At 74.0% G+C, this 41,020-nt stretch carries 47 protein-coding genes and 2 pseudogenes; 23 read left to right on the top strand and 26 right to left on the bottom strand.

The genetic code is table 11. The annotated features are described in order from the left end of the window. The 4 genes from GC722_RS17885 to GC722_RS15335 all read right to left on the bottom strand — a co-directional run. The coding region (locus GC722_RS17885) for a biotin/lipoyl-containing protein (RefSeq protein ID WP_331714927.1) at window positions 1-557 on the bottom strand (557 nt) is incomplete at its 3' end. 129 nt (window positions 558-686) lie between these two features. Further along, a complete protein-coding gene (lpdA, locus tag GC722_RS15345; RefSeq protein ID WP_156611568.1) occupies window positions 687-2,090 on the bottom strand; it encodes a dihydrolipoyl dehydrogenase in 1,404 nt (467 codons plus the stop codon). Between the two features lie 52 nt (window positions 2,091-2,142). After that, window positions 2,143-2,841 carry a CE1759 family FMN reductase gene (locus tag GC722_RS15340; protein WP_156611566.1) on the bottom strand — a complete coding sequence of 233 codons (699 nt, stop codon included), beginning with the start codon at window positions 2,839-2,841 and terminating at the stop codon, window positions 2,143-2,145. Then, window positions 2,838-4,007, bottom strand: a complete 1,170-nt coding sequence (locus tag GC722_RS15335) for an LLM class flavin-dependent oxidoreductase (RefSeq protein ID WP_156611564.1) — start codon at window positions 4,005-4,007, stop codon at window positions 2,838-2,840. The genes GC722_RS15340 and GC722_RS15335 overlap by 4 nt, the downstream gene beginning before the upstream one ends. A 117-nt stretch (window positions 4,008-4,124) precedes the next feature. Between GC722_RS15335 and GC722_RS15330 the strand changes: the two genes are divergently transcribed. Continuing rightward, window positions 4,125-4,481: a VOC family protein gene (locus tag GC722_RS15330; RefSeq protein ID WP_156611562.1), complete on the top strand. Its 357-nt coding sequence runs from the start codon at window positions 4,125-4,127 to the stop codon at window positions 4,479-4,481. Between the two features lie 67 nt (window positions 4,482-4,548). After that, window positions 4,549-4,884, top strand: a complete 336-nt coding sequence (locus GC722_RS15325) for a hypothetical protein (protein WP_331714926.1) — start codon at window positions 4,549-4,551, stop codon at window positions 4,882-4,884. Window positions 4,885-4,909: 25 nt separating this feature from the next. Here the strand turns inward: GC722_RS15325 and GC722_RS15320 are convergent. Next, window positions 4,910-6,368 (bottom strand): annotated as a pseudogene (locus GC722_RS15320) (leucyl aminopeptidase); the annotation flags it as partial. 139 nt (window positions 6,369-6,507) lie between these two features. Between GC722_RS15320 and gcvT the strand changes: the two are divergent. Next, window positions 6,508-7,653 (top strand): glycine cleavage system aminomethyltransferase GcvT, encoded by a 1,146-nt coding sequence (gene gcvT / locus GC722_RS15315; protein ID WP_156611560.1) that lies wholly within the window; start codon window positions 6,508-6,510, stop codon window positions 7,651-7,653. Window positions 7,654-7,694: 41 nt separating this feature from the next. Continuing rightward, on the top strand, window positions 7,695-8,105 hold the full coding sequence (locus GC722_RS15310) for a hypothetical protein (protein WP_156611558.1): 411 nt from the start codon (window positions 7,695-7,697) through the stop codon (window positions 8,103-8,105). A gap of 7 nt (window positions 8,106-8,112) precedes the next feature. Here the strand turns inward: GC722_RS15310 and GC722_RS15305 are convergent, their stop codons facing one another. Genes GC722_RS15305 through GC722_RS18620 form a run of 3 tightly spaced genes read right to left on the bottom strand, consistent with a single transcriptional unit; the run spans window position 8,113 to window position 10,099 of the window. Continuing rightward, window positions 8,113-8,343 (bottom strand): hypothetical protein, encoded by a 231-nt coding sequence (locus GC722_RS15305; protein ID WP_156611556.1) that lies wholly within the window; start codon window positions 8,341-8,343, stop codon window positions 8,113-8,115. A gap of 4 nt (window positions 8,344-8,347) precedes the next feature. Then, window positions 8,348-9,358 (bottom strand): aldo/keto reductase family protein, encoded by a 1,011-nt coding sequence (locus GC722_RS15300; RefSeq protein ID WP_156611553.1) that lies wholly within the window; start codon window positions 9,356-9,358, stop codon window positions 8,348-8,350. A 57-nt stretch (window positions 9,359-9,415) separates the two neighbouring features. Beyond that, window positions 9,416-10,099: a DUF3043 domain-containing protein gene (locus GC722_RS18620; RefSeq protein ID WP_156611551.1), complete on the bottom strand. Its 684-nt coding sequence runs from the start codon at window positions 10,097-10,099 to the stop codon at window positions 9,416-9,418. Window positions 10,100-10,285: 186 nt separating this feature from the next. Between GC722_RS18620 and GC722_RS15290 the strand changes: the two genes are divergently transcribed. Further along, on the top strand, window positions 10,286-11,116 hold the full coding sequence (locus GC722_RS15290; RefSeq protein ID WP_156611549.1) for a PspA/IM30 family protein: 831 nt from the start codon (window positions 10,286-10,288) through the stop codon (window positions 11,114-11,116). Further along, on the top strand, window positions 11,113-11,403 hold the full coding sequence (gene pspAA, locus GC722_RS15285; RefSeq protein ID WP_156611547.1) for a PspA-associated protein PspAA: 291 nt from the start codon (window positions 11,113-11,115) through the stop codon (window positions 11,401-11,403). The genes GC722_RS15290 and pspAA overlap by 4 nt, the downstream gene beginning before the upstream one ends. Window positions 11,404-11,416: 13 nt before the next feature. Here the strand turns inward: pspAA and GC722_RS15280 are convergent, their stop codons facing one another. After that, a complete protein-coding gene (locus GC722_RS15280) occupies window positions 11,417-11,953 on the bottom strand; it encodes a YbaK/EbsC family protein (RefSeq protein WP_331714924.1) in 537 nt (178 codons plus the stop codon). 59 nt (window positions 11,954-12,012) lie between these two features. Here GC722_RS15280 and GC722_RS15275 point away from each other — a divergent pair, with 59 nt between their 5' ends. From GC722_RS15275 to GC722_RS15255, 5 genes are all read left to right on the top strand, one after another. Next, complete coding sequence (locus GC722_RS15275) at window positions 12,013-13,047, top strand: glycerate kinase (protein WP_156611544.1); 1,035 nt, start codon at window positions 12,013-12,015, stop codon at window positions 13,045-13,047. 103 nt (window positions 13,048-13,150) lie between these two features. Beyond that, window positions 13,151-13,516: a HesB/IscA family protein gene (locus tag GC722_RS15270; protein WP_156611542.1), complete on the top strand. Its 366-nt coding sequence runs from the start codon at window positions 13,151-13,153 to the stop codon at window positions 13,514-13,516. A gap of 134 nt (window positions 13,517-13,650) precedes the next feature. After that, window positions 13,651-14,571 (top strand): aa3-type cytochrome oxidase subunit II, encoded by a 921-nt coding sequence (gene ctaC, locus GC722_RS15265; protein WP_331714923.1) that lies wholly within the window; start codon window positions 13,651-13,653, stop codon window positions 14,569-14,571. Further along, complete coding sequence (ctaD, locus tag GC722_RS15260) at window positions 14,568-16,370, top strand: aa3-type cytochrome oxidase subunit I (protein WP_156611541.1); 1,803 nt, start codon at window positions 14,568-14,570, stop codon at window positions 16,368-16,370. Before ctaC ends, ctaD begins: the two co-directional genes overlap by 4 nt. After that, the gene (locus GC722_RS15255; protein ID WP_231747893.1) at window positions 16,367-16,966 is read left to right on the top strand and encodes a cytochrome c oxidase subunit 4; all 600 of its coding nucleotides are present in this window, start codon (window positions 16,367-16,369) and stop codon (window positions 16,964-16,966) included. The genes ctaD and GC722_RS15255 overlap by 4 nt, the downstream gene beginning before the upstream one ends. Window positions 16,967-17,053: 87 nt before the next feature. On the opposite strand, the gene GC722_RS15250 is transcribed toward GC722_RS15255, so the two are convergent. The 4 genes from GC722_RS15250 to GC722_RS15235 all read right to left on the bottom strand — a co-directional run bounded on the left by GC722_RS15250 (window position 17,054) and on the right by GC722_RS15235 (window position 20,377). Next, a complete protein-coding gene (locus tag GC722_RS15250; RefSeq protein WP_156611539.1) occupies window positions 17,054-17,323 on the bottom strand; it encodes a DUF2277 domain-containing protein in 270 nt (89 codons plus the stop codon). Between the two features lie 64 nt (window positions 17,324-17,387). Further along, window positions 17,388-17,612 carry a hypothetical protein gene (locus tag GC722_RS15245; protein WP_156611537.1) on the bottom strand — a complete coding sequence of 75 codons (225 nt, stop codon included), beginning with the start codon at window positions 17,610-17,612 and terminating at the stop codon, window positions 17,388-17,390. 1 nt (window position 17,613) lies between these two features. After that, on the bottom strand, window positions 17,614-18,774 hold the full coding sequence (locus tag GC722_RS15240; RefSeq protein ID WP_331714922.1) for an inorganic phosphate transporter: 1,161 nt from the start codon (window positions 18,772-18,774) through the stop codon (window positions 17,614-17,616). A 145-nt stretch (window positions 18,775-18,919) separates the two neighbouring features. After that, window positions 18,920-20,377, bottom strand: coding sequence for a GuaB1 family IMP dehydrogenase-related protein (locus tag GC722_RS15235; protein WP_331714921.1), 1,458 nt, complete (start codon window positions 20,375-20,377; stop codon window positions 18,920-18,922). A gap of 45 nt (window positions 20,378-20,422) precedes the next feature. On the opposite strand from GC722_RS15235, the gene GC722_RS15230 reads away from it, so the two are divergent. Beyond that, on the top strand, window positions 20,423-21,454 hold the full coding sequence (locus GC722_RS15230; RefSeq protein ID WP_156611535.1) for a glutathione S-transferase family protein: 1,032 nt from the start codon (window positions 20,423-20,425) through the stop codon (window positions 21,452-21,454). A gap of 88 nt (window positions 21,455-21,542) precedes the next feature. On the opposite strand, the gene GC722_RS15225 is transcribed toward GC722_RS15230, so the two are convergent. The 5 genes from GC722_RS15225 to ctaE all read right to left on the bottom strand — a co-directional run bounded on the left by GC722_RS15225 (window position 21,543) and on the right by ctaE (window position 26,377). Beyond that, a complete protein-coding gene (locus GC722_RS15225) occupies window positions 21,543-21,869 on the bottom strand; it encodes a tetratricopeptide repeat protein (RefSeq protein ID WP_156611533.1) in 327 nt (108 codons plus the stop codon). Window positions 21,870-22,007: 138 nt separating this feature from the next. Then, complete coding sequence (gene qcrB / locus GC722_RS15220; protein ID WP_156611531.1) at window positions 22,008-23,717, bottom strand: cytochrome bc1 complex cytochrome b subunit; 1,710 nt, start codon at window positions 23,715-23,717, stop codon at window positions 22,008-22,010. Further along, complete coding sequence (gene qcrA, locus GC722_RS15215; RefSeq protein ID WP_408609322.1) at window positions 23,717-24,799, bottom strand: cytochrome bc1 complex Rieske iron-sulfur subunit; 1,083 nt, start codon at window positions 24,797-24,799, stop codon at window positions 23,717-23,719. The genes qcrB and qcrA overlap by 1 nt, the downstream gene beginning before the upstream one ends. Next, complete coding sequence (gene qcrC, locus GC722_RS15210; RefSeq protein WP_331714920.1) at window positions 24,796-25,596, bottom strand: cytochrome bc1 complex diheme cytochrome c subunit; 801 nt, start codon at window positions 25,594-25,596, stop codon at window positions 24,796-24,798. Before qcrC ends, qcrA begins: the two co-directional genes overlap by 4 nt. A 67-nt stretch (window positions 25,597-25,663) precedes the next feature. After that, window positions 25,664-26,377, bottom strand: a complete 714-nt coding sequence (ctaE, locus tag GC722_RS15205) for an aa3-type cytochrome oxidase subunit III (RefSeq protein ID WP_408609321.1) — start codon at window positions 26,375-26,377, stop codon at window positions 25,664-25,666. 149 nt (window positions 26,378-26,526) lie between these two features. Between ctaE and GC722_RS15200 the strand changes: the two genes are divergently transcribed. Beyond that, window positions 26,527-27,036 carry a hypothetical protein gene (locus GC722_RS15200; RefSeq protein WP_231747892.1) on the top strand — a complete coding sequence of 170 codons (510 nt, stop codon included), beginning with the start codon at window positions 26,527-26,529 and terminating at the stop codon, window positions 27,034-27,036. 7 nt (window positions 27,037-27,043) lie between these two features. Then, on the top strand, window positions 27,044-28,111 hold the full coding sequence (gene trpD, locus GC722_RS15195; protein ID WP_331714919.1) for an anthranilate phosphoribosyltransferase: 1,068 nt from the start codon (window positions 27,044-27,046) through the stop codon (window positions 28,109-28,111). Window positions 28,112-28,145: 34 nt separating this feature from the next. Here trpD and GC722_RS19370 read toward each other — a convergent pair whose 3' ends face one another. The 3 genes from GC722_RS19370 to GC722_RS15180 form a co-directional block, all read right to left on the bottom strand. Next, complete coding sequence (locus tag GC722_RS19370; RefSeq protein WP_156611529.1) at window positions 28,146-28,811, bottom strand: prepilin peptidase; 666 nt, start codon at window positions 28,809-28,811, stop codon at window positions 28,146-28,148. 15 nt (window positions 28,812-28,826) lie between these two features. Then, window positions 28,827-29,300, bottom strand: coding sequence for a hypothetical protein (locus GC722_RS15185; protein WP_156611527.1), 474 nt, complete (start codon window positions 29,298-29,300; stop codon window positions 28,827-28,829). A 143-nt stretch (window positions 29,301-29,443) separates the two neighbouring features. Further along, window positions 29,444-30,265, bottom strand: coding sequence for a sunset domain-containing protein (locus GC722_RS15180; RefSeq protein WP_156611525.1), 822 nt, complete (start codon window positions 30,263-30,265; stop codon window positions 29,444-29,446). A gap of 264 nt (window positions 30,266-30,529) precedes the next feature. Here GC722_RS15180 and GC722_RS15175 point away from each other — a divergent pair, with 264 nt between their 5' ends. Together GC722_RS15175 and GC722_RS15170 are read left to right on the top strand one after the other, a co-directional pair. Then, on the top strand, window positions 30,530-31,042 hold the full coding sequence (locus GC722_RS15175) for a peptidylprolyl isomerase (RefSeq protein WP_331714918.1): 513 nt from the start codon (window positions 30,530-30,532) through the stop codon (window positions 31,040-31,042). A gap of 7 nt (window positions 31,043-31,049) precedes the next feature. Next, entirely contained in the window at window positions 31,050-31,925 is an 876-nt protein-coding gene (locus GC722_RS15170; protein ID WP_156611523.1) for a rhomboid family intramembrane serine protease, read from the top strand. A gap of 7 nt (window positions 31,926-31,932) precedes the next feature. On the opposite strand, the gene GC722_RS15165 is transcribed toward GC722_RS15170, so the two are convergent. The 3 genes from GC722_RS15165 to GC722_RS15155 all read right to left on the bottom strand — a co-directional run bounded on the left by GC722_RS15165 (window position 31,933) and on the right by GC722_RS15155 (window position 34,195). After that, window positions 31,933-32,106: a hypothetical protein gene (locus GC722_RS15165; protein WP_156611522.1), complete on the bottom strand. Its 174-nt coding sequence runs from the start codon at window positions 32,104-32,106 to the stop codon at window positions 31,933-31,935. A gap of 2 nt (window positions 32,107-32,108) precedes the next feature. Beyond that, the gene (locus GC722_RS15160; protein ID WP_156611520.1) at window positions 32,109-32,387 is read right to left on the bottom strand and encodes an Lrp/AsnC family transcriptional regulator; all 279 of its coding nucleotides are present in this window, start codon (window positions 32,385-32,387) and stop codon (window positions 32,109-32,111) included. 68 nt (window positions 32,388-32,455) lie between these two features. Next, complete coding sequence (locus GC722_RS15155) at window positions 32,456-34,195, bottom strand: DEDD exonuclease domain-containing protein (protein ID WP_156611518.1); 1,740 nt, start codon at window positions 34,193-34,195, stop codon at window positions 32,456-32,458. A gap of 121 nt (window positions 34,196-34,316) precedes the next feature. On the opposite strand from GC722_RS15155, the gene GC722_RS17880 reads away from it, so the two are divergent. From GC722_RS17880 to GC722_RS15120, 7 genes are all read left to right on the top strand, one after another. Continuing rightward, window positions 34,317-34,547 carry a hypothetical protein gene (locus GC722_RS17880; protein ID WP_231747891.1) on the top strand — a complete coding sequence of 77 codons (231 nt, stop codon included), beginning with the start codon at window positions 34,317-34,319 and terminating at the stop codon, window positions 34,545-34,547. 263 nt (window positions 34,548-34,810) lie between these two features. Further along, window positions 34,811-35,914 (top strand): C40 family peptidase, encoded by a 1,104-nt coding sequence (locus tag GC722_RS19365; RefSeq protein ID WP_156611516.1) that lies wholly within the window; start codon window positions 34,811-34,813, stop codon window positions 35,912-35,914. Beyond that, entirely contained in the window at window positions 35,895-37,202 is a 1,308-nt protein-coding gene (locus GC722_RS15140; RefSeq protein ID WP_156611514.1) for a hypothetical protein, read from the top strand. The genes GC722_RS19365 and GC722_RS15140 overlap by 20 nt, the downstream gene beginning before the upstream one ends. After that, window positions 37,199-38,320 carry a glycosyltransferase family 4 protein gene (locus GC722_RS15135; RefSeq protein WP_156611512.1) on the top strand — a complete coding sequence of 374 codons (1,122 nt, stop codon included), beginning with the start codon at window positions 37,199-37,201 and terminating at the stop codon, window positions 38,318-38,320. The genes GC722_RS15140 and GC722_RS15135 overlap by 4 nt, the downstream gene beginning before the upstream one ends. Before the next feature lie 77 nt (window positions 38,321-38,397). After that, entirely contained in the window at window positions 38,398-38,772 is a 375-nt protein-coding gene (locus GC722_RS15130; RefSeq protein ID WP_156611510.1) for a polyketide cyclase / dehydrase and lipid transport, read from the top strand. Window positions 38,773-38,804: 32 nt separating this feature from the next. Beyond that, window positions 38,805-39,245 carry an SRPBCC family protein gene (locus GC722_RS15125; RefSeq protein ID WP_156611508.1) on the top strand — a complete coding sequence of 147 codons (441 nt, stop codon included), beginning with the start codon at window positions 38,805-38,807 and terminating at the stop codon, window positions 39,243-39,245. A 4-nt stretch (window positions 39,246-39,249) separates the two neighbouring features. Continuing rightward, window positions 39,250-40,347, top strand: coding sequence for an ROK family glucokinase (locus tag GC722_RS15120; RefSeq protein ID WP_331714917.1), 1,098 nt, complete (start codon window positions 39,250-39,252; stop codon window positions 40,345-40,347). On the opposite strand, the gene GC722_RS15115 is transcribed toward GC722_RS15120, so the two are convergent. Together GC722_RS15115 and GC722_RS19515 are read right to left on the bottom strand one after the other, a co-directional pair. Further along, on the bottom strand, window positions 40,344-40,916 hold the full coding sequence (locus GC722_RS15115; protein ID WP_156611506.1) for a hypothetical protein: 573 nt from the start codon (window positions 40,914-40,916) through the stop codon (window positions 40,344-40,346). The two genes, GC722_RS15120 and GC722_RS15115, sit on opposite strands and share 4 nt — an antisense overlap. Window positions 40,917-40,925: 9 nt before the next feature. Further along, a pseudogene (locus GC722_RS19515) lies at window positions 40,926-41,020 on the bottom strand (hypothetical protein); the annotation flags it as partial.

Raw genomic sequence — 41,020 nt, 5'->3', positions numbered from 1 at the left:
GAGACCTCGAGCAGCGCCTCGTCGGCCTCGACGGTGTCGCCGACGGCCTTGAGCCAACGGGAGACGGTGCCCTCGGTGACGCTCTCACCCAGGGCGGGCAGCTCGACGTTGGTGCCGCGGCTGCCGGCGGAGCTGCCGGACGGCTGCGGGGCGGGCTGCTCGGCCGGCTCCTGCGACCGACCCGACTGCTCCGACTCCTCGGCCTGGGCGGAGTCCGCAGGCGCCTCGGTGCTGGACTCCTGGCCCGGGGAGGTGCTCTCGGCCAGGTCGGGCTGCTGCTCGGCCGGCTGCGGGGAGCTGCCGGAGTCGCCGGACTCCGACGGGTCGCCGATGATGGCCAGCACCGCGCCGACCTCGACCGTCTCGTCCTCGGCCACCTTGATCTCGAGCAGGGTGCCGGAGACCGGCGAGGGGATCTCGGTGTCGACCTTGTCGGTGGACACCTCCAGCAGTGCCTCGTCGGCCTCGACGGTGTCGCCCACCTCCTTCAGCCAGCGGGAGACGGTGCCTTCGGTGACGCTCTCGCCCAGGGCGGGGAGCTCTACTGACGTCGACATGATCTGGTTGGACCCCTTCGGAGCTCGACTTCGTTCACCGCACCGGGGTCGCTGGGCGACGTCGGCGCGCTTCGGGCGTCAGCCTATCGCCACGGCGACGCGGCGCCCGCCATCGGTGAGCCGGTGCGGTCAGCCGTGCACGTGCAGCGGCTTGCCGGCCAGCGCCAGGTGGGCCTCGCCGAGGGCCTCGGACTGGGTGGGGTGGGGGTGCACCAGCGCGGCCACCTCCTGCGGCCAGGCCTCCCAGCCGACGACCAGCTGGGCCTCGGCCACCAGCTCGCCGACCCGGGAGCCGACCATGTGGACGCCCACCACCGGCCCGTCCACGACGCGGACCACCTGCACGAAGCCGGAGGTCTGCAGGATCTGCGAGCGGCCGTTGCCGGCCAGGTCGTAGCGCAGCGTGGTGACCTCGCCGTGGCGCTCCTCGGCCTGCGCGGTGGTGAGGCCGACCGAGGCGACCTCGGGGTCGCTGTAGGTGATGCGGGGCAGCGAGCTCTCCTCGGCCAGCGTCGGGGCCGGCGCCAGCCCGCGGCGGTGCGCGACCTCCTCGGCCACGAAGATGCCGTGGCCGAACCCGCGGTGGGCCAGCTGGAGCCCGGCGACCACGTCACCGACCGCCCAGACCCCGGGCACCGAGGTGGCCAGCCGCTCGTCCACCGCGACGAAGCCGCGGTCCAGGGCCAGCCCGATCTCGTCGGCGCCGATGTCGTCGGTCACCGGACCGCGACCGACGGCGACCAGCAGCACGTCGGCCTCGACGGGCGCGGCGCCGGCCACGGCGACCTCCACGCCACCGTCGGTGGTGCGCACGCCGGTCACGGGCTGGCCGAGCAGCAGCTGGATGCCGCGCTTGCCGAAGGCCCGCTGCAGGGCCGCGCTGGACTCGGGCTGCTCGGCCGGCAGCAGCCGGTCGAGCGCCTCCACCACGGTCACCTCCACGCCCAGCGAGCGCCAGGCCGAGGCGAACTCGCAGCCGATCACGCCGCCGCCGAGCACCACGGCCCGGCGGGGGAGCTCGTCGAGCCGCAGCGCGTGGTCGCTGGTCAGCACGCGCTCACCGTCGACCTCGATCCCGGGCAGCGTGCGGGGGCGGGAACCGGTGGCGACCACCACGGCGTCCCCGCGCAGCAGCCGGTCGCCGGCGCGCACGGCCGGCTCCCCGTCGACCAGCTCCAGGCGGCCGTAGGCGGGCACGACCTCGATGCCCCGGGCCCGCACGAGCCCGCCGAGGCCCCGGTGCAGGCGTCCCACCACGCCGTCGGCGTAGGAGCGCAGGGCGGGGACGTCCACGCCGTCGAGGCTGCTGCGGATGCCGAAGCGCGAGCCGTGGCGGGCCGCGTCGGCCACCTCGGCGGCGTGCAGCCAGGCCTTGGTCGGGATGCAGCCGCGGTGCAGGCAGGTGCCGCCGAGCTCGGCGGCCTCGACCAGCACCACGGACAGCCCCAGCTCGGCGGCCCGCAGCGCGCAGGCGTAGCCGCCGCTGCCTCCTCCGAGGACGACGAGGTCGGAGCGGTCGGGGTCTGCGGTCATGGCCTGCATCCTGTCAGGCGCCGGCCGTGGCCCGGGACCCGTGGACCGGGGGTCACCCCCGGCCCGCGAGCAGCTGCTCGAAGGGGGTCAGCCCCGGGGAGGCGGCGGTCGGCTCGGCGGCGGGCGCCGGGGCGGGCAGCCGGACCAGGGCCGCCAGCTCGGCGCCGGCCCGGTCGACCCGCGCCGCCAGGTCGGCGCCGCTCCCGACGTCGACCCGGGCAGAGCCCGACCCGAAGTCACCCCGGGCGGAGCCCGACCCGAAGTCTCCCCGGGCGGAGCCCGATCCGAAATCACCCGTCGCCGCCACCACGCCGGTGGGGACGACGAGCGCGCGCAGGTAGCCGAACAGCGGCCGCATCGCCTGGTCCAGGGCGAGCGAGTGCCGCGCCGAGCCGGCGGTGGCCCCCAGCAGCACCGGGGTGCCGGCCAGCACCTGCGGCGGCAGCAGGTCGACGAAGGTCTTGAACAGCCCCGAGTACGAGGCGGCGAAGACCGGCGTCACGGCGATCACGGCGTCGGCGGCGGCCAGCGAGTTGTGCACCCGCTCCAGCTGCTCGCCGGGCACGCCGGTGAGCAGCTGGTCGGTCATCTCGTGGGCGAGCTCGCGCAGCTCGACGACCTCGACCACCACCTCGTCCCCGGCCTCGGACAGCGCCCGGCGGGCGGCCTCGGTCAGCCGGTCGGCCAGCAGCCGGGTCGACGAGGGCACCGACAGGCCGGCGGACACCACGACCAGCGAGCGGGTGGTCATCGGGCACCTCCTGCCGCGGCGGCGGCGGTCTCGTCGGGGACGGTCGGGGTCTGGGCCCGCAGGTGGGGCCGGACGTGGGCGTTCGCGTGCTCCTCGCCGGCGGCGAGCAGGCTGGCGTGGGTCGGCGGGTCCGACGGCACGTGCGCCGGGCGGCGGGCCTCCATCTCGCGCCGCAGCACCGGCACCACCCGCTCGCCCAGCAGGTCGAGCTGCTCCAGCACCGTCTTCAGCGGCAGGCCGGCGTGGTCCATCAGGAACAGCTGGCGCTGGTAGTGGCCGGCGTAGTCGACGAAGCCGAGGGTGCGCTCGACGACCTGGTCGGGGCTGCCCACGGTGAGCGGCGTCTGGCGGCTGAACTCCTCCAGCGACGGCCCGCCGCCGTAGACCGGGGCGTGGTCGAAGTAGGGCCGGAACTCCGCGACGGCGTCCTGGCTGTTCTCGCGCATGAAGACCTGGCCGCCCAGGCCGACGACGGCCGTGTCGGCGGGGCCGTGGCCGTAGGACTCGTAGCGCTGCCGGTAGAGCTCCACCATCTGCCGGGTGTGGCTGGCCGGCCAGAAGATGTTGTTGTGGAAGAAGCCGTCGCCGTAGAAGGCGGCCTGCTCGGCGATCTCGGGGCTGCGGATCGAGCCGTGCCAGACGAACGGCGGCACGCCGTCCAGCGGGCGCGGCGTCGAGCTGAAGCCCTGCAGCGGGGTGCGGAAGCGCCCCTCCCAGTCCACGACGTCCTCGCGCCAGAGCCGGCGCAGCAGGTCGTAGTTCTCCAGCGCCAGGTCGATGCCGCGGCGGATGTCCTTGCCGAACCAGGGGTAGACCGGGCCGGTGTTGCCGCGGCCCATCATCAGGTCGACGCGACCCTGGCTGAGGTGCTGCAGCATGGCGTAGTCCTCGGCGATCTTGACCGGGTCGTTGGTCGTGATCAGCGTGGTGGCGGTGGACAGCTGCAGCCGCTCGGTGCGGGCGGCGATCCAGCCCAGCATGGTGGTGGGGGAGGAGGGCACGAAGGGGTGGTTGTGGTGCTCGCCGGTGGCGAAGACGTCCAGGCCGACCTCCTCGGCCTTGAGGGCGATGGTGATCATCGCCTGGATCCGCTCGGCCTCGCTCGGCGTGCGCCCGGTGGTGGGGTCGGGTGTCACGTCGCCGACGCTGAAGATGCCGAACTGCATGGCGAGCTCCTGTTCTTGTTGACGGTTCAATCATCCTGTCCAACGCCGCCCGCCCGCTGCTATTCCCCGGTGGCTCACACGGGCACGCACGGCGCGGCGCTGGGCTAGCGTGCCCCCATGGCCATCGCCCGGTTCCCGACGACCGTCATCGACTGCGCCGACGCCGACGCGCTCGCCCGCTTCTACGGCGAGCTGCTCGGCTGGGAGGTCCACGTCTCGGACGGCTGGACCGAGGTGCGTGCGGACTACGGGCAGAGCATCTGCTTCCAGCCGGTCGAGGGGTACGTGCCGCCCCGGTGGCCGTCGCAGACCGTGCCCCAGCAGATGCACCTCGACGTGGTGGTGGACGACCTCGACACCGCGGAGGCCGCGGTCCTCGCCCTGGGGGCGCAGAAGGCCGAGCACCAGCCGGGGGAGACGTTCCGGGTGTTCCTCGACCCCGCCGGGCACCCCTTCTGCCTCTGCCTGTCCTGACCGGGCGCCGCCGCCCCGGGGAGCCGGCTGCTCCCGCCGGGGTGGCGCAGGTGGTCATAATGGCGCCGTGGGCTTCCTCTCCAGAATCCGCGGCCGGTCGGGGCGCCAGGGCACCCGGTCGACGGGCGGCACCGCGCCGATCAGCGACGGCGCCACCCGGCACCTGACCGAGTTCGCCACCACCCGCCGCGGGGTGGAGGCCTGGGTCGAGCCGGCCACCGCCGTCACCGGGCCGACCCTGCTGCTGGTCGCCCACGACGGGGAGTGGACGCGCCGCAGCATCCCCTCCGCCTCGTGGGGGCACTCGTTCGCCGAGCACCTGGGCATGCCCGGCTACGACGCCGGCGTGGTCGGCTACCCGCAGCGGATGCGCGACTGGAACTCCCGGCAGAAGGGCCGCTGAGGCTCCTCCCGCCGGGAGCGCCGTCTCAGGCCAGCGAGCGGGCGACCTCGACCAGGGTGCGCACCGCGACCCCGGTGCCGCCCTCGGGCACGTGGCCCCAGGCCGAGCCGCTGTTGAACGCCGGGCCGGCGATGTCCAGGTGCGCCCACGGCGTGCCCTCGGGCACGAAGTTCTCCAGGAAGGCGGCGGCGCTCATCGCCCCGCCCAGACGCCCGCCGCCCGACTTCACGTCGGCCACCTTGGAGTCCAGGTCGTCGCGGAACTGGTCGGTCAGCGGCAGCGGCCAGAACTCCTCGCCGCTGACCTCCGCGGCGTCCAGGACGCGCTCGGTGGCGGCCTCGTCGTTGGTCATCACGCCCGCGATCCGGTCACCGAGGGCCACCATGCAGGCACCGGTCAGGGTGGCCACGTCGATCACCAGGTCGGGCCGGTCGGCGTGCGAGCGGGCCAGCGCGTCCGCCATCACCAGCCGCCCCTCGGCGTCGGAGTTGACGTTCTCGACCGTCTTGCCGCCGTGGATGGTCAGCACGTCCGAGGGCCGGTAGGCGCTCCCCGAGGGCAGGTTCTCGGCCATGGCGGCGTAGGTGGTGACCTGCACGGGCAGGCCGAGGTCGGCGATCGCCCGGGTGGCGGCCAGCACGGCGGCCGCACCCGCCATGTCGCACTTCATCGTGTACATGCTGTCGCCGGGCTTGAGGTTGAGACCGCCGGAGTCGAAGGTGATGCCCTTGCCGACGAGCACCAGGTGCGCGCGGGCGCCGCGCGGGCGGTAGGCCAGCCGGACCAGCCGGGGGCCGCGCGCGGAGCCGCCGCCCACAGCCAGCAGGCCGCCGTAGCCGCCCTCGGCCAGGTCGGCCTCGTCCAGCACCTCCACCGACAGCTTGCTGCCGCGGGCCAGCGTGCGCGCCTCCTCGGCGAAGGTCTCGGGGTAGAGCAGGTTGGGCGGCAGGTTCACCCAGTGCCGCGCGACGAGCACCGCGGCGCAGGTGGCGGCGACCTCCTCGGCCAGCTGCTTCGCCCCCCGGCCCAGGTCGGCCACCACGGCGACGGAGCGGACGGCCGCCGGCGCCGGCTCGCCGGAGGTCAGCGGCTGGTGGCGGTAGCTGCCCAGCAGCGCCCCCTCGGCCGCGGCCCGGGCCGTCTCGGGGTCGGTGGTGCCCAGCGACACCACCACCGCGGCCCCGCCGTCGAGGGCGAGGCCGGCGACCGCGCGGAGGGCGCTGCCGGCGGCGCGCCGCACCACCTCGGGGGTGGTGGCCGCGGCCTTGCCCAGACCGACGACGGCCACCCGGTCAGCAGAGCGCGGGCCGGGGAGCAGCACGACGTGGCCGACCTTGGTCTTCGCGCCGACCTGCAGCGCCGTGGCGAGCGAGAGCTCCTTGCCGGCACCGACAAGCTTGGGGCCGCTCCCGCCCTCGACCAGACCGACCACGACGACGTCGGTCGACCGGGGCAGCGAGGAGGTGAAGGTCAGGGCGGGTGCGGTCGGACGGGACACGGAGGCTCCTTCTGGTCGGGTGCGCAGGTGCTCAGGCTAGCGCCGGGCCCGCTCCGCCACGGGTGCGGTAGCGTCGCCGGGACCGGCAGGCGTGCCGGCAGCACCCAGGCGAGGAGGAGCACACGATGGACGCGTCCGCCGACGGGCTGAGGACCTCCCCGCTGCACGCCGAGCACGAGCGGCTGCGGGCCAGGTTCGCCGGCTTCGGCGGCTGGTCGATGCCGCTGGAGTACGCCGGCGGCGGTGTGCTGGCCGAGCACGCGGCGGTGCGCGGCCAGGTCGGCGTCTTCGACGTCTCCCACCTGGGCAAGGTCCGGGTCACCGGGCCGGGCGCGGCCGCGTTCGTCAACGACTGCCTGACCAACGACCTGGACCGCATCGGCGCCGGGCAGGCCCAGTACACGCTGCTGTGCACCGAGGAGGGCGGGGTCGTCGACGACCTGATCGCCTACCGCTACGGCGACGACGACGTCTTCCTGGTGCCCAACGCCTCCAACGCCCCGGCGGTGGTGGCGGTGCTGGCCGGGGCCGCCCCGGCGGGGGTGGAGGTGCGCGACCAGCACGCCGAGCTCGCGGTGGTCGCCGTCCAGGGCCCGCGCTCGGACGAGGTGCTGAGCGCCGCCGGGCTGCCGGCGGGGCACCCCTACATGAGCTTCGTCACCGCGGAACTGGACACCGCCGGACTGGACGACGTGCAGGGGCCGGCGGGCGTCCGGGTGAGCGTGTGCCGCACCGGCTACACCGGGGAACGCGGCTACGAGCTCGTGGTCCCCGCCGAGGCGGCGGTCGCGGTGTGGCGGGCGGTGCTGGCGGCGGGGGAGCCGTACGGCATCCAGCCGGCGGGGCTGGGGGCGCGCGACACCCTGCGCACCGAGATGGGCTACCCGCTGCACGGCCAGGACATCTCCCTCGACGTCACCCCGGTGCAGGCCGGGCTGGGCTGGGCCGTCGGCTGGCAGAAGCCCCGGTTCCGCGGCCGGGAGGCGCTGCTGGCCGAGAAGCAGGCCGGCCCGGCCCGGCGGCTGCGGGGGCTGCGGGCCCGGGGCCGGGGGATCCCGCGCCCGGGGATGGTGCTGGTGGACGGCGACCGTCCGATCGGCACGGTCACCTCCGGCACCTTCAGCCCCACCCTGCGGACCGGGATCGCCCTCGCGCTCGTCGAGGCCGGGGTGCCGCTGGGCGCCGAGGTGGAGGTCCAGGTGCGCTCCCGCCGCGAGGTCTTCGAGGTCGTCCGCCCGCCCTTCGTGCAGCCGGGGGTGCGCGAGGGCTGACCCGTGCTGCGGCCGGCGGCGCGGGGGCGCAGACTGGTGCCGTGCACTGGTGGGCGCGGCGTCGTCGCCGCCACGTCGCCCGGGTGGCTGCCGGGGACCTGTGGGGTGCCCTCGACGAGGACCTGCTGGCCGACATCGCCCTGGAGTTCGAGCGCCAGCGCCGCGCCCTGCTGCTCGAGCGGCTGCAGGTGCTGCAGCGGCGCAGGGTGCCGCTGCGGGTGCTCCGCGCCGCCCCGGTGGCCGGCACGGTGCGGCTCGGCTTCGCCGACGGCACCGCGCTGCTGGTGCGGGCCGAGGGTCGCGGGGACGCCCTGGCCGCGGCCCTGCTGCTGCGCCGCCAGGCGGTGCGGGTGGGCCGGCACTGGGTGGACGTCCAGGGCCCCGTGGCCCGGCTCTGCTGGGTCGGTCAGAGCCTCGACGTCCGGGTGCTGGGTCTGGACCAGCCCGACTGAGCCGCGCTCAGCCGGACAGGCTCATCGGCCCGTAGACCACCCGGTCCCCCTCCACCAGCGTCACCTCGACCACGCCGAGGTCGGCCAGCTCCGGCCAGGCCTCACCCAGCCAGGCCTCGGCCTCGGCCTGGGTGGGGAACCGGGTGGCGAAGCCGGCCTGCCGGTAGGCAGCCGCGGCGTCGGGGCGGCCGGGGGCGAAGCCGGGCGACCAGTGCCAGCCGCCGGTCGATCCGTCCACCGGCTCAGCTGAGGCGCTCGCGGGGAGATGCCTGCCCGACGACGGACCCGTCGCGCTGGACGGCCTCACCGAGCACCTCGTCGATCCGCTGCATGGTCTCCGGCGAGAGCCGGTGGCCGGCGGCGGCGACGTTGTCGGCCAGCTGCTCGGGCCGCGAGGCGCCCACGATGGCGCTGGCGACGTTCTCGTTCTGCAGCACCCAGGCGATGGCCAGCTGCGCCATGGTCAGCCCCTCGGCCTCGGCCAGCGGGAGCAGCTGCTGCACCCGGGCGAGCACGTCCTCGTCCTCGACCAGCCGCCGGATGAACTGCGAGCCCTGCGGGTCGGTGGCCCGCGACCCCTCCGGGACGGGCTGGCCGGGCCGGTACTTGCCGGTCAGCACGCCTTGCGCGATGGGGGAGAAGACGACCTGGCCGATGCCGAGCTCGAGGCTGGTCGGCACCACGTCGGGCTCGATCACCCGCCACAGCATGTTGTACTGCGGCTGGTTCGACACGAAGGGGATGTGCAGCTCGCGGGCCAGGCGGGCTCCCTCGCGGAGCTGGTCGGCCGTCCACTCGCTGACGCCGATGTAGAGCGCCTTGCCCTGCCGGACGACGTCGGCGAAGGCCTCCATCGTCTCCTCGAGCGGGGTGGCGTGGTCGTAGCGGTGGGCCTGGTAGAGGTCGACGTAGTCCGTCCCGAGCCGGCGCAGCGACCCCTCGACGGCCTCCAGGATGTGCTTGCGGGACAGCCCGGTGTCGTTGGGCCCCTTCGGGCCGGTGGGGAAGTAGACCTTGGTGAAGATCTCCAGCGACTCCCGCCGCTGCCCGGCGAGCGCGTCGCCGAGGATCTGCTCGGCCACCGTGTTGGCGTAGACGTCGGCGGTGTCGAAGGTGGTGATGCCCAGGTCCAGCGCGGCGTGCACGCAGGCGGTGGCCTGCTCGGCCTCCACCTGGGAGCCGTGGGTGACCCAGTTGCCGTAGCTGATGGCAGACACCTTGAGGCCGCTGCGGCCCAGGTGGCGGTACTCCATGGTGTGCTCCGTCGGGTGGGTGGGTGGGTCGGCCGTGGGTGGGTGGGAGGGTGCCGGTCAGTAGCTGTCGCCGCGCCGCACCCGCGGCTTGGGCAGGCGCATCCGCCGGATCTGGATGATCCGGTTCATGCCGTACATCTTCAGGCCCTTCTCCAGGGGGATGCGGCGCTCCTCGGCGATCCGCCGGAAGCCGCGCCACATCAGCACGAAGTCGCCGATCACCAGGGCCAGGAAGACGTACATGGCCACCGTCGAGGCGAGCACCATCTGGGGCAGGAAGGCCTGCAGGAAGGTCGACAGCACGATCAGCAGCAGCGCGGGCAGCAGCAGCTGACCCAGGCTGAAGCGGGCGTCGATGTGGTCGCGCAGCAGCACCTTGGCCGGGGTGGAGTCGCGGGCCGCCATCAGCTCCATCCGGGTGCGGCGGTTGGCCTCCGCGGCCCGGCGGCGGGCCTCCTTCTTGCTGATCGAGGGGTTCAGCCGCTCACGGCGGGCCGCCTCGGCCTCGCGCCGTGACGGGGTGGGGCGCGCCTTGGGGGTGGTGCGCACCCGGCCGGCGGGCTGCTCGCCCTCGGGCTGGGTGGGGGCGTCGGCGGGGACGTCGAGCGGCGACGAGCCGGAGCGGCCGGCCCGCGAGCGCGGCGGGGTGCGACCCGGCTCGGAGCCGCCGGCCGCCTGCTGGGTCGGCTCCTGCTCCGCACGCTGGGTGCCTTCGTGCTTGTAGGGGCGGAAGAGCGCCACGCCTCACCTCGTCGTCGACCGGGCCCCGAACCCCTCGGGGCAGGAGGTCATCCTCTCAGGGTCCACCCCCCATTTCCCAATCATGCCCCTGATTCCGCGCCCCGACGGGTGCCCGGCGGGCCTGCTGCGCCTACATTGGACGGCACGGGATCTCTTCGACGCGTCCAGGAAGGACCACCTGCACCGATGAGCGGCATCTTTCAGCGCCTGTCCACCATCTTCCGGGCCAAGGCCGACAAGGCCCTGGACCGGGTGGAGGATCCGCGCGAGACCCTCGACTACTCCTACCAGCGCCAGCTGGAGCTGCTGCAGAAGGTCCGCCGCGGCGTCGCCGACGTGGCCACCAGCCGCAAGCGCGTCGAGCTCCAGGCCACCCAGCTGAACACCCAGATGGAGAAGCTGTCCAGCCAGGCCCAGCGCGCCCTCGAAGCCGGCCGCGAGGACCTCGCCCGCGAGGCGCTGACCCGCAAGTCCGGGGTGGCGCAGCAGCTGGGCGACCTGCAGACCCAGCACGCCCAGCTGCAGGCCGAGGAGGAGAAGCTGGTGCGGGCCAGCCAGCGGCTGCAGGCCAAGGTGGACGCCTTCCGCACCCGCAAGGAGACGATCAAGGCCACCTACTCCGCCGCCGAGGCGCAGACCCGGATCAACGAGGCCTTCTCCGGCATCGGCGAGGAGATGGGCGACGTCGGCATGGCCATCCAGCGGGCCGAGGACAAGACGGCCGAGATGCAGGCCCGGGCCGGGGCGATGGACGAGCTGATCGCCAGCGGCGTGCTCGACGACGTGAGCACCGGTCCCAACGACGACATCACCCGCGAGCTGGACGCGCTCGCCTCCACCTCCCAGGTCGAGGACGAGCTGGCCCGGATGAAGGCCTCGCTGGGCACCGGGCGCGCCGCCGACGCGCCGGCCATCGAGAACCGGCCGGCGGCCGAGGCGCCCCAGCAGGGCTACCAGCCGCCGGCGTCCCAGGTCGCCGACGGCCAGCAGGCCCCCGGCCAGGGCGGGCTGCGATGATCGTCCGCATCCTCAACGAGGGTCAGTGGACGCTCGACGACGAGGCCTTCGCCGCCCTCAACGCCCACGACGAGGAGATCGAGTCCGCGGTCGAGAGCGGGGACGAGACCCGGCTGACGTCGGCGCTGACCGCGCTCCTGGACGAGGTGCGCCGCGTCGGCACGGTGGTGCCCGACGACTCGCTGGCCGACTCCGACCTGATCCTTCCCGACGCAGAGGCGACCCTCGCCGAGGTACGGGAGTGGCTGGCGGACAACACCTCCGGCGAAGGCCTCATCCCCGGCTGAGCCGGGGCCCGGCTCAGCCGGCCAGCGCCAGCTCCAGCACCGTGGTGGCGGGCAGCTCGCCCAGCACCCGTCCGGGCAGGAACAGCTTGGAGCGGCGCAGGCCCGAGCCGATCACCACCTCCGGCTCGGCGACCACGCCGGCGTCCATCAGCAGCGGCCACTCCGCCGGCAGCCCGATCGGGGTGATGCCGCCGTACTCCATACCCGAGGACGCGGTGGCCTCCTCGTGGGCGGTGAAGCTGATCTTGCGCACGTCCAGGTGGCGACGGACCACGTTGTTGATGTCGGCCCGCCGGCTGGCCTGCACCACCACGGCGGCCCGCCGCAGCTCCCCGGCCCGCTTCCCGGTCACCAGCACGCAGTTCGCCGAGGCGGCCAGCGGCAGGTCGTAGGCCCGGCAGAGCGCCTCGGTGTCGGCCAGCGCGGGGTCGATCTCGGCCACCTCGACCAGCCCGGACAGCTGCGGGTCCAGCTCGGCGAGGGCGCGGGCGGTCGGTCCGGCCAGCAGGTCGGGACGGCTCAGGGCGGGGAGTCGGTCGAAGTCGGTCACCGCTCCTTCTTACTAGACGGCTGCTCGACCCGGCCCGCCGGCGCTGCCAGGATGGCCGCGTGCGGGTACTGGTGGCGAGCGACGCGGTGGCCGAGCACCCGGCGACCCTGGTCGGGGAGACGGTGGCCCGCGCCTGGCTGGCCGCCGCCCCGGCCAGCCGGCTGGCGGTGGTGCCGCTGGCCGCGGGTGGCGAGGCGTGGGTGTCGGCGCTGGCCCGCGTCTGGGACGCCGACACCGAGGTGCTCGCCGCCGACGGCTCGGTGCTGCTGACCAGCCGCCGCGGTGCGGACGTGGCGCTGGCGGTCGCCGGACCGTCGGACGGGCAGGCCGGGGCGGAGGAGGGCTTCTGGGCCCGTCCGGGCAGCCACCCGCACGGCCGAGCCCTGGCCGCGGGGCTGGCCGGCGGAGCGCGCCGGGTGCTGCTGGACCTCACCACCTCCACCGCCCACGACGCCGGGGAGGGGCTGCTCGCCGAGCTCGGCGGGCTGGCCGCCGCCCGGGCGCGGACGTCCGGGGTCGAGCTGGTCGGGGTGGTGGCCGCCGAGGAGCTGGCCCAGCCGCTGCTCGGGCTGCGGGGGATCACCGCCCGCCGCGGCCACGCCGGTCCCACCGCCCCCGACCCCGGACGGCTGGTCGAGCTGGACGCCGCCCTGGAGCGGTTCGCCCGCGGGGTGGCCCCCGAGGCGGCCGACCTGCCCGGAGCGGGGGCTGCCGGCGGCTGCGGCTTCGCCGTGCTGGCCCTGGGCGGCCGGCTGGTGAGCGGGCCGCAGCTGCTGGCGGAGGAGAGCGGGCTGCCCGCCACCCTGGCCGCCGCCGACCTGGTGGTGACCGCCACCACCTCCCTCGACTTCGCCTCCCGCGGCGGTGCGGTGGTGCAGGCCGTGGCCGGCTGGGCGGGGGAGGCGCTGCGGCCCTGCGTGGTGCTGGCCGGGTCGGTGCAGATCGGGGCCCGCGAGATGCGGCTGATGGGGGTGGAGTCGGCCCACGCCCTGGGGCCGGTGCCGCTCGCCGGGCGTCCCGCGCGGGTGGACCTGGCCGCGCTGGGCGACCTCGTGGCGCGGGTGGCCCGGTCCTGGGACCGGACCGCGGGCTGAGCAGCGCGGTTGGGCTGGGTCGGTCGCGGTCGTAGACTCGGGAACACCATCGGACCGACGCGTGTTGGCCTGGGTGAAGCGACTCGACCGCTAGGGAGAACACATGACCTCAACTGACGTGAACGACGCCACCACCGCCACCCCGCAGGGTGTCCTCCTCACCGAGGGCGCGGCGGCCAAGGTCAAGGCCCTGCTGGCGGGTGCCGAGCGCGACGACCTGGCCCTGCGCATCGCCGTGCAGCCCGGTGGCTGCTCCGGTCTGCGCTACCAGCTGTTCTTCGACGAGCGCCAGCTCGACGGGGACGTGGTGGCCGACTTCTCGGGTGTGAACGTGGTCACGGACCGCATGAGCGCCCCCTACCTGATGGGCGCCACCATCGACTTCGTGGACACCATCGAGAAGCAGGGGTTCACCATCGACAACCCCAACGCGACGGGCTCCTGCGCCTGCGGCGACAGCTTCAACTGAGACCTCGGCCACGCCCCCGGACCCACCGGTCCGGGGGCGTTGTCGTTCTCCGATGTGCGTTAGGGTTGCCCCCTGATGGGAGGCTCTCCCCGCCGGCGCGCGGGGGCCGGGCCTGAGAACCGGAAGGGTGTGACGTGGGTTCGAGGAACACGGCTCGACGCCGGGCGGCGACCGCCCTGGTGGTGGCCGGCGGAGCGGCGCTGCTGAGCGGCTGCGCAGCCGAGGGTCCGGCGCTGTGGCAGTCGTTCGGGCTGCCGGCACCGGGCAGCGACAGGTCCGAGGCCGTGGGCGACTTCTGGGTCGGCAGCTGGATCGCCGCCCTGGCCGTCGGCGTGGTCGTCTGGGGCCTGATGGGCTACGCCGGGATCCGCTACCGCCGCAGGCGGAACGCGACCGGCAGCGACGCCCCCCGGCAGAGCCGCTACAACCTGCCGATGGAGATCCTCTACACCCTCACCCCGCTGCTGGTCATCGGTGTGCTGTTCGTCTTCACCGTGCAGACCCAGACCCAGGTGCTCGCCGGGTCCTGGTCGGGCGACCAGGCCACGGCCCAGGAGCAGGAGACCGAGCAGACCGACCGGGTCGTCGACGTGGTCGGGCAGAAGTGGCAGTGGACCTTCAACTACCGCGAGAGCCTGAGCCAGCCGGGCGGCACCGACGTCTACGAGATCGGCACCCTGAACTCCTCCCCGGACCTGTACCTGCCGGTCGGTGAGTCGGTGCGGTTCAACCTGAGCTCGCCGGACGTGATCCACAGCTTCTGGGTGCCGTCGTTCTACTTCAAGATGGACGTCATCCCCGGCAAGCCCAACAGCTTCGTGATGACCCCGAGCACCGAGGGCACCTACATCGGCAAGTGCGCCGAGCTCTGCGGGACCTACCACGCGGCGATGTACTTCCACGTCCACGTGGTCAGCGTCGAGGAGTACGAGCGGCACCTCGCCGAGCTCGAGGCCGCCGGCAACGTCGGCACCAGGTACGGCAGCCAGACCTACGTCGAGCCGCAGCTGGCGCCACAGGGCGGCGAGGCCGCCGGAGAGGGTGAGGGCGAATGAGCGTCGCCGAGCGGGTGGCCGGAGACGCCACCGTCGTCCCGGAGCGGGCGAGCCGTCGGCTGGGCACGGTGGTGTGGCGGTGCATGACCACCACCGACCACAAGCTGATCGGGAACATGTACTTCGTCGCGGCGATGATCTTCTTCGCCATCGGCGGTCTGCTCGCCCTCGGGATCCGGGCCGAGCTGGCCTTCCCCGGCCTGCAGTACCTGAACTACGACCAGTACAACCAGTTCTTCACCATGCACGGCACGATCATGCTGCTGTTCTTCGCGACGCCGATGTTCTCGGCGTTCGCGAACGCGATCATGCCGCTGCAGATCGGTGCGCCCGACGTCGCCTTCCCGCGGCTCAACGCGCTGTCCTTCTGGCTGTTCGTGATGGGTGGCGTGGTGGCCTGCTCCGGCTTCCTCACCCCTGACGGCAGCGCCGCCTTCGGCTGGACGGCCTACACCCCGCTGAGCGACGGCGTGCACTCCCCGGGGGTCGGCGCGGACCTGTGGATCGTCGGCCTGTACCTGAGCGGTCTGTCCTCGATCCTCGGCTCGGTCAACTTCATCACCACGATCCTGACCATGCGGGCCCCGGGCCAGACCATGTTCCGGATGCCGATCTTCACCTGGAACATCCTGGTGACCTCGATGCTCGCCATCATCGCCTTCCCCGTCCTGGGGGCCGGGCTGCTGGTGCTGCTGAGCGACCGCGTGCTGGGCAGCCACGTCTTCGACGCCGCCAACGGCGGCCCGCTGCTGTGGCAGCACCTGTTCTGGTTCTTCGGCCACCCCGAGGTCTACATCGTGGCGCTGCCGTTCTTCGGCATCATCACCGAGATCCTGCCGGTGTTCAGCCGCAAGCCGGTGTTCGGCTACGTCGGCCTGGTCGCCGCCACGCTGACCATCGGGGTGCTGTCGACGGCCGTGTGGGCCCACCACATGTTCGTCACCGGCGCGGTGAACCTGCCGTTCTTCTCCTTCATGACGTTCCTCATCGCGGTGCCCACCGGGGTGAAGTTCTTCAACTGGATCGGGACGCTGTGGGGAGGCTCCATCACCTTCGACACCCCGATGGTGTGGGCCTTCGGCTTCCTCACCACGTTCCTGTTCGGCGGCCTGACCGGCATCATCCTGGCGAGCCCGCCGCTGGACTTCCAGGTCTCGGACTCCTACTTCGTGGTGGCCCACTTCCACTACGTGCTGTTCGGCACGATCGTGTTCGCCACCTTCGCCGGCTTCTACTTCTGGTGGCCCAAGTTCACCGGGCGGATGCTGGACGAGCGGCTGGGCAAGATCCACTTCTGGCTGACCATGATCGGGTTCCACACCACCTTCCTGGTGCAGCACTGGCTGGGCTCGGACGGCATGACCCGCCGCTACGCCGACTACCTGCCCGAGGAGGGCTTCACCCTCCTGCACCAGGTGTCGACCTTCGGCGCGTTCATCACCGCGATCTCGTTCATCCCCTTCATCTGGAACGTGTGGGTGAGCCGCAACTCGCCCAAGGTCGTCGTCGACGACCCGTGGGGCTGGGGACGCTCGCTGGAGTGGGCCACCTCGTGCCCGCCGCCGCGGCACAACTTCGAGAAGCTGCCGCAGATCCGCTCCGACAGCCCGGCCTTCGACCTGCACCACCCCGACATCGCGCTCACCGAGTACGCCGCGGTGGGGGCCGACGCCGACGAGCTGATCGACGCCGGCGACGACCGGGGCCGGGTCGGCGAGCTCAAGAACCGGGTCCAGGGCACCTCGGCCGACACCGACCTGCCGGGTGCGGACTCCTACGCCAAGGGAGATGACCGATGAAGCTGTCCAAGCCGCTGGTGCCGGAGTCGGGCTTCTTCGGCGTGCTCGGCGTCGGCTACATCGTCTGGGCCGTGCTGCTGGCCACCGTGCTGGGCAGCAGCCGCGTCGACTGGCTGGGCGTGCTGGTGGCGGGGGTCTTCTCGCTGGCCATCGGCGTGGCCTTCCTCCGGCTGGGGCTGAAGGCGACGCGACGCCCGGCCATGCTGGCCGAGCTGCGCATCTTCGTGATGCTGGAGATGTTCTTCCTGGTCGTCACCCCGGTCTACTGGATGCTCTCCCACGAGATCACCGGGTCGGTCGCGCTGGTGCTCACCTTCGGGCTGTCGACCATGCTGATGGCCTACCTGCTGATCGGCGCGCTGCGTCACGACCCGCGGCCGGAGGACCGGCTGGAGGCCGACATCGTCGAGGGCGCCGGCGAGCTGGGCTTCTTCCCGCCCCGCAGCATCTGGCCGGTGGTCTGCGCGGTGATGGCCGCGGTGACGCTGCTCGGCCCGGTCTTCGGCTGGTGGCTGACGCTGCTCGGCATCGCCGGCTCGCTGTGGGCCATCTCCGGCTGGGTCTACCAGTACTACAAGGGCGACTACGCCCACTGAGGCGCGTCCGACGCCCCGCACACCGACCGCGAGCCCTCCGGGGCCGCGGTCGGTGCCGTTCCCGGGCCAGGGTGGCGCCCGAGGAAGTCAGGAGGCGTAGCGGGCGGCCGCGCGGGCACGGGCCTTGGCCGCCTCCTCCTCACGGTTCTTCGGGGGCGCCGTCGTGGTCAGCTCCGCCAGCAGGTGCTCGGTGATGTGGGCGATCTCGTGCACCGCCCGCTCGAACGCCGCGGCGTTGGCCTGGGACGGCTTGGTGGTCCCGGCCACCTTGCGCACGTACTGCAGCGCGGCGGCGTGCACCTCCGCGGAGGTGGCGGGGGGCTCGAAGTTGTGGAGGGTGCGGATGTTGCGGCACATGCGGTCACTGTAGGACCGCGTGCGCCCGGCCGGGAAGGGGACCGGTGGAGCCGGCTCCCGGCGCTCAGCGGCCGCCGAGCACGATCAGCACGATGCCGGCCACCACGGCCAGGCTGGCGACGCCGAAGCAGCACCCGGCCAGCAGCCGGCGGGGGAACGGGGCGGGGCCGGCCGGGACCTCGGCGAGGGCGCGGACCCCGACGGCGAACACGGCGGGGACGCCGGCGCCGACGAGCAGGCTGACGACGACGATCTGCCAGAGGGCGGTGAGGGTGCCGGGGACGTCCACGTCAGTGCCTCTCGTGGATCAGGTGGTGGTCGGGGTCGAGCACCTCGTCGTCGGGGCACCAGTCGGCGTTGACGTTGGTGTGGTCGACGTGCTGGGCGCGGGAGCGGTGGTACAGGAACGCGGTGGTGACGACCAGCAGCCCGAACACCACCAGGCTCCCGGCCAGTCCGGGCAGGACCTGGACCAGCAGTGCGCACACCGCCCCCACCAGGCCGGCGGCGGGGAGGGTGAGGACCCAGGCGACCGCCATCCGGCCGGCCACCCGCCACCGCACCCGGGCGCCGCGGCGTCCCAGCCCGCTGCCCAGGATGGAGCCGGTGGCCACGTGGGTGGTGGACAGCGACATGCCGAAGTGGCTGGAGAGCAGGATGGTGGCCGCGGAGCTGGTCTCGGCGGCCATGCCCTGCGGGGACTCGATCTCGACCAGACCCTTGCCGAGGGTGCGGATGATCCGCCAGCCGCCCATGTAGGTGCCCAGGGCGATGGCCACCGCGCAGGAGACGATCACCCACCAGGGCACGGTGTCCTCGGCGGAGGCGCTGCCGGCGGCGATCAGGGCCAGGAAGATGACGCCCATCGTCTTCTGGGCGTCGTTGGTGCCGTGCGCCAGCGAGACCAGCGAGGCCGAGCCGACCTGGCCCCAGCGGAACCCGCGGTCACGGGCGCCCGGGTCGACACCCCGGGTGATCCGGTAGACCAGCCAGGTGCCCACCCCGCCCACCAGCAGGGCGACCACGGGGGCGAGCAGGGCGGGCACGACGACCTTGCCCAGCACCCCGCCCCAGATCACCGCGGCCGGCCCGGAGGCGGCCAGCACGGCGCCGATCACGCCACCGAGCAGCGCGTGGCTGGAGGAGCTGGGCAGTCCCAGCAGCCAGGTCAGCAGGTTCCAGATGATGCCGCCGCACAGACCGGCCAGCACCAGCGGCAGGGTGATCATGGAGGCCTCGACCAGCCCGGTGGCGATCGCGGCCGCCACGTGGAGCGAGAGGAAGGCCCCCACCAGGTTCAGCACCGCGGCCAGGGCGACCGCGCGTCGGGGCTGCAGCGCCCCGGTGGCGATCGAGGTGGCCATCGCGTTGCCGGTGTCGTGGAAGCCGTTGGTGTAGTCGAACGCCAGGGCGGTCACCACGACGAGAACCAGCACGACGAGCTCGGTCACACCCCCCAGACTGGTGCCCGGCGGGCACCGCTGTCCACTCGGGCGTCACCGGGTGTTCATGCAGCAGACACCCGGAGCCTGGGCGACGCGCGGGTCACCAGCTGGCGCGGGTCACCAGCTGGTGCGCGTCACCAGCTGGTGTGCGTCACCAGCTGGTGTGCAGGGGACGACCCTCCTCGTAGCCGGAGCTGGACTGGACGCCCACCACGGCCAGCCGGGCGAACTCGGTGAGGTCGCGGGCGCCGGCGTAGGTGCAGCTGGAGCGGACCCCGGAGGTGATGAAGTCCAGCAGGTCCTCCACCCCGGGACGCTCGGGGTCGAGGTACATCCGAGACGAGGAGATGCCCTCCTCGAACAGCGAGGCCAGGCCGCGGTCGTAGCCCGTCGAGCTGCGGGTGCGGTTGCGGACGGCGCGGGCCGAGGCCATGCCGAACGACTCCTTGTAGCTGCGGCCCTGGGCGTCGCTGAGCAGGTCGCCGGTGCTCTCGTGGGTGCCGGCGAACCAGGAGCCGATCATCACGGACCCGGCGCCGGCGGCGAGGGCCAGCGCGATGTCGCGGGGGTGGCGGACGCCGCCGTCGGCCCAGACGGCCCGGCCGTCGGCGCGGGCCGCCTCGGCGCACTCGAGCACGGCGCTGAACTGGGGACGCCCCACGCCGGTCTGCATCCGGGTGGTGCACATGGCGCCGGGCCCGACGCCCACCTTGACCACGTCGGCGCCGGCGTCGACGAGGTCGTGGGTGCCGGCGGCGGTGACCACATTGCCGGCGACCACCGGGACACGGGTGCCGGTGGCGGCGGCCACCCGGTCGCGGACGTCGCGCACCGCGGCCAGGGCGTCCAGCATCTTCTCCTGGTGGCCGTGGGCGGTGTCGACCACCAGCACGTCGACGCAGGCCTCGAGCAGCTGCTCGGCGCGCCCGGCGACGTCGCCGTTGATGCCGACCGCCGCGCCGACGCGGAGCCGGCCGGCCGCGTCCACGGCGGGGGAGTAGATGCCGGCGCGGAGCGCCCCGCGCGGGGTCATCACCCCGGCCATGGTGCCGTCGTCGTGCAGGGCGACGGCGACGTCCTGGTGGCTGGCGGTGAGCAGCTCGAAGATCTCGCGCGGCGGGGTCGTGGTGGCCACGGTGACCAGGTCGGTGCTCATCACCTCGTGGGCCTGGGCGAAGCGGTCCGCACCGGCGGCCTGGTCTGGCCGGACGACGCCGACCGGGCAGCCGTCGTCGTCGACCACCACGGCCAGGCCGTGGGAGCGCTTGGGGATCAGGCTGAGGGTCTCACCGACGGTGGTGGTGCGGGCGACCCGGACGGGGGTGTCGAAGACGACGTGGGCGGCCTTGACCCGGGCCACCGCCTGCCCGACCACGTCGGTGGGCAGGTCCTGCGGGATGATCGCGACCGCGCCGCGGCGGGCCACCGTCTCGGCCATCCGCCGGCCCGACACCGCCGTCATGTTGGCCACCACGAGGGGGAGCGGGGTGGCCAGCGAGTCGGTGCTGGTCAGGTCCACGTCGTGGCGGGAGGCCACCGAGGACCGGCTGGGCACCATGAAGACGTCGTTGTAGGTGAGGTCGGTGGTGGGCTGGGTCAGGAATCGCACCTCCCCAGGGTAGTGACCGAGGAGGTGGAACCTAGACTCGCGACCATGGCCGACTACAGCACCAAGGGCAGCTACGTCGAGGGCGGCAAGGAGTTCGTCCGCGACACCAGCTACGTCACCACCCGGATCACGCGGGACGGCCGCGACGGGTTCACCCCCGAGGCCGGGCGCTACCGCCTGGTCGTGGCCCGGGCCTGCCCCTGGGCGCACCGCGCGGTGATCGCACGCCGGCTGCTGGGGCTGGAGGAGGCCATCTCGATGGGGATGTGCGGCCCCACCCACGACGCCCGCAGCTGGACCTTCGACCTCGACCCGGGCGGCCGGGACCCGGTGCTGGGCTACGAGCGGCTGCAGGAGGCCTACTTCGCGCTCGACCCGGAGTACCCCAAGGGCATCACCGTGCCCGCCCTCGTCGACACGACGACGGGCAAGCTGGTCACCAACGACTACCCGCAGATGACCCTGGACCTGTCCACCGAGTGGGTCGACCTCCACCGGGAGGGCGCGCCGGACCTGTACCCCGAGCCGCTGCGGGACGAGATCGACGCGATGGCGCGCAAGAACTTCACCGAGGTCAACAACGGCGTCTACCGGTGCGGGTTCGCCGGCTCCCAGCAGGCCTACGACGCCGCCTACGACCGGCTGTTCACCCGGCTGGACGCCCTCGAGGAGCACCTGTCGACCCGCCGCTACCTGGTGGGGGACACCATCACCGAGGCCGACGTCCGGCTGTTCACCACGCTGGTGCGCTTCGACGCCGTCTACCACGGCCACTTCAAGTGCAACCGGCAGAAGCTGACCGAGTTCCCGGCGCTGTGGGCCTACACCCGCGACCTGTTCCAGACGCCGGGCTTCGGCGACACCACCGACTTCGTGCAGATCAAGGAGCACTACTACGTGGTGCACACCGACATCAACCCGACCCAGATCGTCCCCAAGGGGCCGGACGTGTCGGGCTTCCTCACCCCGCACGGTCGCGAGGAGCTGGGCGGGCGTCCCTTCGGCGACGGCACCCCGCCCGGTCCGCCGCCGGCGGCCGAGGTCGTCCCGGCCGAGCACTGGGTGCCGCAGGGCTGACCTGCAGCACCCAGTCGCGCCGGGGAGCCGGCCGTCAGGCCAGCTCGACCCCCCCCGGCCGTCAGGCCAGCTCGACTCCCCCCGGCCGTCAGGCCAGCTCGACTCCCATCGCCTCGGCGAGGCGGCGCTGGGTGGCGGCCTCGGAACGGCGGCCCATCCGCTCCAGGGTGCGCACCAGCATCATCCGGGCGTACGGCTCGGCCGGGTCCTGCTCGAGCACGATCTCGAGCTGGCGCCGGGCCGGCTCGAGCAGCGCGGCGTGGAAGTGGCTGCGGGCCAGCAGCAGCCGAGCGCTGACGTTGCTGGGGTCCTGCTCCACCACGACGCTCAGCTGCTCACCGGCACCTCGGTAGTCGCGGTCCTCGAAGCGACGCTGCGCCATGGCGTAGCGCATCGCGGTCAGGTCGTCGGTCATCTCGTCCCTCCTCCTGGTGGGGCCTTGCTGGTGTGGTGGCGGTGCAACCGCTCCGCCACCGGGGTTGTTCCCGGACGACGACGGGCCCCAGGAGCAGCTCCTGGGGCCCGTCATCGGTGGTGTCGCGTGGTCGTGCGGTCAGTCCTTGCCGCCGGTGAGCTCCGGCTGCCGGGAGCCGGTGACGGCGTGGTGGTCGCCGTCGCCCAGCTCGTGGTCGCCGTCGTGCCCGTCCGCGTGGTGCGCGGCGGCCTCGAGCTCGGCCCGGGTCGGCTTGGACATGTTGTCGCCGTAGAAGAACCGGCGGGCCTTGGCCTGGCGGGGGCTGATCTCCTCGCTCTCCAGCACGGGGTACTCGTTGTGCGAGGTGAGCGTGAAGGCCTCGCCCTGGCTGATCGGCAGGTGGTCCTCGGAGTAGCCGCCGGCGGGGGAGCGGTTGATGATGCCGGACTCGCTGCCGTGGAGCAGCCGCTCCTGGTCGACCCGGGTCAGCGCGATGCAGATCCGCTTGGTGATCAGGAAGGCGAGCACCGGGGCCACGAAGACCGCCACCCGCAGCACCAGCGAGATGTTGTTGAGCGACATCCGGAACTGGGTGGCGATGATGTCGTTGCCGCCGCCCAGCATCAGCATGATGTAGGCGGTGATGCCGGCCACGCCGAAGGCGGTGCGGGTCGGGTTGGTGCGCGGACGCTCCAGCACGTGGTGCTCCCGCTTGTCCCCGGTCAGCCAGGCCTCGATCCAGGGGTAGACGCCGAGCAGGGTGAACAGCAGCCCCATCAGCCCGACACCGGGGACGACGACGTTCCACGACCAGGTGGTGGAGCCCCAGTGCGACTCCCAGCCCGGCATGATGCGGATCGCGCCCTCGACCCAGCCCATGTACCAGTCCGGCTGGGAGCCGGCGGTCACCTGGGCGGGGTTGTAGGGACCGTAGGTCCACAGCGGGTTGATCTGCATGAAGGCGCCCATCAGCGTGGTGACGCCGAAGACGATGAAGAAGAAGCCGCCGGCCTTGGCCATGTAGACGGGGAAGAGCGGGTAGCCGACGACGTTCTGGTCGGTGCGGCCGGGACCCGGGTACTGGGTGTGCTTGTGGTAGACCAGCAGCGCCATGTGGGCCGCGATCAGCGCCAGCAGCAGGCCCGGGATCAGCAGGATGTGCACCATGTAGAGCCGGCTGATGATCAGCGTGCCGGGGAACTCCCCGCCGAAGACGAAGAACTCCGCCCAGGTGCCGATCACCGGGATCGAGCGGATCAGGCCGTCCACGAACCGCAGACCGGTGCCGGAGAGCAGGTCGTCGGGCAGCGAGTACCCGGCGAAGCCCTCGATGGTGCCCAGCGCCAGCAGCGCCACCCCGATGACCCAGTTGAGCTCGCGGGGCTTGCGGAAGGCGCCGGTGAAGAACACCCGCAGCATGTGGGCGAACATCGAGGCCACGAACAGCATCGCCGACCAGTGGTGCATCTGCCGCATCAGCAGACCGCCACGGATGTCGAAGGAGATGTGCAGGGTCGACTCGTAGGCCTCGGACATGGCGAGTCCGCGCAGCAGCTGGTAGCTGCCCTCGTACTCGACCTCGGCCATCGACGGCTTGAACCAGATGGTCAGGTACACGCCGGTGATGAGCAGGATGATGAAGCTGTAGAGCGCGATCTCACCGAGCAGGAAGGACCAGTGGTCGGGGAAGATCTTGCGCAGGAAGAACTTGCCCAGGCCGGCGGCGCCGACGCGCTCGTCGGCCCAGGTGACGGGCCCGGCGACGCGGCGCAGGACCGGCCCCGGGGTGCGCTCTGCCGGGGTCGCCGGCACGGTGGTCTGCTCCGACAACGGGGCGGGCTTCGCCATCAGTTGTCACCGTCCTCGTAGTCGTTGCGGGAGTCCCGCTCGAAGTAGCTGGGCCCCACCGGCACCGGGAAGTCGCTCGTGGCGATCAGGTAGCCCTCCTCGTCGGTGGAGATCGGCAGCTGGGGCAGCGAACGCCCGGCCGGGCCGAAGACCACGACCCCGGAGTTGCCGAGGTCGAAGGTGGACTGGTGGCAGGGGCACAGCAGGTGGTGGGTCTGCTGCTCCCACAGCGAGATCGGGCAGCCCACGTGGGTGCAGATCTTGGAGTAGCAGAGGATCCCGTTGACGTGCCAGCTGGAGCGGGACTCGGGGATCTTGATGGAGTTCGGGTCCATCCGGACCACGATGATGGCGGCCTTGGCCTTCTCGACGAGCACCTCGTGGCCGTGCAGCTCCTGCAGGTTCTCGGGCTCGGCGTTGACCAGCTGGCCGATCTCGAGGTCCGCGGCGCGGATGGGCTTGTAGGTGATGTCGTTGACGAGACGGACGCCGGGGCCCCAGATCGTGCGCTCGATGGTCTGGGCGCGGACCGAGCGGGTGGGCCAGGGGCCCAGGTCGGCCAGCGTCACCACGGCGGGGACCACCAGGATCCCCAGGGCGCCCAGCAGGCTGCGCCCGATCAGCTTGCGGCGCTGGAGCTGGGACTCCTCGAGGCCCTGGTACACGATGTCGATGGCCGCGGCGCGGGTCTCCGCGCTGGAGGCGGCGCTGTGGCGCTCCTCGGTCATCTCCTCGTCCGACATCAGGAGCCGGGCCCACTGCACGGCGCCGACGCCCACGAGCAGGATGGCCATGCCGAGGGTGAGGCCGAGCAGCACGTGCTGGGCCATCAGGTGGCTGGCGCCCAGGTCGATGAAGAGGTTCTTGGGCACCGCGAAGTAGATGACCACGAAGGCGATCGCGAACACCGGCACCAGCCCGAAGCAGGTGACGACGAAGCGGTACGCGCCGTTGCCGGCCCGCTCGTCGGTGTCGGTGTAGCGCGGCGGCTCGTGCTCCACGCCGGGGTTGTCGACGGGGTAGCGGTCGTCGTCGGAGCGCACGACGAGCCCGGTGCGGTCCTCCCGCTCGGTGGTGCTCACTTGCTCCGCGCTCCCTTCGAGGCGATCCAGACGGCGAACAGCGCGAGACCGCCCATGCCGACGATCCAGGCCCACAGACCCTCCGACACCGGGCCGAGGTTGCCCAGGGTCAGCCCGCCGGCGGGCTCCTGCTCCAGGCTCTGCAGGTAGGCGACGATGGTGCGGACGTCCTCGTCGGTGATGGTCTCGGGGCCGAACACCGGCATCTGCTGCGGGCCGATGCGCAGGGCCTCCCAGATGTGCTTGGGCTCGACGCCCTGCAGGCTCGGGGCGTACTTGCCGTCGGGCAGCGCGCCACCGGCGCCGGCGAAGTTGTGGCAGGCCGAGCAGTTGGTGCGGAAGAGCTCGCCGCCGCGGGCGATCTCCTCCGCGCTCAGACCCTCGGGGGAGTACTGGGCCTCGGTGGGGATGTCCGGGCCGGGACCGAGGGAGGCCACGTAGGCGGCCATCGCGTCGATCTCCTCGCGGTTGTAGACCGGCGGCCGCTTGGGGGCCTGCTCGGCCTGCTGGGCCATCGGCATCCGGCCGGTCTCGACCTGCCAGTCGACCGACGCCGCGCCCACGCCCACCAGGGTCGGACCCTCGCTGGTGCCCTCGCCGTTCAGGCCGTGGCAGGAGGAGCACCCGACCTGGAACAGGGCGCGACCCTCCTCGACCTGGGTGGAGGTGCCGGAGTCGGCGCTGGACTGCTGCTCCGGGACGGCGACCGTGTACAGGCCACCCATCAGGAAGAGCGCCGCGACCAGCAGCAGCGGCTTGACCGCCTTGTGCCGCCTCCGGGAGGACAGGAACTTCACTGGGTCAACCTCTCTGCTCTGCTGGTGGTGCGTGGGGAGTTCGGGCGCAGCCGTCGCGTCGGACGCATCACTGCAAGAAGTAGATCACGCCGAACAAGAGGATCCAGACGACGTCGACGAAGTGCCAGTAGTAGGACACCGCGACGGCCGCCGTGGCCTGCTCGTGGGTGAAGGTGCGGGCCAGGTAGGTGCGGCCCAGCAGGAACAGGAAGGCGATCAGACCGCCGGTGACGTGGAGGCCGTGGAAGCCGGTGGCGAGGAAGAACACCGATCCGTACACGTCGGAGGACAGCGTCATGCCCTCGGAGAACAGCACGGCGTACTCGTACACCTGGCCGCCGATGAAGAAGGCGCCCATCAGGAAGGTGAGGAAGAACCACTCGCGCAGACCCCAGGTGCGCAGGTCCCACAGCGGACCGGTGCGCTTGACCCGGCTCTGGCCGTGCTCGACGGCGGAGACGCCCAGCTGGCAGGTCACGGAGGACAGCACCAGCACCAGGGTGTTGAGGACGGCGAACTCGATGTTGAGCAGGCCGGCGCCGTGCTCCCACACCGACACCTCCACCCCGGCCTGCTCGGCCTGGGCGTTGGTCACGCTGCGGGTGGTGAAGTAGGCGGCGAAGAGGCCGCCGAAGAACAGCAGCTCCGAGGCGAGCCAGACGATCGTGCCGACCGCCACGGTGTCGGGTCGACCCGGGATCCCCGACAGTCGCGACCGGGCGATCGGGTGCAGGCTCCCGTGCGGGACGCCGGCGCCGGGGGACTGAGTCGAGGTAGCCACGGGGCCATTATGTCCTGAACTCCCGACGGCTTTCACGTCGAGCCGCGCCGGGGCCCCGCCGCCGGGCCGCGCCCGCTGCCGCAGGCCTCCCGCGGGCGCCGGGGGCGGGCGCTAGCATGCCTGCGACGACCTCCTGGGGAAGGAACCCGATGGCAGACGTGCACACCGCCGGCAGCGGCCCCGCGCCCTCGAGCGAGTCCGGCACCTCGTTGCGCGAGGAGGCCCCCCACAGCCCGCTGCTCGGCGGCCCCGGCGACGCGGCGCCGCTGCGGGTGGTGGTCTACTCCGACGACCGACTCGTCCGCGAGCAGGTCCGGCTGGCCCTCGGCACCCGGGTGGCGCGCGACCTGCCGCCGGTGCGCGTGGTGGAGGTCGCCACCCCTCGCGCGCTGCTGCAGACGATGGACGCCGGGGGCGTCGCGCTGGCGATCCTCGACGGCGAGGCGAGCCCCGCCGGTGGGCTGGGGATGGCCCGCCAGCTGAAGGACGAGATCACCCGCTGCCCGCCGGTGCTGGTGCTGGTGGCCCGCCAGCAGGACGCCTGGCTCGCCACCTGGTCCCGGGCGGAGGCCGCGCTGCCCTACCCGCTGGACCCGGTCCGGCTGCCGGTGGTGGCGGCCGAGCTGCTGCGTGCCCACCCTGCCGACGCGCACGCCTGAGCCGGTCGTGACGAGCTCGCTGCCCGCCCCGGCGCACACCTGGCCGGACCTGCTGACCGCGGTCGTCCGCGGCCGGGACCTGGACGTCCCGGCGGCCCGCTGGGCGATGACGGAGATCCTGACCGGTGAGGCGACCGCGGTGCAGATCGCCGGTCTCGCCGTCGCCCTGCGGGCCAAGGGCGAGACGGTGGAGGAGCTCACCGGCCTCGCCGACGCCATGATCGAGCAGGCCACCGCCGTACCCCTGCCCGGACGGCTGGTCGACGTGGTCGGCAGCGGGGGTGACCGATCTAACACGGTCAACATCTCCACCATGGCCGCCGTGGTGGCCGCCGGTGCCGGTGCGCGGGTCGCCAAGCACGGCAACCGGTCGGCGAGCTCGGCCTGCGGCACCGCCGACGTGCTGGAAGAGCTGGGTGTCGTGCTCGACCTCTCCCCGGAGCAGCAGGCCCGCGTGCTGGAGCGCGCCGGCATCGTGTTCCTCTTCGCCCCCCGCTACCACTCGGCGCTGCGTCACACCGCCCCGGCGCGGCGTGAGCTCGGCATCGCCACCTTCTTCAACTTTCTGGGCCCGCTGGCCAACCCCGCCCGACCCGGCTCCCAGGCCGTGGGGGTCGCGGACCTGCGGATGGCGGACCTGGTCGCGGGCGTGCTGGCCGGGCGCGGCACCTCGGCCCTGGTCTTCCACGGCGACGACGGGCTGGACGAGCTGACCACGACCACGGAGTCGACGGTGTGGCTCACCCGGGACGGCCGCCTCGCCCGGACCACCTTCGACCCCGCCCAGCTCGGTCTGGCCCGCAGCCGCCCCGAGGACCTGGTGGGTGGGGACGCCACCGTGAACGCCCGCGTGGTCCGCGACCTGCTGGCCGGGGTGGGCGGCCCGGTGCGCGACATCGTGCTGCTGAACGCCGCGGCGACGCTGCTGGCCGCGGACGGCCCCGACCCCGACGCCGACGTGGCTGAGCAGCTCCGGGAGCCGCTGGAGCGGGCCGCCCGCGCGGTCGACTCCGGCGCCGCCGCGGCCGTGCTGGAGCGGTGGGTGGAGGCCACCCGCGAGGTCGCCGCCGGCTGAGCGGGCAGCACGGGCCGGGGACCGTCGACGTGGGTCAGCCGGCGAGCGGGGCGAGCAGCGCGGCCAGGAAGGGCCCGGCCACCAGCGCCGGGGCGTAGGGCGTCGGACCCGGCCGCCCCAGCGTCCTGCGGAGCAGGGCCACCACGGCGCCGAGGGCGGTGCCCAGCAGCAGGCTCCACCACCACCCGAGCGGGCCCAGCGAGCCGGCGGCGAGCCCGACCAGCGGGGCGATCCGGACGTCGGCGAACCCGATCCCGCCGCGGCTGATCCGCCAGGCCAGCCAGAACAGCGCGGCGGCGGCGACCGCCCCCGTCGCCGCGGCCAGCAGCTGCGGCCGGCCGGTCCCGAGGAGCAGGGCGGCGGCCGCGGCCGGGACGCCCAGCGCCCAGCCCGCCCAGCACAGCTGGCGCGGGATCCAGGTCGAGCGGGCGTCGACCACCGCGGCGGCCACGCCGCAGGCCAGCAGCGGCCACCACAGCGGGCGCAGCGCACCGGGTACGGCGAGCAGCACCACCAGCACGGCGACCGCGGCGGCGAGCGTGTGCGTCAGCACCGTCCGGCCGTCGGCCAGCGACCGGTAGCCCGGACCCGTCCCGCCGGAGGAGGTGACCGGCTCGGGCAGCGCCCTCAGCAGCGGTGGGAGCAGTCCCACCGCGGCCGCGGTCAGCAGCACGGTGACCGCGCCGGCCCAACCCCCCACGCGTGCTCCTCCCGCTCAGGCGGCCACGGCGTCGACGCCGCGGGCGCTGCTCAGCGCCGAGGCCAACAATGCCGTCCGGGCGGTGCAGGAGGTGGCTGAGCCGTCGGCCAGGGCGCGCACCTGCGCCCGCGGCAGCTGCAGCCAGGCGGCCAGCTCGGCCTCGCCGGCGCCCTCCGCGACCAGGTCGCGCAGCAGCGCGTGCACCGGGCCGGCGGCCACCTGCTGCGACAGCTGCGCGGCTGTGTCGGTGCCGAGCCGGAGCAGCCGCGCCGCCGACTCCGGGTGCAGCCGCTTCAGCGGTCGACCGGCCCGCCCGTGCAGCAGCGCCCGGACCAGGGCGGGCTCCACCCCCGCCGCCAGGGCCAGCGCCCGCCAGGGCAGCCCGGTGGCCGAGGCCACGTGCCGCAGGTGGGCGCGGAAGGGGGCGGCGAGCACCCACCCGTGCGCGGGCTCCCGCTCGGCGCGGGCGTCGACGGCGGTCAGGGACATGGCTCCTCCTCGGTGTGGCTGTTCTCCACGAGGAGAAAGCCGTTCCGGAGGGGCCGGCATGAGTCGGGGTCCCAGCTCCGTGCGACGGACGGGGACGACGAAGGGCCCCCGGGTCGTCCCGGGGGCCCTTCGAGGAGGTCAGCTCAGCGCTGGGCCTTGCTGAAGCCGGCGGCCTCGGCGGAGGCCTCGCTGTCGAACCAGACGTCGGCGATGGTGCGCTCGTACCCGCCGCTGTCGGCGGTGTGGTACTTCATCGAGCGCTCGTTGCCCTTGACCGTGTAACCGGCCGGCGGCTCGTCACCCACGTAGGAACCCGGCCCGTACTTCGAGCCCTGGTCACCACCCGGAGGGTCGATGCGGTCGACGCTCTCGGCCTCGGTCTCGCCCGTCGCGGGCTCGGTGGCGGCAGCGGCGGTGGCGGCGGTGGCGTCCGCGGCCGTGGCGGCGGCCTCCGGGCTGGGAGCGGCGGTCGCGGTGGTCGTGGTCGAGCCCGCGTACGGGGCGCTGGGCTGGTAGGTCTCCCAGCCGGAGTCCTTCGGGCCGAAGAACTTCTTGAAGGCCACGTAGCCGACACCGGCCAGGGCGGCCAGCAGCGCCAGGCGGCGGAGCAGACGTCCCCTGCCCTTCTTCTTCTTGGGCTCCGGCAGCTCGAGCTCGCCCTTCAGGGCGGCCACGGTGGCGGCACCCCGCTTGGTCGCGGCCACGGCCACGTCCGACTCCGCGGCGCGCTCGAGCACCTCGGTCAGCCGGGGGAGCAGGTCGTCCTGCACCTTCTTCTGAGCCACCTCCACCGCGGGGGACACCCTCTCGAAGGCGTCGTTCAGCTTCGGCCCCAGGGCCTCCACCGCCGTGGCCGCCGCGGCGGCGCTGCGGGTGCGGGCGGACTGGGCCAGCGGGCCCACGGCGTGACCCGCCTTCTCCACGTACGGCGCCAGCGACTCGACGTAGTCGGTGACGGCCTCCACGGCCTTCTCGACGGCCTCGGCTCCACGTTCTGCGGCCGTGTGAGATGTCTCTGCGGCGGCTCGCAAGACCTTGTCCTTCTTGCGTGACACGTTTCCTCCGATGGGTCTGTCCTTCACTCCACGCTGGAGTCCGGCCAGACTACCGGGCTGACTGGTCACCCCGCCGGGCCCCTCCGAGGGCTCCGGGCGCTGGTCCGGGCGTGACAGGATGGGCCCGTCCCAGGCCGGCCCACCCGCCGGCGCACCTGCACCGAAAGGCGACCCGTGGCCCAGACCGCGACCCTGCACACCAACCACGGCGACATCGTGCTGACCCTCTTCCCGGAGCAGGCACCCAAGACCGTCGCCAACTTCACCGGTCTGGCCGGTGGCACCCAGGAGTACCGCGACCCGCAGTCGGGTGAGCTCACCACCGGTCGGTTCTACGACGGCCTGACCTTCCACCGGGTCATCGACGGCTTCATGATCCAGGGCGGCTGCCCGCTGGGTACCGGCACCGGCGGCCCCGGCTACACCTTCGCCGACGAGTTCCACCCCGAGCTCAGCTTCTCCAAGCCCTACCTGCTGGCCATGGCCAACGCGGGCCCGGGCACCAACGGCTCGCAGTTCTTCATCACCGTGGGCCCGACCCCGCACCTGAACCGGCGCCACACCATCTTCGGCGAGGTGGCCGACCAGCCCAGCCGCGACGTCGTCGACGCCATCGCCAGCGTGCGCACCGGACGGCAGGACCGTCCGGTCGAGCCCGTGGTGATCGAGTCGGTCGAGCTCTCCTGACCCGCTGGTGAGTCAGCCAGGCCCGGCCGCCGCGCCCGAACCGACCTTCCGTCCCTGCTACCGCCACCCCGACCGGGCGACGGGGATCGGCTGCCAGCGCTGCGGCCGGCCGATCTGCGGGGAGTGCATGGTGGAGGCCTCCGTCGGCTTCCAGTGCCCCCAGTGCGGACGGCGGGACCCGGGGGCGCGGACGGCCCGGACCCGGACCGGGGCGCCGCTGGGTCTGGGCTCGGGTCCGCTGGCGGCCTACTCGGCCGCGGCGGTCCTGGTCGGGATCAAGGTGGTGGTGGGGCTGGCCGACCTGTTCAGCGGCGTGGAGTCGCTGCTGGTGTCGGTCAACGCCCTGGTGGCGCGAGGAGAGGTGTGGCGGCTGGTCACGCACTCGTTCACGTCGGGCTCGCTGCTCCACCTGGTCATCAACGCCCTGTTCCTGTTCCTCATCTGCCGCAGCATCGAGGCCGAGGTGGGGCGGTGGCGGATCATCGCCACCTACCTGCTCTCCGGGTTCGGCTCGGCCTGTGTGCTCTTCGCCCTGGGCCCCGCCTACGCGGGTCTCGGGGGCGGGTTCACCGCCGTGCTGGGCCTGCTGGCGATGAACGCGGTGCTCAAGGTCCGGCGTGGTGAGGACGTCCGCCCCGAGCTGATCTTCCTGGCCATCCTGGTGGCCTTCAACCTGCTGCTGGGTGGCATCTCCGGTCCGGGTGCCGTGGCCGGGCAGCTGCTGGGGATCCTCGGCGGGGCGGCGTTCGGGGCCGGCACCGGTGTGGTGCTCTCCCGCGGGCCGCGCGAGGGGCGCACCCGGCGCCAGGTCCTCGGACTGCTGGGCCTGACCCTGGTCGGCGCCCTGCTGGTCGCCGGCAGGATGGGCGCGGGCGCCCTCTAGGGCGCGGTCAGCCCGCCGGACGCGCGGGCAGCGGGATGGCCGGCAGGGCTGGGTCGGACACCAGCCAGCCGGCCAGTGCGCACACCACCACGGTGACCGCGACCAGCAGGGCGAGCCCGATCCGGGCGGCGCGCGGCAGGGGCGGTGCCCCCGTGGCGGGGGCCGGGTGCTCGGCGGCCACGGTCAGTCGGCGCCCAGGGAGAAGGCGGCCTCCAGGTCGTGGCTGGAGTAGGCCCGGAAGGCGATGTGCGTCTCGGTGTCCAGGATGCCGGGCACCTTGTTGAGCTGGTCGGCCACCACGGTGGCGACCTCCTCGTGGGTGCGTACCCGCAGCACCGCGATCAGGTCGATCGAGCCGGTGACGGAGTACACCTCGGTGATGCCGGGCAGCGAGGCGATCTCCTCCGCGACCTCGGGGATCTGGGCCACCTCGGCCTGCACGAACACAATCGCGGTGATCATGGCCCCTGATGGTAGTGCCGCCCCGCCGCGCGCTCCGGGTGCACCTCCCGCCGCGCCGGCCGCGCGGCTCACAGCGGGAGGGGCTCGGCGGGCAGCCCCGGCACCCGCACCTCGGCGACCGCGTGCAGCGGCCAGCTCCAGTCGCCGTCCATCTCGATCAGGCGGACCCCCGGCTGCTCCATCCAGCTGGCGATCCGCTCGACCTCCTCGGTCAGCGCCGCCGACTCCCCGGGCCCGGGGGCCAGCACCGTCTCGGCCGTGGCCACCGCAGCCCGGGCCACCGCCTGCGGGACCTCGCCGGGCCGGGCCAGGGCGGCGCCGGCCAGCCGGCCCCAACGCAGCACGTGGATCTCCCAGCCGTCCTCGACCAGCCGGGCCGCCACCACCTGGCGGCAGCGGGCCAGGCTCTCGATCCGCTGCTGGCGGCGCACCGCCCGGGCCAGCTGCAGCAGCCGGTTGCGGACCTGGGCCGCCTCCTCGTAGCGCTGCTCGCGGGTCAGCCGCAGCAGCCGCCGGCCGCCGGCGTCGAGCACCGGCCGCACGTCGCTGGCCATGCTGCGTCGCACCTGGGAGACCACCTGGGCGTACCCGTCGCGGTCGACCCGGCCGTCGCAGGGGGAGCAGCAGCGGCCCATCTCGGCCAGGGCGCAGGCGGTGCCGTCCTGGGCCAGCCGGATGCGGTCGCTGCACCGGCGCACCGGGTGGGCGTCCTGCAGCGAGAGGACGGCCTCCTCGGCGTCGGCCCGGCGCCGGAAGGGCCCCAGGTAGGTGGCCCGGTCGGCCAGCTGCTGGCGGACCACCGACAGCCGCGGGAACGGCTCCTCGGTGACCTTGACCCACAGCTGGCGCTCGGGCTGCTTGGAGCGGCGGTTGTACCGCGGCCGGTGGGCGGCGATCAGCCGCAGCTCCAGCACCTCGGCCTCGAGCGCCGTGCTGCAGGGGATCGCCTCCACCCCGCTGGAGACCCGGATCATCTCCTCCATCCGCGGGCGCTTCTCGGAGGCGGTGAAGTAGCTGCGCACCCGGGTCCGCAGGTGGCGGGAGGTGCCCACGTAGAGGACCTCGCGCCCCTCGCGCAGCGGCCGGGGGGCGCTGCCGGCGGGGGTGGGGGTGTCGGTGTGGAACAGGTAGACCCCGGGGCCGGTGGGCAGGTCCTGGGCCCAGACCCGCTTGGCGCGCCGCTGCGGGGAGACCCGGTGCCCGAACTCGACGAGGTCCTCCAGGGTGTGCACCCCCAGGTTGCCGACCCGCTCGAGCAGGCCGTGCAGCACGTCGACGGTGGCGCGGGCGTCGCTGAGGGCCCGGTGGTTGGGGGTGGTCGTGCTGCGGAAGTGCTGGGCGAGCGTGGCGAGGCGGCAGTTGGGCACCTCGTCGCGCAGCAGGATCTGGCGGGCCAGGGCGACCGTGTCGAGGACCCGCGGGGCCGGCCAGGGGTAGCCCAGCTGCTCACAGGCACGCTTCAGGAAACCGACGTCGAAGCTGGCGTTGTGGGCCACCAGCACGGCACCCCGGGCGAACTCCAGGAAGCTGGGCAGCACCTCGGCCAGCCGGGGCGCGTCGGCGACCATGGCGTTGGTGATGCCGGTCAGCACGGCGACCAGCGGCGGGATGGGCTCGGCGGGCCGGACCAGCGTCTGCAGCTCGCCCTCCACCACGCCGCCCCGGACCCGGACCGCCCCCACCTCGGTGATCGAGGACTCCGCCGTGCTCCCGGTCGTCTCCAGGTCGACCACCACGAAGGTGACGTCGGGCAACGGGGTGCCGAGCTCCTCGAACGAGGGCTGGCTGGCGGCGGTGGTGCTGGGCATGGGGCAGACGCTAGGAAGCGGGGCTGACAGTTCCTCCGGCGCCGGCCGGCCGGACCGGCGCGACGCGACCCCCGGGCCGGCGCCCCGCGGAACTGTCAGTGGCCCCGGTCAGGGTGTGGCCATGGACTCCTTGACCATCGACTGCGACACCTGCGCCGTCCGCGGACCCGCCTGCGACGGGTGCGTCATCAGCGTGCTGATGGGGCACCCGGACGAGGCGCCGATGGTGCTCGACGACGACGAGCGCCGCGCCCTGACGGCGCTGGCCGGCCACGGGCTGCTCCCACCGCTACGGCTCGCCCCACCCGGGGCCGGGCCGGGGGTCGCGCACGGGCGGCAGGCGTCGGGCTGAGCGGTGTGAGCCAGGTCACACGACACGTCCTGAGAACCCTCAGCAACCATTTGGTATCCGGACCGCCGCTGGCATAGCGTGACCCCCGTGCCCTGGGCCCTGACGTGTGCATCGTCACCCGGGCACGCGCTGGGTCTGGAGCCGGCAGACCGTGCCGTGCCGGCAGACCACGCCGGCCCGGGGGAGCGTCCCACGTCCGCGTGGGTCGCCGCGGCTCGTGGGCGAGCCGGCTCAGCTGCAGCAGTCGAGAAGAAGGAGTCTGCGTGATCTCGTGCGCTCGCCTGGCCTCGCGGGCCGCCGCCGTCACCGCCGTCGCCGCCCTGGCGCTGGGGTTCGTCGTGGGACCGGCCTCGGCCGACCCGATCGACGAGGCCCGCGAGCGGGTGGAGGCGCTCGGCATGGAGGCCGCCGCGATCGACCAGGACTACGCCGCCGCGCAGGACCGGCTCACCAAGGCGCGTGACCGGCTGGCGGCCAAGCAGGCCGACCTGGCCGACCAGCGCGAGAAGGTCGAGCAGATGCGCGGGCAGATCAGCCGCATCGCCCTCGCCCAGTACCAGGGCCGTCACCTCGACCCGACCACCCGGCTGCTGATGTCGGCCGACTCCGACGGCTTCATGAGCCAGTTCGCCACGGTCGAGAAGGTCAACGACACCCAGAACACCAGCCTGCAGCAGTTCCAGACCGAGCAGGCGAACCTGGTCGACCTCGAGCGCGCGACCCAGGCCGAGGTGGCCCAGATCGGCACCTCCGAGGCCGAGATGGCCGACGCCCGCAAGCGCTCGCAGGAGAAGCTCGCCGAGGCCCAGGCGGTCCTCGACCGCCTCAGCGAGGAGGAGCGGGAGCGTCTGGCCGCCGAGGAGCGGGAGGCCGAGCGCGCCGCCGCCGCCGCGGCGGAGGAGGCCGCCGACGCCGAGCCGGCCGCCCGCGAGGAGCGGACCGGCGACGACGAGCAGCGTGGCCAGGACGACGGGGCGTCCGAGGACGCCGCTGCGAGCGCCGCGGTCAGCACCGGCTCCGGCCGCGCCGCCGACGCGGTGGCCTTCGCCAAGGCCCAGATCGGCAAGCCCTACGGCTACGGCGCCACCGGCCCCGGCGCCTACGACTGCTCCGGCCTGACCGGCGCCGCCTGGCGCGCCGCCGGGGTGAGCCTGCCGCGCACCTCCCAGCAGCAGTTCGGCTCCGGCCAGTCGGTCTCGATCGGCTCGCTGCAGCCCGGTGACCTCGTCTTCTACTACGGCGGCATCTCGCACGTGGCCATCTACGTGGGCGGCGGCCAGATCGTGCACGCCTCCCGGCCCGGCAAGCCGATCGGGTACGCCCCGGTCGACTCGATGCCCATCGCCGGTGCCCGCCGCGTCGGCTGAGCCGCACCAGCCGGCGCCCCCGTCGCGCCGCGCCGTCTCGACGCCAGCCCCCTCCCGGTCCGCCGGGCGGGGGCTGCGTCGCCTGCTGGCCCTGCTGCTCCCGCTGCTGCTCGGCTGCGCCCCACCCGCCGAGGACCCGGCAGCGAGCTGGGACCAGGCTGCGGCCCAGCAGGCGCTGGACCGCTGGGTCGCGGCGGCGGTCGCCGGCGACCGGGCCGGCTTCGACGCCGAGCTGAGCACCGCCGACCCGGGCTTCGCCGCCACCGCCGACGAGCTGTTCGCCAACCTGGAGCAGCTGGGACGGGTCGAGGTCGAGCTCGCGACGGAGCGTGCGGAGCTGCGACCCGGCCGGGCGGAGGTCCTCGGCCAGCCCGCCGTCGTGGTCCGGGCCCGCGCGACCTGGAGCACCGCCGGCCGGCCCCGCCCCGACGAGCGGCTGCAGGGCACCGTCTGGCTGACCTGGCTGGTCGAGGACGGCCGTCCCCGGCTGGCCGGGACGGTCGACGGACCGGCCCGCCCAGACGCCGCCGTCCCGCACTGGTGGCTCGAGCCGGTCACCGTGCAGCGGGTGGGGGAGACCAGCCTGCTGACCGGCGCCGGCGTGGACGCCGACGCCTGGCGGCGGCGGACGGAGCAGGCGGTCGCCGCCGTGGCCGCGGCCGACCTCGACGCCGCGCGCCCGGAGGGGCCGCCGCCGGCCGTCGTCGTGCAGGTGCCCTCCACCTCCGTGGTGGCCGGACGGGTGCTGGGTGGCGACCTCGCCGGGCGGGCCGCCGTGACCGTCGCCGACCCGGCGGGAGCCCTGCCGGTGGTGGTCGACCCGGCCGCGAACCTGACCGGTCCGGCCTGGCGCTTCCTGCTCACCCACGAGCTCGTCCACGTCCGCACCGCCTCCCCGGCCAGCCGCTCGCCGCGCTGGCTGGTCGAGGGTCTGGCCGAGTCGGTGGCGCGCGAGGCGCAGCCCGACCTCGCCCCGGTCACCGCCGAGCAGGCGGACGACGCCGCGCGGCTGAGCGGGCTGCCCGACGAGGAGCAGCTGGCCGCCGAGCCGGGCGCGGCCTACCTGCGCTGCTGGGTGGCGGTGCGGCTGCTGCAGGACCGGCTGGGGCCGGTGGGCCTGCTCGACCTGGTCGCCCAGACCGCCCGCGGCGCTCCGGTGGAGCAGCGGCTCCGCGCCGCCGGCTGGTCCGAGGAGGAGCTGGCCGCGGCCGTCCAGGGTGCGCTCGCCGACCTGGCCGCCGGTCGGGACGTGGCCTCGCTGCGGTCCGGGGACGGGGGAGCCGGATGAGCGAGCGCACCACGCTGGTGGTGACCAACGACTACCCGCCCCGGCTCGGCGGCATCGAGACCTTCGTCTCGACCGCCGCGGAGCTGCTCGGGCACGACGTGGTGGTGCTCACCTCCTCGCACCCGCGCCAGCACGAGGTGCACCCGCCGCACCCGGTGCACCGGCTCCCCACGGCCACCCTGCTGCCCACGCCCGCGACCACCCGGGCCGCGGTCGAGCTGCTGCGCAGCACCGGCGCCCGACGGGTGCTGTTCGGCGCTGCGGCCCCGCTGGGGCTGCTGGCCCCTGCGCTGCGGCGAGCCGGCGCCCGACGGCTGGTGGCCCTCACCCACGGGCACGAGGTGTGGTGGTCGCGGGTGCCCGGGACCCGTCGGGCGCTGCGGCGGGTGGGCGAGGCCGTCGACCACCTGGGCTACGTCTCCGAGGCGACCCGGGGACCGATCGCGGCCGCCGTGGGCCCACGGGTGGCGGGACGGATGGTGCGGCTGCCACCGCCGGTGGCGACCGGGCGGTTCACGCCCGCGCCCGCGCCCCGGCCGGGTCCCTCCGCACCCACGGTGCTGGCGGTGGCCCGGATGACCCCGCGCAAGGGCGTCGACGTGCTGCTGCGGGCCTGGCGCCAGGTGCTCGACGGCTGGTCCGGGGACGTCGCGCCCCGGCTGCTGCTGGCCGGGGACGGGCCCCGGCGGGCCTCCTGGCAGGCGCGGGCGGAGCGGGAGCTGGGACGCGGCGAGGCTGCTCCGCGGTGGCTGGGGGCGGTGCCGCACGAGCGCGTGCCGGAGCTGATGCGCAGCGCCGACGTCTTCGCCCTGCCGGTGCGGACGCGCTTCGCGGGGCTGAGCCCGGAAGGGCTGGGGGTCGTCTTCGCCGAGGCGGCGGCGAGCGGTCTGCCGGTGCTGGTCGGTCGCTCGGGCGGAGCCCCGGAGACCGTGCTGGACGGGATCAGCGGGCACGTCCTCGACCCCACCCGGCCGAAGGCGTGGGCCGCCGCGATGACCGCCCTGCTGGGCGACCCGGTGCGGCGGGCCGAGATGGGCGGCCGGGGCAGGGAGCACGTCCGGCACCGCTTCTCCACCGATCACGTCGGCACCGTGCTCCGTGCCGCCCTCGACCTGTGACCCGCCCCCGACCGACCCCGCCGGAACCGACCCCGCCTCGACCAACCAGGGGCGCCCAGCTGCCACCGCTGGTCACGGTGGAGGCCGAGACCTTCGTGCCGGGTGCGGCCGCCGGCCTGGCCCCCGCCTTGGCGAGCCCGGAGCACCTCGCGCGCTGGGCCCCCGACCTCGTGCTGCACCCCTGGGACGACCGCGGCGAGGAGGGCGTGCGGGCCGTGGTCAGCGGGGTCCTCGTCGGCCGGGTGGAGTGGTGGCTCGAACGGGTCGAGGTCCCGCCCGGCGTGCACGTCCACTTCTGGCTGGCTGCGACGCCCACCGGCGACGGCCGCCGCAGACCCCGGCGTGCCGGCTGGCTGCAGCGGCGCCACCAGCGGCTGCTGCTGCAGGCCCACCTGCGGCGCTGGCAGGCCGCCCTCCGGGGCCTCGCCGACCAGCTGCCGCAGGACCGATAGGCTCGCGCCACCCCAGCTGCGAGGAGAGCGCGATGGCCGAACGGACCCGTGCGAGCGCCGTGATCGAGGCGCCGCCCGAGCAGGTGATGGCGGTGATCGCCGACCTGACGGCCTACCCGGAGTGGGTCGACTCGATGGCGGCGGTCGAGGTGCTCACCACCTCCGCCGACGGGCGCCCCGACCTGGTCCGGATGAGCCTGCGGCACCCGCTCATCTCCGAGAGCTACACCGTGCGCTACAGCTGGGCCGAGGACGAGGTGAGCTGGCACCTGGTCGAGGGCGAGAAGCTGACGGCCATGGACGGCTCGTACCAGCTGCGGCCGCGCGGTGCGGGGACCGAGGTCACCTACAGCCTCAGCGTCGACCTGACCCTGCCGCTGCTGGGCATGCTGCGGCGCAAGGCCGAGAAGACCATCGTCGACGGCGCCCTGAAGGGCCTGGGACGACGGGTCGCCTCGAAGAGCGGGAGCTGACGCGGTGCTGACCATCGGGGTGGACATCGGCGGCACCAAGGTGGCCGCCGGGGTGGTGGACGAGCAGGGCGCGATCCTGGAGCGGGTGCAGCAGCCCACCCCCTCGCACTCGCCCACGGCGGTCGAGGACGCGGTGGTGGAGGTGGTGCGCCGGCTGCGTCGCCGCCACGAGGTCGTGGCCGTCGGCATCGGGGCCGCGGGCTGGGTCGACACCGACCAGGCGACGGTGCGCTTCTCGCCGCACCTCGCCTGGCGCAACGAGCCCATCCGCGACCGGCTGGGCGAGCGGCTGGACCTCCCGCTGGTGGTGGACAACGACGCCAACGCCGCCGCCTGGGCGGAGTACCGCTTCGGCGCCGGCCGGGAGTCCTCGGTGATGATCTGCATCACCCTGGGCACCGGCATCGGCGGCGCGGTGGTGCTCAACGGCGAGCTGTTCCGCGGCCGGTACGGGATGGCGGGGGAGTTCGGCCACATGGGCGTCGTCCCCGGCGGCCACTGGTGCCCGTGCGGGAACCGCGGCTGCTGGGAGCAGTACTCCTCGGGCAACGCGCTGGAGCGTGACGCCCGCCAGCTGGCCGAGGCCCGCTCGCCGCAGGCGCACGCGCTGCTCGCCGCGGTCGGATCGCCCGACCGGATCACCGGGCTCGACGTCAGCGCCGCCGCCATGGCCGGCGACCCGATGTGCGTGGAGCTGATCAGCGACGTCGGCCACTGGCTCGGGCTGGGGCTGGCGAACCTGGCCGCCGCCTTCGACCCGGACCTGTTCGTGGTCGGCGGTGGTGTCAGCGAGAACGGTGCGCTGCTGCTCGACCCCGCGCAACGGGCCTTCGACCGCACCCTCACCGGCCGCGGCTTCCGGCCGTCCGCCACCCTGGCGCTGGCCGAGCTGGGCAGCGCGGCCGGGCTGATCGGGGCCGCCGACCTGGCGCGGCAGTCCATCGAGCAGCCGCCCGGTCGCGGCGAGGGCTTCTGGCCGCGGCGCCGCTGGCGGCACCGGCGCACCCGCCGGCGCCCGCTGGCCACCCGGCTGTCGGTGGTGGGCGAGGCCGCCGAGCGCAGCCGCGCGCAGCGACCGGCACGTGGGCAGGGGGCCGGCTAGAGCCTGGCGCCGCCCTCGGGGTCGGAGTCGCGCCGCAGCCGGGTCATCAGCAGCAGGAACCCGACCACGAAGGAGCCCACGGCGGCGTAGCCGACGCCGGTCGGGAACCGGGAGCCGAGCAGGACCAGCAGCAGCACGGCGACGGTGAAGGCGATGAGGGCACCGCCCACCAGACTCACCGTGGACAGCGAGCTCCACGGGATCGGGGTGACCTCGGGCTTGTCGAAGTGCCCCGGGTCCTCCTCCTCGACCTCCTCGGGCTCGGGCTCGACGGGCTGGCGGAAGAGCGGGTGGTCGTCGGCCCACGCGTCCGAGGCGCGCGCCGGGGAAGGTTCTGCGTCGGCAGCCCGCGCCGGGGAGGGATCCGCGTCGGCACCGCGCCCGAAGGTGTCCGCGTCGGCGTCCCGCGCCCGCGTCAGGTCCGCCTCGGCGTCAGGGGCTCCGCCCGGTCCGGTGCCACCGGAGGGCTCGTCGGCGTCCGGGTCGTCGCTGCGCCAGTTGGCGGTCATCTCGGCGAAGACCCGGTCGAAGTCGGCCGGCTGGCGCCGGTCCGGGTCTGGCTCGGGCATCAGGAGGCCCTCTCCGCGCGCTCGTCGAGCACCCCGCCGTGGCGGGCGACGAACTCCGCGGTCCGGCGGAAGATCTCGGGGGCGTCGTTGTCGAGGGTGGCCAC

It is taken from the genome of Auraticoccus cholistanensis, from assembly GCF_009742705.1.
GTDB classification, from domain to species: Bacteria; Actinomycetota; Actinomycetes; order Propionibacteriales; family Propionibacteriaceae; genus Auraticoccus; species Auraticoccus cholistanensis.
Note: the sequence above shows the minus strand (reverse complement) of the source record. Positions and strands in the feature narration are given on the sequence as shown.

What these genes read in the sequence shown, in the direction of transcription:
- lpdA (WP_156611568.1), bottom strand. Translation starts at nt 2,090, where the DNA reads ATGACCGCAGACCCCGACCGCTCCGACCTCGTCGTCCTCGGAGGAGGC.
- GC722_RS15340 (WP_156611566.1), bottom strand. Translation starts at nt 2,841, where the DNA reads ATGACCACCCGCTCGCTGGTCGTGGTGTCCGCCGGCCTGTCGGTGCCC.
- GC722_RS15335 (WP_156611564.1), bottom strand. Translation starts at nt 4,007, where the DNA reads ATGCAGTTCGGCATCTTCAGCGTCGGCGACGTGACACCCGACCCCACC.
- GC722_RS15330 (WP_156611562.1), top strand. Translation starts at nt 4,125, where the DNA reads ATGGCCATCGCCCGGTTCCCGACGACCGTCATCGACTGCGCCGACGCC.
- gcvT (WP_156611560.1), top strand. Translation starts at nt 6,508, where the DNA reads ATGGACGCGTCCGCCGACGGGCTGAGGACCTCCCCGCTGCACGCCGAG.
- GC722_RS15300 (WP_156611553.1), bottom strand. Translation starts at nt 9,358, where the DNA reads ATGGAGTACCGCCACCTGGGCCGCAGCGGCCTCAAGGTGTCTGCCATC.
- GC722_RS15290 (WP_156611549.1), top strand. Translation starts at nt 10,286, where the DNA reads ATGAGCGGCATCTTTCAGCGCCTGTCCACCATCTTCCGGGCCAAGGCC.
- pspAA (WP_156611547.1), top strand. Translation starts at nt 11,113, where the DNA reads ATGATCGTCCGCATCCTCAACGAGGGTCAGTGGACGCTCGACGACGAG.
- GC722_RS15270 (WP_156611542.1), top strand. Translation starts at nt 13,151, where the DNA reads ATGACCTCAACTGACGTGAACGACGCCACCACCGCCACCCCGCAGGGT.
- ctaD (WP_156611541.1), top strand. Translation starts at nt 14,568, where the DNA reads ATGAGCGTCGCCGAGCGGGTGGCCGGAGACGCCACCGTCGTCCCGGAG.
- GC722_RS15255 (WP_231747893.1), top strand. Translation starts at nt 16,367, where the DNA reads ATGAAGCTGTCCAAGCCGCTGGTGCCGGAGTCGGGCTTCTTCGGCGTG.
- GC722_RS15250 (WP_156611539.1), bottom strand. Translation starts at nt 17,323, where the DNA reads ATGTGCCGCAACATCCGCACCCTCCACAACTTCGAGCCCCCCGCCACC.
- GC722_RS15230 (WP_156611535.1), top strand. Translation starts at nt 20,423, where the DNA reads ATGGCCGACTACAGCACCAAGGGCAGCTACGTCGAGGGCGGCAAGGAG.
- GC722_RS15225 (WP_156611533.1), bottom strand. Translation starts at nt 21,869, where the DNA reads ATGACCGACGACCTGACCGCGATGCGCTACGCCATGGCGCAGCGTCGC.
- qcrB (WP_156611531.1), bottom strand. Translation starts at nt 23,717, where the DNA reads ATGGCGAAGCCCGCCCCGTTGTCGGAGCAGACCACCGTGCCGGCGACC.
- GC722_RS15200 (WP_231747892.1), top strand. Translation starts at nt 26,527, where the DNA reads ATGGCAGACGTGCACACCGCCGGCAGCGGCCCCGCGCCCTCGAGCGAG.
- GC722_RS15185 (WP_156611527.1), bottom strand. Translation starts at nt 29,300, where the DNA reads ATGTCCCTGACCGCCGTCGACGCCCGCGCCGAGCGGGAGCCCGCGCAC.
- GC722_RS15160 (WP_156611520.1), bottom strand. Translation starts at nt 32,387, where the DNA reads ATGATCACCGCGATTGTGTTCGTGCAGGCCGAGGTGGCCCAGATCCCC.
- GC722_RS15155 (WP_156611518.1), bottom strand. Translation starts at nt 34,195, where the DNA reads ATGCCCAGCACCACCGCCGCCAGCCAGCCCTCGTTCGAGGAGCTCGGC.
- GC722_RS17880 (WP_231747891.1), top strand. Translation starts at nt 34,317, where the DNA reads ATGGACTCCTTGACCATCGACTGCGACACCTGCGCCGTCCGCGGACCC.
- GC722_RS15135 (WP_156611512.1), top strand. Translation starts at nt 37,199, where the DNA reads ATGAGCGAGCGCACCACGCTGGTGGTGACCAACGACTACCCGCCCCGG.
- GC722_RS15125 (WP_156611508.1), top strand. Translation starts at nt 38,805, where the DNA reads ATGGCCGAACGGACCCGTGCGAGCGCCGTGATCGAGGCGCCGCCCGAG.
- GC722_RS15115 (WP_156611506.1), bottom strand. Translation starts at nt 40,916, where the DNA reads ATGCCCGAGCCAGACCCGGACCGGCGCCAGCCGGCCGACTTCGACCGG.